The sequence below is a fragment of the Parabacteroides chongii genome (assembly GCF_029581355.1).
GTDB lineage: Bacteria > Bacteroidota > Bacteroidia > Bacteroidales > Tannerellaceae > Parabacteroides > Parabacteroides chongii.
The window spans coordinates 664206-721876 of the sequence record NZ_CP120849.1 but is presented as its reverse complement, the minus strand read 5'-3'; the positions used below and the strand labels follow the sequence as shown (position 1 = coordinate 721876).

The 57671-nt window shown below is 47.3% G+C and carries 36 protein-coding genes (2 of these 36 cut by a window edge); 18 read left to right on the top strand and 18 right to left on the bottom strand.

Annotation, left to right across the window (positions count from 1 at the left end):
• Nucleotides 1-395: the 3' portion of a DUF6599 family protein gene (locus P3L47_RS03070; protein WP_277782644.1), read on the top strand. 370 nt of this gene lie to the left of the window's left edge; 395 of the gene's 765 nt are visible here — the last part of the coding sequence; its start codon lies beyond the left edge, outside the window; the stop codon is at nucleotides 393-395.
• Between the two features lie 23 nt (nucleotides 396-418).
• Here P3L47_RS03070 and P3L47_RS03065 read toward each other — a convergent pair whose 3' ends face one another.
• The 3 genes from P3L47_RS03065 to P3L47_RS03055 form a co-directional block, all read right to left on the bottom strand.
• On the bottom strand, nucleotides 419-694 hold the full coding sequence (locus P3L47_RS03065; protein ID WP_277782643.1) for an HU family DNA-binding protein: 276 nt from the start codon (nucleotides 692-694) through the stop codon (nucleotides 419-421).
• A gap of 10 nt (nucleotides 695-704) precedes the next feature.
• A complete protein-coding gene (locus tag P3L47_RS03060) occupies nucleotides 705-4097 on the bottom strand; it encodes a GLUG motif-containing protein (protein WP_277782642.1) in 3393 nt (1130 codons plus the stop codon).
• 126 nt (nucleotides 4098-4223) lie between these two features.
• Nucleotides 4224-5009, bottom strand: a complete 786-nt coding sequence (locus tag P3L47_RS03055) for a DUF4469 domain-containing protein (protein ID WP_277782641.1) — start codon at nucleotides 5007-5009, stop codon at nucleotides 4224-4226.
• A gap of 441 nt (nucleotides 5010-5450) precedes the next feature.
• Between P3L47_RS03055 and P3L47_RS03050 the strand changes: the two genes are divergently transcribed.
• Nucleotides 5451-5765: a nucleotidyltransferase domain-containing protein gene (locus tag P3L47_RS03050; protein WP_277782640.1), complete on the top strand. Its 315-nt coding sequence runs from the start codon at nucleotides 5451-5453 to the stop codon at nucleotides 5763-5765.
• An 83-nt stretch (nucleotides 5766-5848) separates the two neighbouring features.
• On the opposite strand, the gene P3L47_RS03045 is transcribed toward P3L47_RS03050, so the two are convergent.
• From P3L47_RS03045 to P3L47_RS03035, 3 genes are read right to left on the bottom strand one after another with little or no spacing between them, the layout of a single operon-like run.
• Complete coding sequence (locus P3L47_RS03045; RefSeq protein WP_277782639.1) at nucleotides 5849-7579, bottom strand: ABC transporter ATP-binding protein; 1731 nt, start codon at nucleotides 7577-7579, stop codon at nucleotides 5849-5851.
• Between the two features lie 13 nt (nucleotides 7580-7592).
• The gene (locus P3L47_RS03040) at nucleotides 7593-9389 is read right to left on the bottom strand and encodes an ABC transporter ATP-binding protein (protein ID WP_277782638.1); all 1797 of its coding nucleotides are present in this window, start codon (nucleotides 9387-9389) and stop codon (nucleotides 7593-7595) included.
• Between the two features lie 12 nt (nucleotides 9390-9401).
• Nucleotides 9402-10223, bottom strand: a complete 822-nt coding sequence (locus tag P3L47_RS03035) for a class I SAM-dependent methyltransferase (protein ID WP_277782637.1) — start codon at nucleotides 10221-10223, stop codon at nucleotides 9402-9404.
• A 102-nt stretch (nucleotides 10224-10325) separates the two neighbouring features.
• On the opposite strand from P3L47_RS03035, the gene P3L47_RS03030 reads away from it, so the two are divergent.
• Nucleotides 10326-11330, top strand: coding sequence for a helix-turn-helix transcriptional regulator (locus P3L47_RS03030; RefSeq protein WP_277782636.1), 1005 nt, complete (start codon nucleotides 10326-10328; stop codon nucleotides 11328-11330).
• A 4-nt stretch (nucleotides 11331-11334) separates the two neighbouring features.
• On the opposite strand, the gene P3L47_RS03025 is transcribed toward P3L47_RS03030, so the two are convergent.
• From P3L47_RS03025 to P3L47_RS03000, 6 genes are all read right to left on the bottom strand, one after another.
• A complete protein-coding gene (locus P3L47_RS03025; RefSeq protein WP_277782635.1) occupies nucleotides 11335-13890 on the bottom strand; it encodes a DUF5686 family protein in 2556 nt (851 codons plus the stop codon).
• A 61-nt stretch (nucleotides 13891-13951) separates the two neighbouring features.
• Nucleotides 13952-15154, bottom strand: a complete 1203-nt coding sequence (locus P3L47_RS03020) for a PepSY-associated TM helix domain-containing protein (RefSeq protein ID WP_277782634.1) — start codon at nucleotides 15152-15154, stop codon at nucleotides 13952-13954.
• Complete coding sequence (locus tag P3L47_RS03015; protein ID WP_277782633.1) at nucleotides 15151-15981, bottom strand: alpha/beta hydrolase; 831 nt, start codon at nucleotides 15979-15981, stop codon at nucleotides 15151-15153. Before P3L47_RS03015 ends, P3L47_RS03020 begins: the two co-directional genes overlap by 4 nt.
• Before the next feature lie 18 nt (nucleotides 15982-15999).
• Nucleotides 16000-17415 carry a DUF4374 domain-containing protein gene (locus tag P3L47_RS03010; protein ID WP_277782632.1) on the bottom strand — a complete coding sequence of 472 codons (1416 nt, stop codon included), beginning with the start codon at nucleotides 17413-17415 and terminating at the stop codon, nucleotides 16000-16002.
• Between the two features lie 204 nt (nucleotides 17416-17619).
• Nucleotides 17620-19917 (bottom strand): TonB-dependent receptor, encoded by a 2298-nt coding sequence (locus P3L47_RS03005; RefSeq protein ID WP_277783662.1) that lies wholly within the window; start codon nucleotides 19915-19917, stop codon nucleotides 17620-17622.
• A gap of 406 nt (nucleotides 19918-20323) precedes the next feature.
• Nucleotides 20324-22882, bottom strand: coding sequence for a hypothetical protein (locus P3L47_RS03000; RefSeq protein ID WP_277782631.1), 2559 nt, complete (start codon nucleotides 22880-22882; stop codon nucleotides 20324-20326).
• A 229-nt stretch (nucleotides 22883-23111) separates the two neighbouring features.
• Here P3L47_RS03000 and P3L47_RS02995 point away from each other — a divergent pair, with 229 nt between their 5' ends.
• Nucleotides 23112-24275, top strand: coding sequence for a hypothetical protein (locus P3L47_RS02995; RefSeq protein WP_242506896.1), 1164 nt, complete (start codon nucleotides 23112-23114; stop codon nucleotides 24273-24275).
• Between the two features lie 18 nt (nucleotides 24276-24293).
• On the opposite strand, the gene P3L47_RS02990 is transcribed toward P3L47_RS02995, so the two are convergent.
• The gene (locus tag P3L47_RS02990; RefSeq protein WP_277782630.1) at nucleotides 24294-24779 is read right to left on the bottom strand and encodes a hypothetical protein; all 486 of its coding nucleotides are present in this window, start codon (nucleotides 24777-24779) and stop codon (nucleotides 24294-24296) included.
• Between the two features lie 676 nt (nucleotides 24780-25455).
• Between P3L47_RS02990 and P3L47_RS02985 the strand changes: the two genes are divergently transcribed.
• Both P3L47_RS02985 and P3L47_RS02980 read left to right on the top strand, forming a co-directional pair.
• On the top strand, nucleotides 25456-29367 hold the full coding sequence (locus P3L47_RS02985) for a DUF6383 domain-containing protein (RefSeq protein ID WP_277782629.1): 3912 nt from the start codon (nucleotides 25456-25458) through the stop codon (nucleotides 29365-29367).
• 267 nt (nucleotides 29368-29634) lie between these two features.
• Complete coding sequence (locus P3L47_RS02980) at nucleotides 29635-29841, top strand: hypothetical protein (RefSeq protein WP_277782628.1); 207 nt, start codon at nucleotides 29635-29637, stop codon at nucleotides 29839-29841.
• 513 nt (nucleotides 29842-30354) lie between these two features.
• Here P3L47_RS02980 and P3L47_RS02975 read toward each other — a convergent pair.
• Nucleotides 30355-31140, bottom strand: coding sequence for an inositol monophosphatase family protein (locus P3L47_RS02975; RefSeq protein ID WP_277782627.1), 786 nt, complete (start codon nucleotides 31138-31140; stop codon nucleotides 30355-30357).
• 118 nt (nucleotides 31141-31258) lie between these two features.
• Here P3L47_RS02975 and P3L47_RS02970 point away from each other — a divergent pair, with 118 nt between their 5' ends.
• The 3 genes from P3L47_RS02970 (at nucleotide 31259) to tamL (ending at nucleotide 39944) form a co-directional block, all read left to right on the top strand.
• Nucleotides 31259-32851: a MutS-related protein gene (locus P3L47_RS02970; RefSeq protein WP_277782626.1), complete on the top strand. Its 1593-nt coding sequence runs from the start codon at nucleotides 31259-31261 to the stop codon at nucleotides 32849-32851.
• Nucleotides 32852-32955: 104 nt separating this feature from the next.
• A complete protein-coding gene (locus P3L47_RS02965) occupies nucleotides 32956-37560 on the top strand; it encodes a translocation/assembly module TamB domain-containing protein (protein ID WP_277782625.1) in 4605 nt (1534 codons plus the stop codon).
• A complete protein-coding gene (gene tamL, locus P3L47_RS02960) occupies nucleotides 37560-39944 on the top strand; it encodes a translocation and assembly module lipoprotein TamL (RefSeq protein WP_277782624.1) in 2385 nt (794 codons plus the stop codon). Before P3L47_RS02965 ends, tamL begins: the two co-directional genes overlap by 1 nt.
• 97 nt (nucleotides 39945-40041) lie before the next feature.
• On the opposite strand, the gene P3L47_RS02955 is transcribed toward tamL, so the two are convergent.
• The 3 genes from P3L47_RS02955 to P3L47_RS02945 form a co-directional block, all read right to left on the bottom strand.
• Entirely contained in the window at nucleotides 40042-40437 is a 396-nt protein-coding gene (locus P3L47_RS02955; protein ID WP_122361117.1) for a DUF3127 domain-containing protein, read from the bottom strand.
• Nucleotides 40438-40503: 66 nt separating this feature from the next.
• Nucleotides 40504-40881 (bottom strand): MerR family transcriptional regulator, encoded by a 378-nt coding sequence (locus tag P3L47_RS02950; RefSeq protein ID WP_122361116.1) that lies wholly within the window; start codon nucleotides 40879-40881, stop codon nucleotides 40504-40506.
• A gap of 14 nt (nucleotides 40882-40895) precedes the next feature.
• The gene (locus tag P3L47_RS02945) at nucleotides 40896-41879 is read right to left on the bottom strand and encodes a M23 family metallopeptidase (RefSeq protein ID WP_122361115.1); all 984 of its coding nucleotides are present in this window, start codon (nucleotides 41877-41879) and stop codon (nucleotides 40896-40898) included.
• 97 nt (nucleotides 41880-41976) lie between these two features.
• Between P3L47_RS02945 and alaS the strand changes: the two genes are divergently transcribed.
• The 5 genes from alaS (at nucleotide 41977) to P3L47_RS02920 (ending at nucleotide 53341) form a co-directional block, all read left to right on the top strand.
• Nucleotides 41977-44604: an alanine--tRNA ligase gene (gene alaS, locus P3L47_RS02940; protein WP_277782623.1), complete on the top strand. Its 2628-nt coding sequence runs from the start codon at nucleotides 41977-41979 to the stop codon at nucleotides 44602-44604.
• 170 nt (nucleotides 44605-44774) lie between these two features.
• Complete coding sequence (locus tag P3L47_RS02935) at nucleotides 44775-46343, top strand: ATP-binding protein (protein ID WP_277782622.1); 1569 nt, start codon at nucleotides 44775-44777, stop codon at nucleotides 46341-46343.
• Between the two features lie 523 nt (nucleotides 46344-46866).
• Nucleotides 46867-50319 carry a DUF6383 domain-containing protein gene (locus P3L47_RS02930; RefSeq protein WP_277782621.1) on the top strand — a complete coding sequence of 1151 codons (3453 nt, stop codon included), beginning with the start codon at nucleotides 46867-46869 and terminating at the stop codon, nucleotides 50317-50319.
• 444 nt (nucleotides 50320-50763) lie between these two features.
• Nucleotides 50764-51114 carry a hypothetical protein gene (locus P3L47_RS02925; protein ID WP_277782620.1) on the top strand — a complete coding sequence of 117 codons (351 nt, stop codon included), beginning with the start codon at nucleotides 50764-50766 and terminating at the stop codon, nucleotides 51112-51114.
• A gap of 106 nt (nucleotides 51115-51220) precedes the next feature.
• Entirely contained in the window at nucleotides 51221-53341 is a 2121-nt protein-coding gene (locus P3L47_RS02920) for a VapE domain-containing protein (RefSeq protein WP_277782619.1), read from the top strand.
• Nucleotides 53342-53620: 279 nt separating this feature from the next.
• Here the strand turns inward: P3L47_RS02920 and P3L47_RS02915 are convergent, their stop codons facing one another.
• A complete protein-coding gene (locus P3L47_RS02915) occupies nucleotides 53621-53845 on the bottom strand; it encodes a DUF4248 domain-containing protein (protein WP_277782618.1) in 225 nt (74 codons plus the stop codon).
• A gap of 231 nt (nucleotides 53846-54076) precedes the next feature.
• Here P3L47_RS02915 and P3L47_RS02910 point away from each other — a divergent pair, with 231 nt between their 5' ends.
• From P3L47_RS02910 to P3L47_RS02895, 4 genes are all read left to right on the top strand, one after another.
• Nucleotides 54077-54331 (top strand): HU family DNA-binding protein, encoded by a 255-nt coding sequence (locus P3L47_RS02910; RefSeq protein ID WP_277782617.1) that lies wholly within the window; start codon nucleotides 54077-54079, stop codon nucleotides 54329-54331.
• Nucleotides 54332-54526, top strand: a complete 195-nt coding sequence (locus tag P3L47_RS02905; protein WP_277782616.1) for an HU family DNA-binding protein — start codon at nucleotides 54332-54334, stop codon at nucleotides 54524-54526.
• Nucleotides 54527-54548: 22 nt separating this feature from the next.
• Complete coding sequence (locus tag P3L47_RS02900) at nucleotides 54549-55019, top strand: glucosaminidase domain-containing protein (RefSeq protein WP_277782615.1); 471 nt, start codon at nucleotides 54549-54551, stop codon at nucleotides 55017-55019.
• 255 nt (nucleotides 55020-55274) lie between these two features.
• Nucleotides 55275-57671, top strand: partial view of a glycosyl hydrolase 2 galactose-binding domain-containing protein gene (locus P3L47_RS02895; protein WP_277782614.1) — the 5' portion only. The gene runs 1254 nt beyond the window's last position; 2397 of the gene's 3651 nt are visible here — the first part of the coding sequence; the start codon lies at nucleotides 55275-55277; its stop codon lies off the right edge, out of view.

Sequence of the window (57671 nt, the reverse complement as noted above, 5' to 3'; positions counted from 1 at the left end):
GCTCGGCTGCGGCAAAGAGTAAGGTGGACGAGTTGATCCGGCAGTATCTTCCGATGGACGGGAAAGATAACCCGGCGATACCGGCGCTGTTGCAAGAGATATCCCCTTATTCCGGCAAACTGAAATTCCTGCGCGGACCGATAGGCATATCCGGTGTCAGTACTTCGCTGATGCATTATCTGGAAGGTATTTCCTATACCGGTGTCTGGTTTATAGCCGATAAGCCCTCGAAAAGCTATCGCGCCTGGGTCTGTGTGAAGGATGCAAAAGAGGTGGAGAAGCTAAAAGAAAAAGTTCCCGCCTCCGATATTATTCAGAGCGGGAACGATTTCATCTATTTAACGGGCAAAGAACAGGAAAAAGAGGAAGACGATCACGGCGGGTTCGGTTTCTGACCGGGGCCGTGATTACCGGTATCCTATTTGTTCAGAACCTTCAACAGTTTTGTTCCAGGCCGGAATTTCACAGATATGCGACGAGGGATCTTGACTGCAACACCTGTCTTGGGGTTGCGTGCCATACGTTCAATCTGTATCCAGGGGTGTAGTGCCCCGAAGTTATGAAAGCGGATTTCAGAGCCTTCGTTCAGCGTATCGGAGACGATACCGAGTAATGCTTCGACAGTTCTTTTTACCTGTGTCGCTTTTTGTCCGGTATCTTCGGCAATTCTTTGTACCAATTCTGTTTTCGTCATATCGGTTTTCTTATAAGATTACTTTGTATCGTGCGGAACCGATCTGTACGATATAGATACTTGCCGGTAATGCCCATCGGGTATTGCCTACAGGAATGTCTGCCTGTTTAACCAGTGAGCCTGTCAGGTTGTAGACCTGTACTGTTTGTGTTGTTGGGCTGCTGATATGCAGGTAACCTTTGGCTGCCCATACCTTGACGGCATCTGTAGCTATCGTTTCGTTGGATACGGGATCGGGGTTCTTTACGATGCCGTCGATAAATATCTCCACATCGTTGCGGACATATTTGACGATATAAGCTCCGTCGCTACTGCGCGGCGTGATGGTTTCACCGCGGTCGGTCGTTATGACGGGTTCCGATTGGTCGTATTCCTTATCGAGCGTGAGATAGAAACGGAAGTTACTCCATGCTTCCACATCGTATTCTCCGGCAACAGGGTCGGTGATGGCACCTTCTACGAGTGGCAAAGTGACTGTGTAGTAAACCGGTGGTACAGGGTCGGGATCGACAGGTGGCTGCGGATCGGGGTTGTTTTTGCTGAATGTGGCAGCAATTGTAACCGCTTCGGCTGGCATGTCAAAAGAATACTTGTTGTTGCCTTCGCTGTTGACCGTTACATTTCCACTTCCGGTTGTCGTAACGGTCGGTTCTCCATCAAGTTTGTAACCGTTGTCCGGTGTAACTGTGAAGATGACTTTCTCATATTCTATCGCCTCTGTTTTATCTCCTTCTATACTGATGGCGCCATTTGTAACGTTTGCTATCGTTATGGATGATATGGCACTAAATATGGCTGCAATTGTTACTTTTTTTCCCGGCATCGTAAAGTAATAGTGTCCGTCACTTTCTGCTATAGCAGTAGCATCTTCTCCTTCCGGTTGGTAAGTCAGACTTTTCAATCCGAAGCCTGTTTCCGGGGTGATGATTAGTTCTACTCGTGTGTCTTTACCTGCATACGTCTTGCGATACTTTTCCTGTACAGAACCATTTGTGGTTGTTGTAAATTCCAGCGGATAAGGGATCGACACATCCGGCTGGTTGGCCATTAGGCGACCATCGGTTGTATAGAGTTTGGGCATTATGGGTAATGTCCCGCTTTTCCAAATAGCTGTGTTATCGAATATGCCGGCGGGTATCTGATCGCTGTTTCTCCAATCCCAGTCGGCACCATTTTTATCCGTCGCATCGACATCTGAGATAGGGTCTGATGTGCCGTCTGATAGATTCTCCCAAATGATGTTATCATAGGCATGATTACCTGAAAGAGTAGGAGGAACTGCAAATTCAGATGTACTTTTGTAACCGAGTATTCTTCCTGCGGTATGCTGAGCATTACCATTCCGTGTAATCAGTTTATAATTCAGAGCAAGACAATTGGATATATATGAAGTCTTTTCAGCCGATGAAGAAGAAGAATTACCTACGATACCTCCGGCTCCTCCTGTATAATAACCGTTTTTTGCACTAAACATTCCGGATGAAAAACAATTACTGATAGTTGTAGATGCATCATTACTATAAATATTTCCGACTATTCCTCCTGAAAAGGCTTCGGCTGGGTGGTCATTAATTGGATCGCTTCCACTATTTATATCTACTGTCGAATAACAATTTCTAATCGTTGCATCAATTGCATACGCGACTAAACCTCCAGCGCTGGATATGGCGTAGTGTAATGCTGAAGTTGTTATAGTACCTCCTGTGGTATAGCAGTTTTCTATGGTGGAATTTAGGCAGTAAGCAACAACACCTCCCGCCAGGCATTGACCTAGTGTTTCACTACAATTGATGTTTCTTATGGTTAATCCCTTTTCAGAAATTACGACTCCCAGATTTCGGATGGCTCCGTCTTCTACGCGACCGAATACACCGGCATAAACAAATTCTTCATCTCCGACTGTTCGAGCGAAATATAGATTTCGAATCTGAAAGCCATTTCCATCGAATGTACCTTTGAAAGGCTTTAAATGATTGAGGTCAAGGTCGTTTCCTGTTCCTATAGCTGTCCATTCTTTACTTTCCAGGTCGATGTCGGCAGTTAGTTTGACATATTTGCCGTCAAAATCGTTTCCGGCATTTACCCTGGTTGCGAAAAACTCCAATTCACTTGAATTGGCTATTAGGAAGGGATCGCTTTCTGATGTACCCGGTGCGGCGGCAAGCGGGGTTGAAGTCAATGTCGGATAGTCGTTGCCGGGAGCCAGTTCCCAGGCATATCTTGTCACTTTTGAAGCAGCTTTTCCCGAATAGTTGAAAGCTCCTTCATTCATGATCTGGGTTAGAAATCTGCTTTTCATAGAAGAGAGAGGGAGAGCTAAAAGATTTTCACTTGTCCTTTCGGCGTCGTTGCCGGTTCCATTTGTATAGGCATCTTTATTCCAATAACAATTAAGCAACGGAGAGCGTGGAACGGCATTACCGGCAAATCCTCCTATGTGGGAATTAGAACCACCTTCCACAGTTCCTAATGAATAGCAGGAATGTACATCGTTTGCTTCAATATAGTCTGAACCACCGCAACGTCCGATAAATCCTCCGATATAGGCATCATCTCCCCCTTTTACATTACCGGTTGAATAACAGTTATAGATGATCGGGTGACCACCTGAGGTAGTTCCGTTATTTCCTACAAATCCTCCTATGTAACAGGGATAAGTACCAGAAATAATACTCCCATTTCCCCCTGTCACATCTACAGATGCATAACTGTTTGAAATAATGGAACAGGTACCATACCCCCCGTAATTCATTCCGACTAATCCTCCGAAATAGCCATTATCTCCTCCTACAATTTTTCCGGTGGCACTGCATCTTTCTATTGTTCCACACTGCAAACCAACCAGTGTTCCGGCGCCCCACTCATAATATTCATCTGATACCTCGGGTTTTGTTATCTGTAGATCGGCATTTCGGACATGTAAATCTTTGACAGTTTCTTTTCCGGAAGGAAACCCCGGATCTCCTATAATGCCAAATAAACCGGCAAATCGATATTCGCCCGTTATTTTCAAATTCGATACAATGTGGTTTTGTCCATCGAAGGAACCAAAAAAGTTTTTTTCCATAGTACTAGTATAACCACTCACAAAACCAATTCCGATCGGAGTCCATTCGTGTCCTGCCAAGTCTATATCGGTCGTAAGAGTCAGTACACAGCCTTTAAACCATTTATCGCTGGGTGTAGATCCGGTTTGTTCGCTGTTGTTGACCATTTGGGCCACCCAAGCCAGTTCTGCCGCCGAACTGATGTTGACAGTAGTATTTCCTGTTGCCCATCCGGCAGGTTCTGTAACGGTGTGTCCATCCCATACGTCTACCTGTGCTATCGTCATATGGGAAATGGTTAAAAAAGCAAGCAGGTATAGTAACCTGCTTGTGATCAGAGTAATTTTTGTTTTCATGTTGTTTTATGTTTTATTTATTGAATATGTATATGCGCAGGCTTTGCGCATGAGAGTGCGCATCGGTCGCGCATATCCTTGCGCAGCTATCGCGCACGGTAATGCGCAACGATTGCGCAAGAAAGTTTATTCAATTACGGGGCGATCGTCATCATCATCACTTCCGGCACCTACCGTCAGCAGGTAAGGGAAACGATTGCGGCGAACCTCTTTTAATAGTACCGTGCGATTACCTCCGTATTGGGTGGCGACTTCCAGATAATAGGTGCCGTCGGCCAATGCCGGAATGATAAAAGAGAAGAAAGAAGGATCGTTGCGTGAAACGGAAGTCATTGGGACGGCTGTTTCGGTGTCGTCTGCTGCTTTGATGAAGAAGAAACCGACGGGACTGCCTTCGGTTCCGACGATCTTTATACGTTTACCTTCGCCATTGAGTGTATTGCCCGGAGTGAGTTTTGTGTTTACCTCGCCTGTGAATACGTCGGTTACTTTGGTGATGGTAGGGAGACCTTCTGTTACTTCACCGACGATCACGCTGATGGCTTTGAGGTCTTTCTTGAATTCGACACGGGGAGAACAGCGAAGGGTTACATTATTCTTTTCCGGATCGAATTTAGCCTTGGGGCCGATGAAGGGACCATCCACTCCCAGGGAGTTATTTGCAAAGCCGAACTCTACGGTAGAAGCAGAGTACAATTCTTCCTTCGCAACTTCCATCAGATCGTTGTAAGCGCTTCTTAATTCGGAAGCGGAGAACTTACTTTTGCCTTTTGCAGCGATGTTGCACAAATCATCGATTGTGCGGTTGGCGACGTATGTGACATTGAATGTGAAGTCATCTTCACGTTCTGTCAGCATGTTTGCTACCAAATTGCCAGTGATGCTACGCATCTTGGGATCAGTTGTTGCCATGATTAATACAGATTTAATTAGTTCATAGTGAACTATGTCATACCTATAAAAATCAAAGCTTTTATTTCTGCGGATACCCCTGTTTTTAGTCGTAAATCACCAATATCTCCCTTAGAAAGAGAATTGAAGAAATCCCTTGGTGGTACCAAATGAAGTTTTGTATTTAGACCGAAAAGAGTCATGACTTGATGCTATTTTGCAACAAGCCATGAAAAATAGTATATAACGTTATGTCTGTTTGTAAGGTTTTGCTACATTTGTAGCCATTATTAACGTAGTTCACTATGGACTATGTTTGATAAAATAAGAAATATGAAGCAGTTGCAATTTCCATCCTACTGTCCTATCTCTTGAAAAAATACGCTAACAAACTTTGGCAAAATGTAGTAAACAGATTATTTGTATACATTTGCAAATATAAACCCATAAAAGAATCCCGTTATGACACGAAATGAAATAGTAAAGACTTTGCGGGAAATAGTACACCGTGTAGCCCCGACTTCTACAGCCATACTGTACGGCAGTCAGGCTCGTGGAGATGCACGACCGGATAGCGATATTGACTTGCTTATTCTCGTTGATAAAGATAAACTTACTCCAAAGGAAGAACGGGAAATAACCTATCCGCTTTATGATGTTGAGATAGATACAGGGGTGATGATTAATCCAATGGTAGTCAGTCGGAAGAAATGGGAAGAGATAAAGAATCGTTCTCTTTTCTATTATAACGTAATGAAGGAAGGCATTGTGTTATAAACTATACAGTTGTGGATATCGACGACCTGTACCCACAAGCTGTAGAGTTTATTGATGTTATAGAAGCTTATATCAGAAAATAATCACAGTTTCCACCCGATCGTCTTCTCCTGTATCGACCATAGTTTATGATATAATCCCTGATTGCGAAGCAGTTCGTCATGTGTCCCTTGTTCGGCGATATGGCCGTCTTCCAGTACGATGATCTTGTCGGCGTTGCGGATTGTCTTTAGGCGGTGGGCGATGACGATGACTGTGCGGCCTTCGATCAGGGTGTTGATGGCTTTCTGTACTTCCACTTCGTTTTCGGGATCGAGAGAGGCGGTGGCTTCATCCAACAGGACGACCGGAGCCTCTTTCAGTATGGCGCGGGCGATGGAGAGGCGTTGCTTTTCACCACCAGACAGTGTGCAACCACCTTCGCCAACCATCGTATCGTAACCACCCGGCAGACGCATGATGAAATCGTGGCAGCAGGCTTTGCGGGCAGCGGCTTCTATCTCGGCATCGGTTGCATTGCTTTTACCGAAACGGATATTGTTCTTGATCGTGTCCTGGAACAGATAGACATCCTGGAAGACCATCGATATATGCTTCATCAGCGACTCGGGTTCCAACTCTTTCATATCCTGTCCGTTCAACAGGACTTTCCCTTTCTGCGGATCGTAGAAACGGGCGCATAACTTCATCAGCGTGCTTTTACCACTTCCCGATGGACCGACCAGTGCGGTCAGCGAACCTTGTTTCAACGTGAGCGATACATCATGCAATATCTCTTTCTCACCGTAACCGAACGATACCTTTTCGAAAGTGATATCCCCATGTTCCGGGCTTTCCTTTTTTCCTGTCATTTCCGGTTCGCGCATCAGGTTGAGGATACGGCCTCCGGCGATGGAGAAATAGCGGAACTCTGCGAAGTTGGTCAATGCTGAGGTTAGCGGGTCGAAGACGCGGGAACCGACGATCAGGAACATGACGAAAGTAAGTAGGTCGAGTTGCCCGCCTACCAACAGATAGGCACCGCAAAGGATCATCAGGGTCAGTCCGGCACGCACCAGGGTGATAGACAGCAGGATGAACGGCCCCATCAGGGCTTCTAGGCGCAGGCTTGCCCGGCGCAGGTCGGCAAACGCTTTTTGCAGACGTTCGAATTTACCGCCCAGCAGATTATACGCTTTTATGACGCGGATACCTTGCAGGTATTCTTCCAGGCGGCTGCCCGCATTCACTTTGGCTTCGATCTGTTTCCGGCTCAGGCTATATTGTATCCGGGTACTTCCCGTCAGAACCAGGATCGCCAACGGAAGGGCGATGAACATGGCTACCGACATCCGCCAGTCGATCCACAGCAACCCGAAGAAAGCAAGTATGGGCATTACCAACGCACCCATCAATTGGGGAAGATGGTGGGAGATACCGGTCTCCGCCAATGTAAAGTCACTGATCATCATGCTGGCAAGGTCGCCAGGATCATGCCGGAAGAGGGAGCCTAAGGGCAAGCGGCGCAGATGTTCTGCCAACCGTATCCGGCCGTCGGCACTCATTTCGTAAGCACCGCGGAAATTATGTCGGTACGACTGGCGTTCGGCAACGGCCATCACCAGCATATAAGCTACAAGGATGCCGAAGATAACCCACAGGCGGGTCGTGTCGAGTCCGCTGCCACTGCCGTCGAAGGCTTTAAAGATGATGTTCACAGCCTCTATCGAAAGCATGAAAGGAACGATATTGACCAGGTTGGCGAGGATGGTGAATCCGACCGGTTTCCTGAGACGTTCGGTATGGCCGATCGTTATATTTTGAAGTGCATTCATTCTTGTTGTCTCCTTATTTCTTTAATGTCCATTGAAAAGCGTCGGTATAGGCATCCCACATCTGTTTATAGAGTCCGTCGTTTACCGAAAGTTCGCTGTGGATGCCTTGCTGGGTAATCTCTCCCTCTTTTAAAACAATGATCTGGTTCGCCGAAATGATCGATGACAGGCGGTGAGCGATGATGATGACTGTCTTTTCCCTGATCAGTTCCTGTATGGCGAGTTGCATTTTGTATTCATTTTCCGGATCGGCGAATGCGGTCGCTTCATCCAGTACCAGGATCGGGGAGTTTTTCAGGATGGCACGTGCCACGGCTACCCGTTGCGCTTCTCCCCCGGAGAGATAAACGCCGCCTTCACCGATCAGCGTCTGATACCCTTGCGGCAGCCGACGGATGAAATCGTCGCACTGGGCGGCACGGGCGGCGGCGATCACCTGTTCCTCGGTAGCATCGGGTTTACCGACACGGATATTCTCGTACAAGGTATCGAAGAAGAGGAAGGTATCCTGGAAAACGAAAGAGACTTGATCCATCAACTGTTCGGAAGGAATATTCCGGATATCTGCGCCGCCGATACTGATCGTCCCTTCGGTAACGTCCCAGAAACGGGGGATCAGGTTGGCTATGGTGGATTTGCCGGAGCCGGAAGGACCGACCAGGGCGGTTATCTCGCCGGCACGGGCGGTGAAGTTGATATGTTTCAGCGCTTCGGTACGGGTCTTCTCCCGTGTGTTTTCGTAGGAGAAGCTGACGTTTTCGAAACAGATGTCATGCCCCTTCGGCTGTTGAGGGTTGGCGGGTTCCGGAACGGGCTTCTCGGCAAAGATAGCGTCGATACGGCTGACACCTTCGTCTATCTCCCGCGTGTTCGAAGCCAGGAATGTCAGTCTATAAAAAGGGGAGGCAACGCCCGGCCCTAATACAATAAAGAAGAGATAGACGGCTGCCAGTGCGATATTTCCCGGCTGGCCGTCCAATAGTAACAAGCCGACGGGAATAATAAAGGTAACGATCGAGTTCAATAGTACGATGAACGTCACCATCCCTGGTTGATAAGCATCGCAGACATTCAGTGCATATTCCTTAAACCGGTAGATCGATTTGCTGAACTGGCGGAACGACTCCACCGTCTGCCCGAATATCTTCACAACGGGCATCCCCCTTACATACTGGACGGCTGAGGCACTCATCTGCTCCGATGTATCGAAATACATTTTGAAGAACTCCTGCGCTTTCTTACCGAACATCATGGAGAACTGGACGGATATACCGATCACGATCGCCAGCAGGCAGACTGCCGCCATCCAACCGTTCAGGCTGAAGAAGATGACAAACATAATGATAACGGTCGTTGCCGCATTCACCAGGTCGGGGATGGTATGCGCCACAAAGTTCTCTATCTTTTCCACATTCTGCTCCAGTGCTTTCTTGATCGCTCCGGTCGACGTGCTGTTCAGATAACCCAACGGCAGCCGTCCGATATGTTCCGATAGCCTGACACGCAAACCATAGAGGATGCGGAACGCTGCCACATGCGAAGCCATCAGTCCGCCGTAGAGTAACAATAGGGCGGCTGCCAGTCCGATAAAGGCGATCCATGCCCAGTGGATCATGTATCCGCTATCCGAAGCCGTTACGTTCCCGGCATTTTTCAATAATTCATCCAGTACCTGGTAAACCGACAGATAAGGAACCAGCATACAGCAGGCACTTAACGCCGACAGGAAACCAGCCAGGATCAATAGTCCTTTCTTTTCGCCCGCGATCTCAAACAGGCGCGATAACCCTTTTTTCTTTTGCTCTTTCATATTGTTTGTTCTTTATTCGGCTTTATAGCCTACGATCCCGAACGATTTATGCAGGGCGGGGATCAGCCACATAATCAGTCCGGGTAGTCCCCAGCGTTTTTTCTCTTCGCTAACGAAATAAAACTGCTCGATCAGTTTCAGTCCCGGTACCCATTGTTCGACTGTGTGCGGATCGTTCAGTCCGAAATGGAAACGGGCTTTCGTACGTTTCACTGACTCGTGTTTATCGGAGTTGCGTGCCGCCCATTTGCTGACGAAGTCGAAGTAGATCTCGCAACCGGGGAAACGTTCAGCCAGGTTTTGGATAACCGACCTGACCTGCTCTTCGGTGAAATACATCATCACGCCTTCGGCAAGGAAGAGGAAGCGGCTATGGGGATGCTTTTGTTTCAATGCATCCATCCAGTCTGTTTCGAGCATGGAGCCTTTGATGTTGATGTCATTTGTCGAGGCGGGGAATAGCTTCTCACGCAGTTCGATCACTTCGGGCAGGTCGAGTTCGTAGAAGGTTGCCTGGTCGTGGTTGTCGACGCGTTGGAAACGGCTGTCGAGTCCGCAGCCAATCTGCACCACTATCGGGGCTTCATCTACTGTTCGGTCGATAAACCAGCTAACCAGCCGGTCGTAACGGCGCAGACGGATGGCAGTACCGGCTGTACTCATTGAAATCTTTCCGAATTTGGCGAAGTCGTAGTCTATTTTCTCAACCAGTTCGCAAGCCATCGGGTCTTTTAATATCGCATCTTTCCGGCGGCTTTCATAGGCGCGTGAAAGTAAGGGGATGAATAAGGTTTCTGCAACGTTGTCCTTTATCCCGGGTTTTATTTTATTCATAATATACCTACTTTTAGGGATTGATTATCTGATACAAAGGTGGGATATTTGCTATCGAATTATTTACGCAAGAAGGAATTGCATTTTAATCTGACGGAAAAAATGATACACATCGAACTTTCATCTCGCGGAAGAGACACGATCGCCCTGGAAATGCCGGATATAAGTTACTTTTCCACCAATGGCTCCGGCAGGCTGGAAGAGAGCAGCTGGAATATGGGGAACGAGTTGCTTACCTATACGATCTCCGAGTTTAAATGCAGGGATTTCAATGTCGCGAAGTACCAGATATACTGTAAGGAAGATTGTTGCCTGCGCTCCCGGAATACGGATTGCTCTTTTATGGGGCTTTCTTTTGTCCATCAGGGGCAGGTCGAATGCTTTCTATCGGATACGCGGGACAGGCGGGTCTGGGCGGAAGGGCATACGAATATCATGGTCAGTTCGGGTATCAAAGAAGAGCATAATCAATTCAGCAAAGGGGAGACTTTCGGTATGACGAATGTATTGGTGTCACCCGATTTCTTCCGCCATCTGTCGGAACGTTATCCTGAATATTTCGAGAAGGCTTACCTGCGGCTCGACAGCGGGGAGACTTTCTTTATGGCTCCTGAGAATATCCCGATCCCTATAACGCTGGACACGGCATTGAACGATATCGAGTTGTCGCGGATGATGGGAAATGCTTCACCGATGTACCTGGAGGCGAAGGTGGTCGAATGCCTGTCGCTCTTTATACGGGAGACGGAAGGGAAGGAAGAGACGAGAGAGAAACCGGTATCTGTATCCGACCGGGATAAGATTTACCAGGCGCGGGATATTATCTGCACCGAGTATCTGAACCCACCGTCATTGCGTGATTTGGCTTTGCGTGTCGGGACGAACGAGTGTACGTTGAAAGCAGGTTTCAAGCAGGCATTCCAAACGACTGTATTTAATTATTTGTTCGATTACCGCATGAATATGGCGGTTCATTATCTGTTAGATACCAATAAGACGATAGCCGAGGTAGCCAGCCTGGTCGGGTATGATTACCAGGGACATTTCTGTACGGCGTTTAAACGGAAGTATAATATTGCTCCTTCGGAATACCGGTTAAAGGCATAGGACCTTATTTTATGCCCATCGATTTCAGTACCGGCAGACTGATCGTGAAGCCGACGGCATCGTACTTTCCTTTCTCCAGGCCGACAAAGACACCGATCCGTGCAATATTGCTGAATCCGACAGAATACCCGAACTCGGAATAACTTTTACCGGGTATCCAAAGCGTACGGGCATGGAGTGCTTCATTGAACATATACTTTTGCAGGAAAGGTAACCGCTTGAACAGCAAATAATCGGACGTGTAGTTCAAATGAGCTTGTAACCATTGCTTGTCGGTAGAGTAAATATAATTGTCGAACAAACAGAAGCTATTGTCCAACGAGCTTCCGGTAATGAACAGTTCGTTGGTGTCGAAATGTTTGAAGTCCGGAAAATAGACCCGTTTGTCGGAAAGGAACTTCCCTCCGTTGACAGTATAACCGATCCTGTCGAACTCACTTATCTTTATTGTCTGGCTGATATTGCCTTCCAGTTTATTGAAGGAGGCGGACTCTTGGGAGCCTGTGGATATTCCGGCTTCATATTGTATGGAGAAAGTCGGATAGTCGGAATAGATATACATCTTCTTCCCCCGGTGTTTCCAATAGTGGTATTGAGGCGTATAAGCCAGCCGTATCTTTACTTTCATCGCTGAATTATCCGGCATAGGCATTAATTGGCCGTTGGGTAAATTGGAGGAAGGGGTATTCCCGAAGAAGTTATAGGATTGACGGTTGTGTAATGCGTTGCGTTTCTCGTAACTGATACCGGTGGTCAATGGCAGGCCGTTAGCCAACTCGACGGTATTGGAAAGGGCGACGAATTTCTTTTTGTAGAACTTCACCGGATTCTCACCGAAGAATAGGGACGCGATGGAATTGATCGCCAGGAGTGTTCCGCTTTCTCCGTTGTAATCGGCTGTAGTCTGTCCTCCGGAGAGGGATACGTTGCCCCGGCGCATGGGAGCGTACTGGTAACTTCCGTCGATCTGCCAGTTTATGCTCTTTCCCGCTGTGGTGTAATAGAGGGAAGGGGAGACGGTTAATACTCTGCTTTCCGTAAAGCTGGTACGCAACGTGAATTGTTGCCCCAACCAGAAACCATCGACGAAATTGTATTGCGGGCATGCCTTGAGTAATCCGCTATATCCGAACTGTACCTTCTTATTCAATGGGAAACTTTCGCCGGTGATCAGTTTGCCGATCCAATAGGCGGGAGTGCGGTTCTGTAAAGAGTCCTTGCTCCGTAGGGTTTCCATTTTTGTTTTCAGGCTGTCTCTGACCTGATAGCTTACGATTTCATCTTTCTTCAGCGGCTGCTTGCGGATCGTTTCCCAATAGGTAGAATCGCGGGTTCCCGCCAGGGTGTCGACTGTCACTTTGATGTTCGCATTGCCCGGATTGATTTCGAGCGACTCCCGTTCTTTCTTTGTTTCTTCCGGTTCGGTCGTCTCTTTCATCAGCTTCGCCATTTTGTAAGCTTCCCGGTTGCTGAGTTCTTCTTTGGCAGCTAATGTATTCAGTTGTTCCTGCGATTTTTGGCGGACGGTTTGGGTTGCTCCGCTGAGTTCGACGGTTTTGTATTGGACGGAGGAATAATATTTGCCGGTAGCTTTTACTCCCATGGCATCTACTTTCATATCGATGTCGTAGGCAGTGGGGAGAAAGGCGGAAGGTTTCACTTCGTTGTAGGTGGCGGTAAAACGGATGGTGACACCCAGTTCGGTTGCACTTAAATCGGCACTTTGCACGTTCCAACTGTTTTCGATGATATATAACCAACCGCTGACCAGCTTAGGGTTGTTCTTTTTAGGCTGTACACGTATTTTGTTGATCATGTGTTCTCCTTCCATGCTGATACCTTCCAACGCGAACTTGTAGTATGAGAAGGCTCCCGGAGCTAAAGGAGAGATCCTGCCGAAAGCGTTCGGATCGTATATGTTGGCAGTCATGACAGACATGACCTGTCCGGCATCGATATCGGCGGGAAGGGTGGAAGAGAAGGCAAGCACTTTCTGTTCATAATGGTTGGGGGAAGTGAAGCTGACTTCGTTCTGCGACTCTATTAAGAAGAGCTTGTTGGTGAGGTTCTTCAGCTTTTTGCCGTTTGAACCGAAGGTCATGAGCCGGGGAATCTTTTCAACCTTTACACTTCCTTTTACATAGATGGACGATTCGTATTTCTCTATTTGGTGGAGATAAAAAGGAGCCATGCCGATTGCTTTCCGCATGATGGCATAAGCCGGGTCTTCGCGGTTGGCGGAGATAATGACCTCTTTCAGGGCGTAGACTTTCTTTTCCATGGCTACGGCGAGGTGCGTTTCTGCTTTGTCGATTGTCAGAGGAAGAGTCTTTCGCTCATACCCTAAAGAACTGAAGTCGCAGGTGTAGGAACCTTTCTTCAGGGAAGCCTGAAATTCGCCGTTGTCATCGGCAGTAATCCCCAATGCTACTTCACGGATGTATAAAGTGGCATTGGGGATCGCTTCTCCCGACACATCTGTTATCTTGCCTGTCAATAGCTGGGCAAACAGATGCATGGGTAATAAACAACACAGGACAATCAGCGGATAAACTTTCATCAAATCAATGTATTAATATACAAATGTAGGATTGATCCGCGAATAATCGTCCTGCAACAGGTTACTTTTTCTTCCGGAGCTTCTTCTTGATCCAGAAATAATAACCGGTCAGGGCGAATACCGCTCCGAGGAAGGAGACGAGGCAAGACAGTATACGGGTAGTCATGCCGCCCCATGAACCAACGTGTACGGAATAGATCCATCCTCTGATCTTTCCGGACTTAGGAAGGTCTTTGTATAGTTGCACATCCGTGATTTCTCCGTTTGCCGGATCGAAAGTATAACGGTCGCTTCCCCGGGTATTGCCGTATTGGGCGGCAGATACGGTGGCAGAACCGTCCTGGATGGTGATGGAGTTATATTTCGGATAACGGCTTTGCAGGTCGGCTAAGACCGTAGCCCATTGGGTATAATCGGCTTCTGCACGATTACTTTTTTCTCTTTCTGAAGAGTGTCCGCCTTTGTTACCTTCCCTTTTTTCTCCGGACGGCTTTTCTTTGGAACCTCTTTCTTTGGAACCTCTTTCTTTAGACTTCCCTTTGGAATCGGATGGGGCGGGAGTATGTGCCTGCGGTTGGGTAGTTTCGACACCGAAGACGGTATAGAAAGCATCACGGTACCAGCCGAAAGACCAGGTTAAGCCCGTCAGCGTCAGGACGAGCAGGAGCAGGGTGGCGTAGAAACCACCCGAGACATGCAGGTCGTAGAAGAAACGATACCAGCCGGATTTTGTTTTTATCTTCAGGCGGTTCTTCAGGACTTTCTTGTTGCGGGGATACCAGATCACCACGCCACTTATCAGGATGATAGCCATTACCAGTGTCGCGTAGCCTACAACGGCTTTGCCTAACGAGAAACTGCCGTCGCGTTTGTAGGAGTCGAGCAGCCAGCGGTGCAGGCGCATCATTTGCATAAAGAAACCTTGTCCGTCGTCGATGCCGGTGATCTCTGCGGTATAGGGATTGATGAAAGCGGCTGCTTTTTTACCCGGCAATACCACCTGCCAGGTACGTTTGGGGTCCTGCGAAACACGGATGCCGTTTATTTGGATGGACTCAGGCAATTGTTGGCGTGCCGAACTGAGTAAGGCGGCAGGCGTAAGCGGTTCCCCTTTTACCTCTTTGACGAAATAGCGGGAAGGATAGCACACTTCCAATATCTCCGTTTCAAATACCAATATCGCACCTGTCAGGCAGACAATCGCGATGATGATACCAAAAGGTATCGATAACCATAAATGTATCTTTGCAAATAACTTTCTCATTTACCATATAGTTGTTTGATCCCGTCATATATTCCCGGAATAGCGACTGTTCCGTGGTTCTCTTCGGGGAATGATTTACTAAAGAAACGCAGGTTTCCAGCCTGCGGCAAAACCTCTTTCAGGAGGTGGTTTACTTTGTTGAGGTGGATGTCCACCCGGTCGGTACGTTTCTTGGAAGCGACACCGATATACAGGCTTTTCCCTGTGAAGTCCTTTCCTGCAATCAGCGAGGCGGCTTCTTCCGACAACTTGCCCCGATCCCACCACAGGCTCGGATCGACAGCCAGATAGGTGTCGAACAGGTCGGTATGATGGAGGAATGTGTTGAGGGTAAACAATCCGGAGTAGGAATGGCCTATCAACATATTCTTTCCATTGGTGCGATAGCTATTGTCTATTACACTGCGAAGCTCCTCCGTCAGAAAGCGGCTGAAGAGTTCGCTTCCGCCACCCTGGGGGACGGCATCAGGAGCGATCTTTCCGTCTCGGCCTGCTGCCGAAGCGGTAGGTGTCAGGTCGCGTGTGCGGTCGACGTTCAGTACACCGACGATGATACTCGGGGGAAGATGCCTACCCTTGACCGTAGTGAATGTCCGGCTGATGCCGACTACCGAATGGAAGAATGCATCCCCGTCGAGCAGGTAGATCACCTGATAGCGCTGCGTTGTATCCCGTCCGTAGCTGTCGGGCAGGTGTACCCAGTAGTTTCGCTCTTCCTGTAAAACCGTGGAGTAAAGGCTATGTTTCTTTCCTATACAAATATCCTCCTGGCTCCGCATGGTTAGCGGGAGCAGGAGGAGTATAAGAAAGATGTGAATACGAATCATCTTTTATCTTAATCGTTATTATTTAGCGACTGTCAGTTTGCCGACACCGCTCACCTGAGTGGCTTCGATTGTCAGACCCTTTGTTGCTGCGGCTGTTGCCGGATCGATCTTGTAGATAACCGGGTTGCCGCCACCTTCGTTGAAGGTAACCGTTACGTAAGCAGTGCCGTTTTCAACATACGGAGCATCGCCGAAGCCGCTGATTGTGTCTGTTGAAGGAAGACCTGTTACGTATGTCAATTTCTTGTCACCAGCTTTGAATACAGCCAGCTGATTGGCTACGTAGCCGGCGGTGGAGAACGGTCTGTCATACATCAGCAACAGGAAATAGTCGCCTGTGATATGCCAGGTGCGGACGAAAGAGTTACCGTTGCTCATCGCTTCCAGGTTGCAGTAGTAATCATCGAAGTCAGTGCTTCCGGCAGGGATACGTACCACACCGGCTGGCAATGTCGTCTGCTGACGTGCGTCGGTCATCGTCTTGGCAAAGCTCGGGGAGAAGACATAGATATCACCGTTGTCGGCAGCCCAAACCATTTGGTAATACTGTGACTTCATACGTCCGGCAGCATAGCTGATCTTATCAGTCTTGATCAGTTTCTTGCTGGTCATGTTGGCATCGTCGAAGATAGCTACCCAACATTCGTTCGGGTACTGTGTCCACTGCAATTCGTCTTTCTTGTATGCGCTGCTGTTGGAACCACCCGATTCTTTCTTTACCAGGTCTTCGTTGCCGACTTTCACCCATTTGCCACCCTGGTCTTTTGTTCCGTACTGGCTCAGACCCATCGGGATGGCGGCACTGTAAATCTTGTTGTTGTGTTCCAGGATACCTGCCAGGGTTACATATTCACCGTTACCCAGGAAGTTTTCAGACAAATAGGCTTTGTTCTGTGTGTCGTTGGTGGTGAATGTTTCTGCTGCGGGATCGAGGTAAGACAACAGGAATACTTTCGGAGTGTAACCGTTTTCGTCACTCCAGTCTGTTGGGCCGTCACCGGTAGAGGAAGTCATAATGTATTTATCGTAAATACCGTAGGAGGTGAAACGCTTTACACCAAATTCGGCAGAACGTTTCTTTAATTCCCCCGGAGATTCCATGATGTAAGAACGGGTGCCTCCGGCTTCGCCCTGGTTGTAGGTGAGGGCGTAGAGGTATTGGTTCTTAAAGAATACCCAGTAGGTTGCACCGTCGTTCACGACACCGTTGTTTTTGGTGGTGACTGTGCCTTCGTCCAGCGATTCGGAGGTTACCAATACGTTGGTTGTATTTCCGGAAGCCGTAACGGAGGCGGCGATTACATATTCTGCATTGTTTTCTTCTTCTCCGCCGTCGTTTCCTCCGCCGTTAGTCGGATCGTCGTCACATGCTGTCAGTGTCAGTCCGGCCATCGCGGTTGCGAACAGGCCTGTTAAAAAGAAATTCTTCTTCATTTTGTGTTTGTTTTAATATGATTACTATCTATTATTATTATGTTGATAAAAATATCTGTTGTAAGTGGTTTGTTTATAGATGTTAGATAGTGACAGGTTGTATCTGTTTCCCCTCTTGAGAGGGGATAAGGGGTGTGTTAAAGCTAGTAATATGGCAAACTGTGACACACCCCCTGCCCCCTCTCAAGAGGGGAAAGGTTACCATTAGTTGCCTAAGTAGATACGGAACTTGCCGTAGAATGCCCGTCCCGCTTTCTGCAAGCTGAAATTGTCGTATAGCTTCTCGTCGGTGAAGTTGCGGCATTCGAAAGAGATGTTGTAACGTCCGTTCTGAAGGCTGTAAGACAAGGTCAGATTGTGGGAGAACTGGTTGGGAACTACATATTCACCTTTATTCGATCCGATGATGGAGGAATAATACGTGAAACTATGCAGATATTGATTGTCGTATGTAAAGATCAATGTATTGCCTTTCTTCCAGAGGTTACGCCAGTAGAGCGTCACGTCAGAGTCGGCAAAACGGTAGGGCAGGTTCGGCATACGCTCTTTGTAGGCGATGTTTTCCGCGTTGCTGCCGATTGCCGTTTTCTGGTTGTCGCGAACGTTCATTTGCGTATAGTTTCCTCCTACGCTCAGCCAGTTCGAGAAACTGTAACGGGCGGAGAGGTTGTATCCTTTGGTCAGTACTTTGCCGTAGTTGATGTAGCTCGCAGCCTGTTTACCGCCACTCAGGTCGGTGATGTTACGCTGGATATAATCGTTGGTGTTACGGTAGATCAGACCCCCTTCGACGTAAACGCCGTGCTTGCCCAGTGTCTTGTTGTAGCTGATATTCAGGTTCACGTTGTCGCTCTTCTCCGGTTTGATGCCGAGGTCACCCATTTCGAGGTCTTCGTTACCGAACATCTCTTCGATGGTGGGGAGGCGGTAGGCTTTCTCGTAGGAGAGTTTCGCCTGCAATCCCGGCAGGACGAAGTAAGTACCTGCCGCACCGTATCCCAGAGAGCTGACGCTGCGGGAAGTGCGGACGTATTCGGAACTCGTATTGTCGGTTGCCATCGGGCCCGCTACATACTGGTTGTAATGCTTGCCGAAGACGGAGAGGTTCCAGTGCTCCGACGGCATCAGTCGATACGACAGACCGGCAATGTTCTTGCGCGTCTGCTTGTCGATGGCATCCGTCAGTTCCTCGTTGGTCAGCAGCGAGGTGTTGGAGCGGCGGAAAGCGGTCAGTACATTGTTGAAAGTGAAAGAATGGGCGCGGCCCAGACGGTAATTGACCGTTACCGTACCATTCCAGTTATTGTTGTCCGACCGTGTATGCTGGTACGACTGCTCGCCACGCGAATTCATCAGGTGCTTTTCGCCGCGCCAGTTATATTCGTAGGCGGAGGTGTCGATGTTGGTCGTCAGGTTCTTATTGTAATTGGCGGTGAATACCAGGTCGAGTCCTTTGGTCAACAGGTCGCGTTTGTTGTATTCGAGCGACGGCATCAGCGAATGGCCTTTCCGGTGCTTCTCGCCGTAGACTGTATTCTGGCGTACCCCGGTCTGTATCTCCTGGTACATGTTCGAATAGGTGAAGCCCAATAACAGGCGGTCCGCCCAGTTCTTATTCACGAAGCCGACCTTTCCGATCACGGCTTCATTATGGTAGGTGTCGTTGAAACGTTTCACACGTTCTTTGTTTTCCGTATCGAGCCGTCCGGTTTCGAAATCCTTCACCGGGGCATCCACGTAATAATCGTTGTCCGAATAGTTTTGGAAAGCGTTGATCTCGTAGGTGAAACCGTTATCCAGCGTCTGCCCGAAGTTGACATACGATTTATGGGTATTGAACGATCCGTAGGAATAGGAGGCATCGAGGAACCAGTTACGATGCTTCTTATTCGTCACGATATTGACCACGCCGCCGATGGCATCCGTCCCGAAGCCGACGGGTACAACGCCTTTGTAGACTTCGATGCGTTCGGCAAAATTGACGGGGATATTGTTCAGCGCAAACGAATTGCCGACCCCTTCCTGCGGCACGCCGTCGATAAACACCTTCACATGTTTTCCGCTGAAACCGTCCAGCATCAATTGCATATCCGATCCGACACCGCCCGACTCACGAAGTTTCATCCCCGGTGCTTTCGAAAGGGCATCGCTCAGGCTCTTGGTAGAGTTCTGAAGTTCTTTGGTGTCTACCGCAATGGCGTTGAAGGCAGAACGTTTCAAACGACTTATCCCGTTGGAAACGACGACAACTTCATCCAGTTCTTCTACCTGCGGTGAGATGGTCAGGTTTTGTTTCGTGCGTTCGCCGTCGATCAGCCGGACTGCTTTCTCTACAGTCGTATAGCCGATGGCGGATACTACCAGTGTGTAATTTCCTGCGGGTGCTTTCAGATGGTAGATACCTTCTTCATTCGTTGTACCGCCGTAGCTTGTGCCTTTGAGATAGACTGTTGCAAAATCAACTATTTCTTTTTCCGTAGATAATATTTTTCCCGAGATCATAGCTTCCTTCTGTGCATTTGCTGTCAGGGCAACAAAAACAAAGGTCAACATTATTATCAATCCTCTTACAATCGCTTTCAATGTATTCAATCTTTTTACCGTTAATAAAAACCGATGCAAAGGTCGGGCGAAAAGGAAAGCGCATCAATCACCGATTATAGGTAAAAACAGAGGGGAAAAGGGGGGTGAAGGTAGCTATATGTAGGTAGTAGGTAGTTGACAGTTGACAAGTGACAGTAGACAGTTATTTCGGCTTTTAGCCGATTTGTGCAGTAACCCAACAAGGTGCAGCCTTGTTGGGTTACTGTTTTGGATAGTTCACTATTATCAATACAGATAAATAGTTCTTCTGATAAGAACAGAAACATTCACTTATCCGGTGAACAGGTTCGGATGACGAGAGGCTTTATTTGCCCTCCGTTATTTTATGTACCCAAGCCAGTATCGGTTTCCTTTTGGCATAACAGATGCCAATAACCGGTATAATAAGGATACCGCATATAATAGCAATCACTTTTATCCAGGCTATCAGGATATTATTCTCCCTAAGCAAATGAGCGTGATCGTCTGCCGGAGCGAATGTCAGGTTGGCAACCTTGGCTACTTTGCCCAACATCTTCATTGGGATGGAACCGTCCGGTATATCCTGATGACAGGCCATGCAAGTACCTCCGCGTGCCAGCCGGTCGCGTTGATCCGTAGTCAGCGGCATGGAAGTGGGCCAGTGTGTATCGATAGTCTGTACCTGTTTGCCTTCAGCGTTAAGTAATTGCATAAAGTCACCGTGCAAGTCTTTGATCGCGCTGATCTGTGCTTGGGTAAAATGACTGACATTCTCCCGGTCGGCCGTTACCACATCCGCATAACGGGTCGTTTGCGGTTCAGCATCGTACATGCCTCCATCCATGCCATAACCCATAGCGACCTGACTGCCATGACAATCGGAACAATCGCGGGAAGCCTTGGATGTAGTGTGAGGATTCAGCGGAGCCAGTTCCATTGCATCGTATCCTTCGGCTGTTTTGGCTACCCGGTTCCAGGTGGTTGTCTTTCCGTCGGGGCCGATCACCGTTCCGACAGTTTGTATAACCCCTACCAACGGAGTTACACGGCCTTCGCCATTAACGCCCAGCGGCGGATTCTCCCAGCGCATATGACTGTAATCCCCGTAGGTCGGTGCACCGGGTTGCATGACATACCGACCGTTCCGATCGGCAGATGTCCCGTCCGGATTTACCTTTTCAGCCGAGGTAAGCCAGTCGATAGAGTTTTGAGTATAATCGATCACATATTTGTAACCGTAATACTGTGCCGCCCAGGTAGAGTGACAGGCATAACATTCCAGCTTCTCCATATGTTTCCCGACGGCAATCATGGCAGTTTTCGCTTTGACAGGATCAGACCAGCTTTCATCTTTCGCCGCTTGTTTGAGCACAGGAACCTCAAAGTCGAGTCCCGTTTCGGAATGGACGATCACTTTATCCCCTTTTTTTACGACATTACCCAAGGCATTTCCCCGCGCAGATAACAGGTAACCGTCTTCTTTCGGATAAACAGTTGCAAACTGTACGGTGACATCCATCGGCTGGTCTGCCAGGCCACGAGCCTTTTTCATATCGAGCACCTTCCCGAACTCATCCCCGTAGCCGATCGGCAACTCCCAGGGATATTTATCCGGGATACCATGACAGTCTGCACATTCTATTTCGACGGTTGCCAACGTGGTAGTTCCGATATTCCCGTTGCCGTGCATCGAGTTGGTGGTATGGCAATCCTGGCATAATAAACCGGTAACAGTCTTGCCGTCCTTATCTATCTTATGGTGAGCATCGTCGCGGATATACTTGAATACATATCCGCCGTTGGCTTCCTGCGGCAATCCCTTTTCATCGAACGGCCCGCGGTTGTCGCCGTGATCCAGAGCCATCAATCCCTGGTAGGCATGCCCGATCCTGCGTCCGGCGGAGTGGCAGGCAGCGCAGGTAGATACCTGTATGCCGGTGAACTGTTTACCGTTTACTGTTACCGGTGATTTACGAGTCCCCTGCATGGAGTGTACCAATAGGTGACCTTTCTCTTTTTTATCGATGGAAGGATCGTTCCCTTCATAATATCCTTCATTGCTGTAAAGGTTGTGGCAGGCAGCACAGCCCATTCCACGGAAATGCCCTCTGTCCTGCATCCCTTTGTTACTTAGATGGCAGGCGTTACAATTTCTCAGGTAAGTATAGGCAGCCTGTTCGGGCATACTGTCAAGCTGATCCAATGATACCTCCGGAACTTGTTTCAACTTTTCAGGGAATTGTCCGGGGAAGTTCTTCGCCATTTCCTGCATATACGCTTTATAGGTATCGGAGCCGAAGCGGGGAGCCGCACCGTCTGTGTCCTGTACCTGATGGTCTGCATAAAGATGGTCGTGATTTTCCGTACCGATCCCCCAGCTCCACATGATCGCTTTCATTTTGCCGGCATCGGTGTTCATGTTGGAGAGGTGTACATTGTATGTATGGTCACCGTGGCAGAGGCCGCAGGTATTATCGTTTACCTGTAGTGCCCCGGGCACAGGGGTAAAACCGGCAAGTTTGCTCCCGGCTGGTTTACCGGAGTGAGCTTTATCCTTATTGATCGTTTCATGTGGATTCCCTCCGTGGCAGACTACACATCCGTTGGGATCACCCATTTCGGCCCCTTTCTTCAGGATATGTTCCATCATGGCCGATTGCAACGGACGGGCCGGTTCAATTCCCTGGTGGCAGGTCAGACAGTATTGTTTTTCTGCCGGGAAAGGTTTGTTTGGTAGGGTAGATGCGACGAAAGGTTTGTCCGGCAGGCTTCCGGTGTCCGGTGTTGAGGCTTCTGCTGTCGGTATGTTCAGGTAGTAATTGATTATGAAAAGGGCTGTGGCAGCCATCACAGATGCCAGGAGTGCATCCGTCAGTTTTTTACAGAAAGTGTTCCTCCCCATGGTACGTATAGATAAAATGATTAAACAATGTTGCGCTATTTACTTATAATAACAAAAGCGGGATTTAAAAGGTTGACTGTTTTATTGCGTATTTTTTACAGAAGCATTAATTTGCAATCGTTCTTCACTTTTTAGGGTTTGCCGTAAACTTTTTGCATCCTGGCGAGTTCTGTAAAAAGAGTGATAATCTGATAATATATATTTAACCCATCTCAACTCAGTTATAGATATGAAACAAATGACATTTGCCGTATTGGCCTGCCTGTTCTTTTCGTTAACCGTAGCTCGTGCCGAAACTTTGCGTGCTGATACCCTCTCTGTTGTTAACCGGAAAGAATTACCCCGTCTGAAATTTAACGGATTCCTGCGTTTTAATTACAACTATTCCGACTGGAAAGAAGGATCGAAGAAGCGTTGGGGCGACTTTGGATACGACCTGTTCAAGCTCGGTGTGAACGGTTCCTGGAAAAAGATCCTATTGGACGTCGACTTCCGTTTCTATGCGAAAGCTTCCGGCGGTGCCATGCTTAAATCCGGATGGATCGGGTATCAGTTCAATGAGAAACAGCAGTTACAGGTCGGACTGACCCGCGTTCCTTTTGGTATACAACCTTACGGGGCACATAATTATTTCTTCCAGATAGCCTATTACCTGGGATTGGAAGACGATTCGGATATGGGTATCAAATATATGTACACAGGAGATAAATGGGAATATGCCCTGGCATTCTTTAAGAATTCGGAAGAAGAATTGTTCGGTTCCGATTCGGAGACAGCGGGCGATCGTTACAGTTATGATGTGGCGGGTCGCAATAAAGAGGTAAACCAGTTCAATGGCCAGGTCTTTTATAACTGGGGGGATGAGGTAAAGCAAAAACTGGGTGCTTCGGCGGAGTTCGGAATGCTCTACAACCTCGATACGGAAAAGAACGGTACGCATTATGCTTTTGCCATCCATCATGAATTGTATTGGCGGGGTCTGAGTGTAAAGACGCAGGTATCGACATACGCCATGCATCCGAAAGATAAGCCGGGCGAAGACCGCGACCTGGTTATCATGACGGCTTTCAATGCACCTTATGAAGTCGCCGCCAAAGCGAATATCTATTCGATCAGTGCCGGTTATAAGATCCCTTTCAGTAAAGGGATTGTGAATAGCATCCAGTTCTATAATGACTTCGGATGGATGCAGAAGTGGAACAAGAGCTTCCACGATAGTTTCCAGAATGTCACCGGATGCCTGGTTACTGCCGGGCCGATTCTAGCCTATATCGATTACGCTCAGGGATTGCACCAACCCTGGTTCGGGCCGGACTGGAATGCATTCGGTGCGGGTACGGGAAGTAATTCGTGGCATGCCCGGTTCAATATCAGTCTGGGATATTATTTCTAGTGAAGAATAGTATGTAGATTATTCCATCCAGTCGCCATCCGGCCCACCTGGTCCTCCGGGACCGCCGTTACCCGGACCTTTCGGGCGATTCTCTTTCATATACTTCTGGTACTTTTTATATTGATCGCCGGAGAGGATCTCTTTGACCTCTGCGTCGTGTTCGCTGATCATTGTGTCCATTTTCTCTCTCATTTCATCGGGAGAGAATTGCTCTTTGCCATCCCTGCCGGACCGCATCTGTTGTATTTTCTCCATGAAGGCTTTCTCTTCCTCTTTGAGTTTTGTCACCTGATCGTCTGATAGAGCCAACTTCTTGATTAGTTTGTCGGTGATAAAAGAGGGCATCTCTCCTTTTTGGGGAGGACGTTGATCCGGTTTGTCCTGGTTACAGCAACAACAACAGCTATGAGGGCACCCTGGGAAAGGTCCGTGATGAGGTTGTGCCATGACAGGAGCCAGCAGAGTGAAAGCAAACATGCTTGCAATAATCGTTTTCTTTTTCATATTTCAGTCAATTATGTTGATTTGCGGATGAAGGTAAACGTCATGGCTGCTGAAAGCAAATAAAATAGACGGAGGGGGGAATAATCTCTGTTAAACGAGAATATTCTCCCCTCAATGTTATCTATTAGCTATGACCTCACTCATATATTAACGTATAAGGGAATACAAAAAATGACTTGTCCTCACATTTGATGGTGTGATAAGTTGGTCTTGATACACTCTCTTTTGTGTCGTAAAATGGGATAAATTATGCGAATTTATGAAATCGCTTGGCATGTTGGAAAATGTATAGTTGATTATCAGTGTTTTACAAAGGCGTACTTAGGCTCTTTTCCCTATAAGCTATAAGTGCTTATTTGTGATTTAATATCCTGTATTATATATGAATACGAATCGGTCGGAATGACTAATTTTAACGTTCCTTTAAATTCGTCAGCAAAGTTACTGCATTTTTTCAAACCGCCAATACTTTCCTCAATAATTTCTCTTTTCCTATATCCTTTCTTATCAACCGAATAGCAAAGTTTGTACGAAATAGCCACTTCAACTCACGAATCCCCAAAAAATGACGAGAAAAAAGGAACGTTTAAACTAGTCATTCACTTTCGAAGACGTTCCTGATCTAAGTTTAAAAGGCTTTTTAAGTAACACTATTATTAATATTAAATTTTAAATTATGAACAAAAAGTTTTCTACACTTATGGCAGTCTTTCTGGCTGCCGGTGCAACATTCACGGCGGAGGCCGGTGTGGTGTTGGTGAAGGGTGCTGATCTTGCTGATAATGATCAAGTGATCATTGTTAATAAGGAAATACCAGGAGATGGTTCTGTGGCTAAAGTTTTAACTGTTGGTTCTGGGACGTTAAGTTTGGCTGATATTACGAATGCTACGTCGGAAAGTGATTTGCAAGCCTTTCTTTGGAAAGTTGGTGGATCTAAACAAAGTCTTGTTTGGGTAAATGACGGAACGAAAGGTTTGACTTACAGTGGAGGTTGGCAATATGGAACAGTTGGAACGCTTACTGCTTTAACGACTGGAACCGCTACAAATAGTACAATAGTACAAGAGAGTGCTTCCAGTAAGTATCTGGATCTAACAGGTGGTGCTGTAGCAGAAAATACATCTACCAAAGATGTTTACTGCTACATGATTACTACCCCTGTGCTTAAAAATATAGAAGCACAGCCTATTTCAATTGAAACAAATAAGTATTTAGTAGCATCTAAGGATGGTAAAACGGCTTCGATTGTAGACTGTAGCACTGCTAAAGATCTTTTGTTCTTGGGTTATGAACCGTCTCAATATCTATGGAATGTAGATGCAGAAGGCGTAATTTCTTTAGCTGCAAATCCTGATGTGAAAGTTTCAGGTATAGCCCATTCAGGATCTTATGCAGTTACTTTGGGAACTAATGGTGCTAAAATAGAGCAAAATGGTACTAAATTATTTGTTGTAGTCGATGGAACAAGTTCTTTAGTAACAAATGGAGTTGCAACTGATATTACTAGCAGTAGTGCTGTGACATCTACGGCTCAACCGGATGCAACAAACTATGGTGATGGTGTTCCCTTTGCTGAAGGTGAAACATTTATGATTCATAGAGCAGATGGTGGTAATTCTAACACTGTTGCTGCAAATAAATACCTCTCTAAAGCAAGTGGAGCAGCTCTTACAGAAACAGCAGCTGGTGAGAATGCTTATTGGACAGCAGAAGCTGTAAATGGTAAAGAAAATGTATATCGCTTTGTAAATGCATCAGGACAGGTACTTGAGTTGGCTAATATTCAGGAGTTTCGTATTGTAGCTGTACCTAATGGAAGTAACGGTGGTAATTTGTATTATTTTGTAAATGCTGCCGGTGAAAAGGTTATTACAAGTAATACAGCATTAGGCTTTTTTGCTACAGAATTTGCAAGTACAACTATTATTGGATCTGGAGTTGCTAATACAAATCCTGCTTACTTCTCTTTCCACAAAGCCGCATCAACCGCTTACACAGCTGGTACTTTAGTTAAGAAATTAGGTGACGGTTTCACAATGACTTTGGCAAACAAGAAAGAAGGAGTAACTGATTTGCAGGGTAATCCGTTCCTGGGTAAGTTGAAAGTTGTTAAGCCGAAGATGGAAGGAACAAAAGTTACAGGTTTTGAATCTTATAAATCAACGGATAATGTAACATCTTACATGTTGGCAAATGATGAAGGTATTATTGTACTGAATCTGAACCAGGATGAAAAATGGTCTGTTGAAGGTATTACAGAGTTCAACGGAGTAAATGGTGGTTTCAAATTCAAGACAATCTCTGTAGATGATATGAAGACTATCATGAACTCTAAATCTGGTGATGCTGCTTATGCTGTAAGAAAACAGATTGCATATACTTTCTCTGTCAACCATAGTGCTGCAGATCAGAATGAAATCAGCTCTATTCAAGTACATGGTGTAACTCCTGCAACTAACACAAACACTTATAGCGTTATTTCATACAATAATGACGAAGGTTATTTCTTGTCTGCAGGTAAATTTACTGTACCTGCTACACAGGTTGGTGTATTGGTTTATGCAAGCTTCGGTAGCGATGCATTTGTTTTGACAACAGATGAAGCAAACAATCCGTTGAACTATAAGTATGTAAATATTACATTCATCTCTAAAAATACCAAAGTAAACAATAAAGTGTTGGCAATGGATGAAGACGGTGATGTAGCTCCTGTACAGGCTAGCAAGTTCTTATTCAACAAACCGGAAGGACAATGGGCTGTAACAGCTACAAATGGTGTAAAGAATACTGCAACGAAGAAAGCCGATGCTTATGCCTTTACATTTACAAATCGTGAATCACAGGAAGTGATAAATGTGAAAGACATGTATTCACTGGGTAACGACAAATACGCTGTAAGCTATACAGGTCGCAATCCGTTCGGATTCTCAACTGTTTCACGTGATACATTGGTTATCACTCCTTCTGCTGCTTCCGAATTGGATAACAACACTGTTCAGATGGATGGTTATGCAAACTTCAAAGCACTGGATGTACAGGATAATCAATATCGTCTAGCTGTTGCTTCTACAGAAGAAACTAACTTCTATGTTACAGAAAACCATTCAGGCAAACACCTGCTGGGCTTGACAAAAGAATTGGAAGGTGCTGCTACCTGGAAACTGGTTCCGTTGACTGAAAAGGCTACTTACGGTTCATTCGGTACTTTGAAAACTCCGACAGATTCTATCTATCAGATCACTAAGGTGGGTTATTATGATGCTAAAGGCAGATATCAGACTTATAATGATACATTGGCTATCATTAGCTACGCTTTGCAGAATGCTGCTAACGACGAATATCTGACTTATGAAAATCCTCAGACTTTGGATATCCTGTCTATGATCTGCGATAAGGATTCTAAGAGTTATGCAACTTCTAAAGATCTGGGTAAAGCTTACCGCTTTGTTTTGAAAGAAAAACAGAATGGTCTGTATAATCTGGTCGGTGTATCTCAGAATGATAACAAATCATTTGCAATGGATCTGAACAAGAAGCTGTATGGCGCAACTACAACTAAACAGGGTGCTGTAGAAGTTGAAGCTGCTTACGAACAAGTAAATTCTAACGACCTGTTCGATCTTCAGTTAGTTGCAGCTCCTGAATATCGTTTGAAGAATATGGGCGATACGATCCGTATCTTCCGTCAGGAAAACGAATATGATCAGATGTATGAAAACGGTGAATTCCTGAATCTGGGTAATAAAGCTCAATTGAAAGATATGGCTCCTGCTTTGTATGTAGATACAGCTTATGTGAACCGTGGTCATAACAGCCGCTACCAGTATCTGTTGGTTGTTAATCCGAAGTATGTACCTGAACAGGAATGTACAATCCCAGGTCACCCGGCAGTTCATCCGGATACAACATACGGTCGCTTCCTGGTTAACTTAGTTGACACAGCTTATATTGCTTATACAAAGGGTGCTATCCATACTAATAAGTATATCAATGTAGGTGAAGCAGGTGAAAACTTTGCTAAGTTAGGATTCGTATATGGTTTCCGTACAGGTGATAAACTGTATATCACAGACAAGAACTATAAGAAGAGTGGAAAGACTTCTGATGTAATCGATTTGAGCACAAGTGCTTTCAATACAGCTAAATTCGCATTCCAGTATATCAATCCGATCAACCATGAATCAGATGGTTCATTCAAGATTCAGACTGGCTACTACGATTATGATGCTTATGTAGCTAATGGCAAACGTCCGGATGTATCTAACAACGGTTATTTGAAGAACATTAATGGTGTAGTAGTTGTTGCTAAGGGTTACGAAGCTGGTGACAAGTTTGATTTGGCTGCAGAACATTCTAATCCGGTTGCTAACGAAGGAATCAATGCATCTGAAGTGTCAGTTATCGCTACAGAAGGTGCAGTCATCATCAAGGGTGCTGAAGGCAAGAAAGTTACTATCAGCAACGTACTTGGTCAGACAATTGCTAACACAGTTGTTGCTTCTAGCGAAGCTACAATTTCTGCTCCTCAGGGTGTAGTTGTAGTAGCCGTAGAAGGTGAAGCCGCTGTTAAAGCAATCGTAAAATAAGAAACTATTTATAATCAATAAATTTAAATTGACTGCGCGTAGGGGCGGTTCGTGAACCGCCCCTGTCAATTACCCTGTGACAGGCGAACAAGCAGTCGGTATTAATACTAAAGTAATGAAATAAAGTTCTTCTGTTCGATCTCTGTGAAGAGCAAAGACAGACAAAAACAAGCCCCGGGGGATTTATCTTTCGGGGCTTCGTTGTAGATAAACACTGAATCTGTTGCCATCTTCATTGGCAATGAATATATAATAAATAAACATCAAATGAAAAAAAAGAAGAATCCCCCGCATCCCTTTCACTGGATGCGCTGCATGAAGCATATCGACCGGATGCTGAAAGGCGGTAACACGGCACATCCCGATGGTCGCCTTCATCATCTGATGTATGCTATTTTCGACTTTAAGGTCGATGCCGCTACCGTGAAACGTTACTATTATATGTCGGAAGATGCAGAAGAATTTGGGAAATAAATGCTCCCTTTTTGCATACCCTAGTTGCACGTGCCCCCTCTTATGTGTGAAGATGTTTTATGAGTGTTACTTGTTGTTTATCAGTTGTATAGATCGCTGGTGAACGATCTCCTAAACAGGCGAAGGACACGAAAGGACAAAAAGGACACCGTCACAATTTTGAGATGAGGGGGTATGCAGTCAGTCTTAAAAGGCTGCATATTATTCGTCTTTCTTCCGGTTTTTGTTGATAAATATTAGGCATAGTTTATTCGGTTTGTAAATAACTTTCCTAAAGATATATACTACGCAGAATGCCTGGTATTTTCATTCCCGTTTTGAAATTGTGACGGTGTCCTTTTTGTCCTTTTGTGTCCTTCTTGTATCTAATCAGCTGATAAACAGTAGGGTGTTCTATGTCTTGTCGTGCAACAGGATATAGGGAATAAACAGGTACTCTATAGGGTGCAAACGGATACTCTATAGGGAATATTAAGGTACCCTATAGAGTAAAAATATCACTTTGTCAACGGCTTATTCCCTGATCAGCCGTATCAGCGTTTCATGCATCGCCCCATTGGTGGCAAGCACTTCGTCGCCCGACTGCCAGTTGTCGCCACCGCTGAAGTCGGTCACTTTACCTCCCGCCTGCATCAGGATCAGGGCACCGGCGGCAATGTCCCAGGGACCGATATAAGCCTCGATACGGGCTTCGAACCGTCCGGCGGCAATATAGCATACTTCGGCTGCCGCAGCTCCCATCAGACGGGTTCCTCCGGCAAAGCCGTACAGCCTGTCGACGAGGCGGAGGGCTACCGGGCGATAAGCATCCGAGTTGTAAGGAAATCCTAGATCGATAAAAGCTTTGTCGAGGTCGGACACGTCGGATACATGTATCTCTTTACCGTCGAGATAGGCTTTGCTGCCTTTCCAGGCATAGAAACATTCGTCGCGGCAGACTTCATAGACTACGCCGAGCAATAACTCCTCTTTGTTGCGCAGAGCGATGCTGACACAATAAGGGGCAAGATCATGGATATAGTTGGAAGTCCCGTCCAGCGGGTCGACCAGCCAGCAGTAGTTTTCGTCTGTCAGGCTTCCGCTACCTTCTTCGGCGATGAAACCGGCTTCGGGAAGCAGGGCGGAGAGTTGTGCGATCAGCCACTTTTCCGATTCCTTGTCGACATACGATACATAGTTGTGGGCACTTTTTTCTTCTACTCGTGCGCGGTCGAATTTACGTCGTTCCTCTTTCAGGAAAGCCCCGGCTTTCCGGGCTATCCGTTGTACCTGGGTACAAAGTTCTTCTAAGTTCAACATATCTTTATATTCTCTTTTTGGTCTGACAAACATACACATTTTGGAACTAAATAAGATGAGTTGTACTGAATATTAATGAAAAAGATATACTTTTGACCAATTGAAAAACGATCGTCCTATGAGCATCTTTAACTTCCGGAAACGTCCTGCCGCTTATGGCGGTGAGGAGAAAGCAGAGACTTATGATTTCTCTGAGATAGCTGCTTTCTTCCGTTGTGATACCCATAAACAGGCTCTGGGAGTGCTGTCTGAGCAAACATGCTCCGACCTGGGACTGGATGATCTGTTCATGTTTACCGACCGTACCGCCTCTCGGGTGGGACAACAATACCTTTATAACCTGATGCGTACGATCCCGGAAAAGGATGGGGAGATTAAGGCGAACGAGGCTATCATTGAAAAGCTCTCTGCCGATTCTGAAGAACATGCCTCTGTAGTAAAAGAGCTGCAAATTCTGCAGGCTGTGGAAGCGTATAGTATCGCTCCTTTGTTGCAGACCGAACATCCGCCTGTATCTGCCTGGTGGCAGTTTGTGCTCCGGGTCTGCAGCCTTCTGCCGACGTTTTTCCTTTTGTTGTTTCTGTTTTATAAGCTGGTACCGGCGTTGCTGCTGTTGTTTGCCGCCCTTTTGGTGAATGGAGGGCTCCATTACCGGAACAAACATAACGGACTCGGCTATCTGGTATCGATGCCCCAGCTGATAAAGATGCTGGACGCAGCAGGAAAACTGGCTGTCGATCCGTTGTTATCGGCGATAAGCAGGAATGTGCCTGGGGCACTGGCTTCGCTGGAGACGTTGAGGCGGTCGAGTAAATCCCTGCGGATAGAGTCGAGGCTGGATAACGACCTGGCTGTGATCCTGTGGTCTGTCACGGAGATGATAAAGATATTCTTTCTGATAGAACCTTTGGCATATAATAAGATGGTCCGTTTGCTGAAAGATAAAAATGCGGCCATCGAGACCGTATTTCGTTTTGTCGGGTTGACCGACAGCCTTTCGTCGGTGGCTTTTCTTCGCAAAAGGCTTCCTTATTATTGCCTGCCGGGACAACCGGACGTTGAGGTGCGCATGGAAGCAGACGAGATGTATCATCCGCTGGTGGAGAATTGTGTTTCGAATGCCATCAGCATAAAAGGACGTTCCATCCTGTTTACCGGTTCGAATATGTCGGGCAAGACGACCTTTATCCGGACTTTAGGCGTGAATATTCTTGCGGCACAGACATTGAATACAGCTTTTGCCCGGCAGATGCAGCTACAGATGCCCGTTATGATACATGCCGCCCTGATGTTATCCGACAGCCTGTCCGATGGCAAGAGCTTTTATATGAAGGAGGTGGAATCGATCCGTGACATGCTTTCTTACAGTCAAAGCGAGCACACCAACCTCTTCCTGCTGGATGAGATATTTAAAGGGACGAACACGACTGAACGGATAGCGGCAGCTAAGGCTGTGCTGTCATTCCTGAATACTTCCCGCAATATCGTGGTGGTCTCCACCCACGATACCGAACTGGGTACATTCCTTGCAAATGAATACGACTTGTACCATTTTTGCGAGACAATATCCGAAGGGATGCTTTCGTTCGATTATAAGCTAAAATCCGGAAATTTATACCAGCGAAATGCGATACGGATCTTGGAGATCAATGACTATCCGGCTTCATTGATCGAGGATGCTTACTCCGTTATCCGGCAGATAGAAGGTTAAGCTTTTTATTCTTGAATTTCTTTTCTATATTTGTTAAAGAATTTTCAAACAAAACAGGGTATTTAACCGTTATGATTATAAAAAAGAATACACAAATATAACAAATGAGGATTTGGTTGAAACGAATAGGGATCGTATGCCTGATACCGGTGGTATTGGTTTTGTTGGTCTCTGTACTTTTATACATACCGCCTGTTCAGAACTTTGCCGTGAAAAAAGCGGCCTACTATGCCGGTAAAGCTACCGGGATGCAGATAGGGATAGAACGGATACGCCTTTCTTTCCCATTGAACCTGACGGTTCGCGGTGTAGAGGTATTGACTACCCCTGCCGATACGCTTTTGACATTGAAAAGCCTGACCGTAAATGTGCGGGCGCTGCCTTTGCTGAAAAAGGAAGTGCTGGTAGACGCGATCGATCTGGAAGGCGTGAAAGTAAATACGGGTACCTTTATCGAAGGCATGGAGATAAAAGGGGTACTCGGGCGCTTGTATGCCAAAGCTGACCGTATTAACCTGTCGAAGGAGAAGGTGACACTTAATACGATCGACCTGTCGGATACGGCAATCACTTTGTTGCTGAACGATACGACGACAAAGGCGGATACGACCTCTGCCGCCGTCAATTGGATTTTGAGCCTGCAAAAGATCAATCTCGACCGCGTAGCGTTTGCCATGCAGATGCCTGCGGATTCGTTGCGTCTGTCAACCTATATCGATAAGGCGAGCCTGAAAGACGGTATCGTTGACCTGGGAGCTTCGCATTACGGGGCGGACCTGTTCACGCTGACCGGTTCCACCCTCGGATACGATGCCGACTATCAGGATCCGGTTGCCGGTTTCGATCCTTCACATATCGCTTTAAGCAACGTCACGATCTCGCTCGATTCGCTTTTCTACGGCGGACGGGATATCAAGGCGCGTATCCGCGAACTGTCTGCCGAGGACCGTTCGGGACTGACTATTTCGTCGCTGACCGGTAGTCTCCATAGCGATAGCACGAATATCAATGTTCCGCAGCTTTTGTTGAAAACCCCGTCGTCGGAAGTTCGCTTGCTGGCGATGGTTCCCTGGAGCTCTTTCGATGCGGATCCGGAAGGGAACATGCGGGTATTGCTGACCGCTTCGGTGGGAAAAGAAGACGTTATGACCTTTGCCGGTGAACTGCCCGTCGATTTTCAGAAAGCCTATCCGCAGAAACCGCTATCGTTGACGGCAGGTGTGGAAGGAAACTTATCTTCTATGCTTCTCCGTCAGTTGAAGGGCGAATTGCCGGGTACTTTCCGGATGGATGTTTCCGGTACGATGAAGTCGCTTACCGACAGTATCCGTCGTTCGGGAAAACTGAACCTGAAAGCGGAGACGGGAAACCTGGAGTTCCTTTTGAGTATGCTTCCGGCTGCCGAACGCCACCGGTATAATATCCCTTCCGGTATGACGCTGACCGGTGAGGCTGCCTTGAAGAATAATGAGTACCAGGCAGACCTCCTGTTGCGGGAGGATAAAGGGAAGGTGCTGCTGACCGCCAGCTTTGATCCGGGCAAGGAGGCCTACAAAGCCGACTTGAAAGTCGATAGCTTGGAGCCGGTCCATTTTATGCCGCTCGATTCGCTGTATTATCTGACCGCTTCCATACAGGCGGAAGGAAAGGGTTTCGATCCCTTCAAGAGTTCTTCATGGGCGAAGCTGGACGGGAAACTGACGGATATCCGCTACGGAAATTATAATGTATCCGATGTGACTATGGACGGTTCGCTGGAAAAGAATTTCCTGAAGTTCGACCTGTTGAGTAAATACCCGCTGGCGGAAATGGACCTGACACTGAATGCCACGTTGTTGAAGAAAGAGATCCAGGCGATGGTGATTGCCGATGTCACGAATTTAGACCTCTACGGCATGCATCTTATGAATGATTCGCTGGCTACCTCTTTCCAGCTTTTTGCGGAGGCGGAAACGGATATGGGGAAGAACAATCGGGTCGATGTCACGCTGGGAAACTGGGAACTGATCACTACGACAGGCACGTACAAGCCGAAAACGCTTACCCTGCATGCCCAGAGCACGAAGGATACCACCCGTGTCTCCTTTCATGCGGGCGACCTGGGGATCGTGCTGACCGGTAACTCCGACCTGGAAACGATGACCGGCAAGTTCAACAAGATTTCCGAGGGACTGAACAAACAGCTTGAAAAAGATTCAATGATCAATATCCCTGCTTTCAAACCGTTGTTGCCGGATATGCATTTGGCGGTGTCGGCGGGGAAGGATAATCCGATCTATAATATATTGCAGCAGGCGAACATCTCGTTCAATAACCTGAGCCTGGAAGCCTTTACCTCTCCTGAAGAAGGTTTCCGGCTGGATGCGGGCGTCTATAGCCTGATGCAGGACACGACACGGATCGATACGATCAGTTTTGCCATCCGTCAGGACTCACTCGGTCTGCTGTATGATGCCGGGGTGATCAAGACGAAATTCCGCCAGCAGGCTCCTTTCACAGCCGGAGTCAAGGGGAAGATCCGGAATACGTTTGCCGATGCCGAAGTGCTGTACACAGATGGAAAAGGGGATACGGGTATTCTGCTCGGATTGCGTGCCGACAAGGTGGAGGAGGGGATCAACCTGCATCTCTTCCCGGACAATCCGATCCTGGCTTTCCGTCCTTTCAAACTGAATCCGGATAATTATATTCTTTATAAGAATGAGAAAGATATTGCTGCCAACGTTCGCCTGTCGGGTGATGAGAATGCCTCTTTGTGGATTCATTCGCTGCCCGAAAAGGATAAGATGGAGGAACTGCATCTCGAATTGAGCCAGATCAACCTGGACGTTATCTCGAAAGCATTTACGGAGATACCTGCCATGCAGGGGATACTGAGTGCGGATATGCAGTACGCGCCGTCGGACAGTTCATTCCTGGTGGTGGTCGATGCGAATATCGACAATCTGATCTACGAAGGCGGACGGGTAGGGGAACTGATGTTCAGTACCGTTTATCTCCCGCTGGCGGATAATAAGCATCAGGTCGATATGCACTTCTTTCGCGATCAGAACGAAGTGATGTCGGCGACTGCCCTTTATAAGATGGGGAAAGAAGATCATTTGGACGGAACGCTCGACGTGACGCATCTGCCGTTGGATATGGTGAACCCGTTTATCCCTGATAATATGGCATCGCTGAACGGCGTACTGGAAGGAAATATGACGATAAAGGGCAGTAGTAAGGCGCCCGAAGTGAACGGATATATCGAGATGGATTCGACCTCGATGTTCGTGACCGCCGTGGGAACCAGTTTCCGGGTGGATGATAAGCAGATCGTGGTGAAGGACAACAAGATCCTGTTCGACGAATACCATATCCATGCCGCGGGAAAGAACCCGTTTGTGATAGACGGTACGGTCGATTTCCGGAATCCGTCACGGATGATGGCAGACTTGAAACTGACCGCTGACCATATGCAGTTGCTCGATGTGAAACGGAATAAGGAAAGTATGGTGTATGGCAAGTTGCTCGTCAACCTGGCATCGACGGTGAAAGGTCCGCTCGATGCGCTGATGATGCGTGGCAGCCTGCAGCTGTTGGGCGGAACGAACGTGACTTATGTCATGAAGGATTCTCCGCTGACTGTGCAGGACCGCCTTTCCGACCTGGTGACTTTCACCTCTTTTGAAGATACACTGGTGAACCGCCGCCGGCAGGAAGCTCCGTTACCTTTGGGCGGTCTGGATATGTTGCTGACGATACGCATCGACCAGTCCGTACGGCTGAATGCGGATATCACTCCTGACCGCTCCAGCAAAGTGGAACTCGAAGGTGGGGGCGACCTCTCTTTCCAGTATACCCCGCAGGGTGATATGATCCTGAACGGACGTTATACGCTTTCGGGCGGTATTGTGAAATATGCTTTGCCGATCATCCCGTTGAAGGAATTTAATATACAGGACGGCAGTTATGTGCAATGGAGCGGCGATCCGATGGACCCGTATTTGGATCTGACGGCTACCGAACGCATCCGTACTAATGTAACCCAGGATGGTAGCGGTTCGCGTATGGTGAACTTCGATGTGGGTATTGCCCTGAAGCAACAACTGGAGAATCTGGGCTTGCAGTTTGTCTTGACGGCTCCCGAAGATCAGTCCATGCAGACGAGTCTGAACAGTATGGGTGAGGATGAACGGACGAAACTGGCTGTCGGTATGATTATTACCGGAATGTATTTGGCAAACAGCAGCGGTGGAAAGCAGAACTTGAATATGGGGGCCGCCCTGAACAGTTTCCTGAACAGCGAGATCAGTAATATTGCCGGAAGTGCCCTGAAGACGGTCGATATCTCCTTCGGTATGGATAGCTACGACGAGAATGGCGACGGAACAGGCGGACAGCGGACCGATTATAATTTCAGCTTTGCCAAACGTTTTTGGAACGACCGTATCCGTATCGTGCTGGGCGGCCGTATCTCGACCGGCGAAAATGCAAGCAACAGCAACCAAACACAGGCATTTATCGACAATGTTTCGATCGAGTACCGTTTGGATGCCAGCGGAACGCGCTATGTGAAGTTGTTCCACGACAAGAACTACGAAAGTCTGTTGGAAGGGGAGATCACGGAGACAGGTGTCGGTATTGTCCTGCGCCGCAAGATGCTTCATATGCGGGAGTTGTTCAACTTTAAGAAGAATAGACCTAAACCGGTTTATGAGGAGGAATGATGAAAAAGAAAGATATACTATATAGATTGTTGGAAGTTACCATTTGTTCCCGTAACAAACAGTATTCATTTCCCCTCTTGAGAGGGGGTAGGGGGTGTGTCATCTTCTCCCTTCTCTTGTTCTTATTAGCCTCCTGCTCAACTACCAAAAACCTCCCCGAGGGTGAAGTCCTTTATACCGGAATCAAAAAGATCGACGTTACCCACGACGATCAGACGACCGCCGGCGAGGATGCCCTTGCTGAAGTGGAGGGCGCTCTTGCCTACCCTCCCAACAATGCCCTGTTGGGAAGTTCGTCCATCCGCGTGCCGTTCCCTTTCGGCCTGTGGGTCTATAACGCTTTTGTCAATAGGAAAGGAAAGGTCGGAAAATGGATTTTCGACAAGCTGGCAGCCAAGCCGGTATTCATCTCGACGGTGAATCCCGACGTGCGTATCAAAGTGGCGCAGAACCTGCTGAAAGAATACGGCTACTTCAACGGTACGACTTCTTTCCAGGTGGATACCAACCCGAAGAATGCAAAGAAAGCCAAACTGGTCTACCAGGTGGAGATGAACCAGCCTTATACCTATGACAGTATCCGTTATGTCAGGATGCGTCATAAGATGGATACGCTGGTACAAAATACGATAGGCGACCGCCTGCTCCGTGATGGGGATAACTTCAACGTAACGAATTTGGAAGCCGAGCGGCAGCGTATCACCTCTCTGCTGCGTAACAATGGATTCTATTATTTCCGTCCCGAGTTCATCACTTACCAGGCGGATACGATCATGAACCCCGGTAAAGTGGCACTCCGTGTCATGACGAAGCCGGGTCTGCCGCGTGCGGCTCTCCGTCCGTGGACGATCGGTGATATTTCCGTCTGGCTGAACGGCTATAATAACGAGCCGCCGACCGATTCGATCCGTTATAAAGATATGACGGTCTATTACGAAGGCAAACTGCGTGTCCGCCCGTCGGTACTTTACAACCGCCTGCGTTTCCATTCCGGCGACCTCTATTCGCAGGAGAGTCAGCAGCGGACGCAGACCAGTTATTCGCGTCTCGGCATTTTCCGGTATTCCGAAATGCAATATATCCCGCGCGATACGGCTCGTCGCCAGGATACTCTCGACCTGAAGATCAATACGGTTTATGACCTGCCGCTCGATGGCGAGCTGGAAGTGAACGTGACATCGAAGAGTAACGACCAGCTAGGTCCGGGAGCTATCTTCAGTGTGACCAAGCGAAACGTGTTCGGTGGAGGTGAGACCTTCGGCGTACGTTTGCGCGGTTCTTACGAGTGGCAGACCGGTAAGCGGGTGGACGGTGCCAAATCGGCTATCAATAGCTGGGAGATGGGATTGAGCGGGACGCTGACATTCCCGCAGTTGCTGTTCCCCGGAATGATGAAAAAGGATGGCTTGTATCCTTCGAGTACCTCGTTCCGCCTGTATGTCGACCAATTGAACCGGGCGCGTTTCTTTAAGATGCTGGCCTTTGGTGGGAATGCTTCGTACGATTATCAGTCGTCTGCCACCAGCCACCATTCGATCACGCCGTTCAAGCTGACATACAATCTGCTCCAGTCGACGACGCATGAGTTTGACAGTATAACGCAATATAACCGTGCCCTGAAGCTGAGTTTGGAGAATCAGTTCGTACCAGCAATGGGGTATACCTATACCTACGATGATGCCCCGATCACTTCCAAGCGGAATCATACCTGGCTGCAGCTGTCCGTTTCACAGGCGGGTAACTTGTTGGCTGCCGGTTATGCTATTGCCGGACAGAAATTCAATGAGGAAGGAAAGCATTTGTTGGGGAATAAATTCGCCCAGTTCGTGAAAGGAACGGCGGAGGTCCGTTACAATTATAAGATCGGTCATAACCAGCACCTGGTCGGCCGTATGATGGCGGGAGCTATCTATAGTTACGGAAATGCCCGCATATCTCCTTACAACGAGCAGTTCTATATTGGTGGGGCGAACAGCCTGCGTGCTTTCACGATCCGTTCGATTGGTCCGGGCCGCTATCGTCCGGAGGAAAAGAATGCATACAGTTATTTGGATCAGACCGGCGACCTGAAGTTCGAAGCCAATCTCGAATACCGTTTCCCGATCCTGGGCGACCTGCACGGGGCGGCTTTTATCGATACCGGTAATATCTGGCTGATCCGTAACGACGATCAACGTCCCGGCGGTCAGTTGAAATGGGGCCGTTTCCTGAAAGACCTGGCACTCGATGCCGGTGTCGGTTTGCGTTACGACCTGACCTTTATCGTTATCCGTTTGGATATGGGTATCCCTCTGCATGTCCCTTACGAAACGGATAAAAACGGTTATTTCAACGTTCCCAAATATACTCCGGGCTGGCACCTGGCAATCGGGTATCCGTTCTAACAGTTGATAGTAGACAAGTGACAGTTGACAATTTTAGCTTCGAAATAAATTGGTTGAAAGCCGAAATAACTGTCAACTGTCACTTGTCAACTGTCAACTAAAATGGCAGGTCGTCGATCGGATTAGCCGGACCGAAATCAGGAGCAGCCGGTGCTGTCGGTGCAGAAGCCGGTGCAAAATTATCCGGAGTCATAGCACCCGGTGCAGACTGAGGAGCCATCGTCATCGGACGGTCTACCTTCCATGCGTTGATATTTGTGAACCAACGTCCCTGATATTCACGGCTATCTATATCGAATGATACGGTCAATTCTTCTCCGGGTTGTATCGCTGCCTGTTCGATGCGGTCGGCACCGAAGATCTGGAAGCAAACTTTCTTAGGGTATTGGTCATGTGTTTCTAATACGTACTCCTGTTTTTTCCACTCGTTTCCGTTTTTACTTGTGCCGCCCTGTACTGGCAGTACGGCAATAATCTTTCCCGTAATTTCCATATTTATTGTTCTATTAAATTGTCGGCGAAGGTACACTTTTCCGGCGTAACCTGCTAATTGTTTGGCTTAGATTTTCTCTTCCTGGGGGATTTCGGAAGGGTCGAGGGCATCGAACGCGGCTTTCATCGACAATAGTTCTTCCTTTATTTGTTTCAGTTTATTGACAATCTCTTCCTGCCGGATCGTTGTCTCCCTGTTATCTTTCAGTTTTTGCCGGGCACCCGCCAGCGTCATGCCCCGTTCCTTGACTAGATGGAAGATCAGACGTACCGCGTCGATATCTTCCTGCTTGTAGAAACGGGTTCCTTTGGCCGTCTTGCGCGGGCGGATAATATCAAATTCTTTTTCCCAAAAGCGCAGGGTCGATTCGTTCACGTCGAACATCTGTGCCACCTCGCTGATGGAGAAATACAGCTTCAGATTTTTATCTTTATTTAATGCCATCGTCTTAAAGATGTTTAATCCATTACCTGTCCATGGTTTTCTGCGATCTGGATCATACGGTCGTATTCTTCCGGAGTAAGATCCATATAGTAATATCTGGACGGGTTATCATGTTTGCCACGTACTATCACTTCGTAATGCAGGTGTGGACCGGTTGATTTTCCGGTATTTCCGACTTCACCGATCACTTCTCCGCGCGTCACCTTCTGGCCGACACGTTTTTTGAATTTGCTCATGTGTCCGTAAAGTGTCTGGAATCCGTAGCCGTGATCGATCATCAGACAGTTACCATACCCTTGTTTCCAGGCGGCAAAAGTAACCACGCCGTCACCGGTCGCATAAATCTCCGTTCCGACTTTGGCAGAGAAGTCCATCCCCGAGTGGAAACGGGGGGTCCGGTAGATCGGGTCGATACGCACCCCGTAACCGGAAGCCGTACGGCGCAGGTCCTTATTGGATATGGGCTGTATGGCAGGTATACACCGGCTGCGTTCTTCCTGGTTCTTTCCCAGCTTGATCAGCTCCTCCAGGGAGTTGGACTGTATATATAGCTGCTTGGACAGCATATCCATCTTCTGTGCGGTAGAGACTACCAGTTCCGGGTTAGGCAGGCTCATCAGATGTTCGTAACGGTTGGTTCCTCCGAAACCGGACTTGCGCACCGATTCCGGAATGGATTCCGCCTGGAAGATTGCGCGATACAGATTTTCATCGCGTTGCTGGATGTCGTCCAGGACATCCAAGGCATTCGTCAGACGCAGGGAGAGTACTTCGTATTGGGTTTGCAGCAGTTTGTTCTCTTTCTTCAGCAGCGATTCGACCGGCGAGTCGATCGTGTACATCAGGATAAAAAAGACACCGATACCGATTGCCGCACCGATACTCAAATGACGGAGCACAATGAAGAAACGGTCTTTGGCGGAGGGGTAAACGCGCTCGTAACTGAGCGTGTTCGGGTTATATAAGTAATATGTTTTTCTTGTTTTAAACAGTTTCATTGAATATTTTATTGCTTGGATACGTGCAAAAATAATAATTTGCAGTACTTTTGCAAATTGTTTTTCAGAATATTAACGAGAACTATATAAATAGATTATGTTGACAGCAAAAGAAATCCGTGAATCGTTTAAAGAGTTCTTCGCTTCCAAGCAGCACCAGATTGTACCGTCTGCTCCAATGGTAGTGAAGGGTGACCCGACATTGATGTTCACCAATGCGGGCATGAACCAGTTTAAAGATATAATCCTGGGAAATGTACCTATTAAGTATTCTCGCGTCGCGGACTCGCAGAAATGTCTTCGTGTAAGCGGAAAGCATAACGACCTAGAAGAGGTAGGACACGATACCTATCATCACACCATGTTTGAAATGTTGGGAAACTGGTCGTTCGGTGATTATTTCAAGAAGGAAGCGATCGGATGGGCATGGGAATATCTGGTAGATGTTCTGAAGCTGGACCCGAAACGTTTGTATGCAACTGTATTTGAAGGAAGTCCCGCCGAAGGTTTGTCGCGTGACGATGAAGCTGCCGGATACTGGGAGCAGTTCCTGCCGAAGGATCATATCATCAACGGTAACAAACATGATAATTTTTGGGAAATGGGTGATACCGGTCCTTGCGGTCCCTGCTCTGAAATCCATATAGACCTCCGTTCGGACGAAGAACGTGCTGCCAAGAGCGGTGCCGAAATGGTCAACAAAGATCATCCGCAGGTGATCGAGATTTGGAACCTGGTGTTCATGCAGTTCAACCGTAAAGCGGACGGTTCGCTGGAACCGCTGCCTGCCAAGGTGATCGATACAGGTATGGGATTCGAACGTCTGTGTATGTCCCTGCAGGGTAAGACTTCCAATTACGATACCGATGTCTTCCAGCCGATCATCCAGGTCATTGCCGGAAAGACCGGAACAAAATATGGCGAGAACAGACAACAGGATATCGCTATGCGTGTGATTGCCGACCATATCCGTACGATCGCATTCTCTATCACAGACGGTCAGTTGCCGTCGAATGCCAAAGCCGGTTATGTGATCCGTCGTATCCTGCGCCGTGCCGTTCGTTACGGTTATACCTTCCTCGGTCGCCGCGAAGCATTTATGTACAGCTTGCTGCCTGTCCTGATCGAAACGATGGGAGATGCTTATCCTGAACTGGTTGCCCAAAAGACGCTGATCGAGAAAGTGATCAAGGAAGAAGAAGAATCATTCCTGCGCACTCTGGAAACAGGTATCCGTCTGCTGGATAAGAAAATGGAAGAAACAAAGGCTGCCGGTAAAACCGTTATCAGCGGTGTGGATGCCTTTACATTATATGATACTTACGGATTCCCGTTGGACCTGACTGAACTGATCCTGCGTGAAAACGGTATGGAGGTAAATATCGAAGAGTTCAATGCCGAAATGCAGAAACAGAAAGAACGTGCCCGCAATGCTGCCGCTATCGAGACAGGCGACTGGGTGGTTCTGAAAGAAGGTGAAGCCAAGTTCGTTGGTTACGACCTGTTCGAATGTGAAGCCGAGATCCTGCGTTACCGTAAGATCAAACAGAAGAATAAAGAACTTTTCCAGATCGTCCTGGACCAGACTCCGTTCTATGCAGAGATGGGCGGACAGGTCGGTGATACCGGATGGTTGATCGCTGACGATGAGAAACTGGATGTAATAGATACCAAGCGTGAAAACAACCTGCCGGTACATTTCGTCACTCGCTTGCCGAAAGATGTAACGGTTACGTTTACGGCTAAGATCAATGAAAAGAAACGTATCCAGTGTGAATGCAATCACTCGGCTACCCACTTGTTGCACGAAGCTTTGCGTGAAGTGCTGGGAACACATGTCGAACAGAAAGGTTCTTTCGTTTCTCCCGAAGCCCTTCGTTTCGACTTCTCTCACTTCCAGAAAGTGACCGACGAGGAGATCCGTCAGGTAGAAAAGCTGGTGAGTGAAAAGATCCGTGCCAACTTCCCGCTGGAAGAGCACCGCAATATGCCGATCGCACAGGCTCAGGCTTTGGGTGCTATGGCTCTGTTCGGTGAAAAGTATGGCGAAGAAGTACGTGTGGTTAAATACGGTTCTTCTATCGAGTTGTGCGGTGGTACGCATATCCCGGCAACCGGTATGATCGGTTCATTGCGTGTAGTGGCAGAAAGTTCCATTGCAGCAGGTGTTCGCCGTATCGAAGCGGTGACGGCCGAAGGTGCAGAGAACTATACATTCATGTTACAGGATTCAATGCGTGAACTGCGTGCTTTATTTAATAATGTACCTAACCTGGCGCAGACGATCCGCAAATCTATCGAAGAAAATGCGGAACTGAAAAAACAGGTGGGCGATTATGTGAAGGAAAAAGTCGCTACGTTGAAGAAAGAACTGATTGCGAAAGCGGTAGAACGTCACGGTGTGAAAGTGGTTGTCTACCGTGGCGAAGCCAATGTGGATGCGATCAAGGACCTGGCATTCCAGATCAAGGGCGAAAGCAATACGGATGAAAAAGTATGCTTCGTAGCCGGAATTAAGGACGGTGCCAAATGTGCTTTGATGGTTATGTTGAGCGAACCGCTCGTAGCCGATGGCTTGGATGCAAGCAAGTTAGTGAAAGATGCTGCCAAACTGATCCAGGGCGGCGGTGGTGGCCAGGCTCACTTCGCAACTGCCGGAGGTAAAAATTCGGATGGTTTGGCTCAGGCTGTCGACCGGATACTGGAAGCGGCTGATTTGAAGTAAGAAGATAATACATACATATCTTATCCGGGGTGGTTCCTTTTCAAAAGGGATCACCCTTTTTTACAGGCAAACTCGTCCGCGGCTTCTCTTTTCCAATTATCCTATGGGCACATTCTTTAATTGGCGCATTATTTATATCTTTGTATTCATACTTTTAAAACAGCGGATATATGGAAACGATGCCGATCAGAAAATTCCCTATCGGGGTACAGGACTTCACCAAACTGCGTGAAGCTGATTTCTTATATGTGGATAAAACAGCGTTGGTATACCGTTTGGCGGTTACCGGGGCACAGATATTTCTGAGCCGTCCGCGTCGTTTCGGTAAAAGCCTGCTGCTTTCCACCCTCGAAGCCTACTTCCTTGGAAGGAAAGAGGTGTTTAAAGGACTGGCTATGGAACGGCTCGAAAAGGACTGGACGGTACATCCGGTGTTGCTGTTGAGTCTTAATGCCCAGTTTTATGAAGATAAGCGAAGCCTGGAACAGGTGTTTGAAGGTCATTTTATCGAGTGGGAAAAAAAGTATGGTGCCACCGATAAAGAACTGGGGTATGCCGGGCGGTTTATGCAGATTATCCGGCAGGCGAACGAAAAGACCGGGCAGAAAGTAGTCGTTCTTATCGATGAATACGATAAACCTCTGCTCCGTAGCCTGACCGACGACAGCCTGCACCGTCTTTACCGCGAGATGCTGACCGGCTTCTATACCGTATTGAAGGATGCCGACCGCTACCTGCGCTTTGTCTTCATTACCGGCGTGACTAAGTTCTCACAACTAGGTGTGTTCAGCAATCTCAACCAGTTGAAAGATATCAGTATGGTTCCCGAATATGCTTTGATCTGTGGTCTTACCCACGAAGAGATCGAGCAGAACTTCCAGCCCGACCTGGCCGCATTGGGAGAAATGAATGGGTTGACCTATGAGCAGACAATGAATGAACTGACTCGTCGGTACGACGGGTATTATTTTTCCGAGTTTCAGAGTGAAGGTCTTTATAACCCCTTCAGCTTGCTAAACGCACTTGACCAAAAAAGGTTTAGCAACTTTTGGTTTGCCACCGGTACTCCTACCGCCCTGGTAGAGATGTTGCAGAAAACCGACTACGATTTGCGCCAACTGGACGGAATGGAAGTACCCGCCGCCATGTTGACCGACTACCGGATGGATTTCAAAAACCCGATACCGGTAATTTATCAGAGCGGTTATCTGACAATAAAAGGATATGATGCTGATTTGAATTACTATATATTGGGCTACCCAAACGCCGAAGTGAAATATGGCTGGTTGAACTTTATCGCTCCGTTCTATACTCCCGTATCGAGTTTGGAAACGCCTTTCTACATCGGTAAGTTCACAAGAGAACTACGCGATGGAGATGTTGAAGCCTTTATGACCCGTTTGCGTGCTTTCTTTGCAGGCGTACCTTATGAATTGAACGACCAGACGGAACGGCATTATCAAGTGATTTTCTATCTCGTGTTCAAATTGTTGGGACAGTTTGTTGAAACGGAGGTGCGCAGTGCTTTCGGGCGTGCCGATGCGGTGGTAAAAACAACCGACCGTATTTACGTATTCGAATTTAAGCTGAACGGCTCTTTAGATGAAGCCCTCAGTCAGATTGACGATAAGGGGTATCTGATTCCTTATACTGCCGATGGTCGCCAATTGGTGAAAGTGGGTGCTTCTTTCGATCCTGCCACCCGTAATATCGGAGAATGGAAAGCGGTTTCCTGCTGAAATTGCCAAATCCTGCATCGTTCGATTTTCTTCTTATTATATATAGGCTGTCGTGGTTCGCGATGGCCTTTTTTATTCTCCGAAAAGGGCTGAATAAGGCCTTTTAACATTTACTTTCTCGAAGCCGAAATCCTACGTATTGATTATTAAGCTTTCTGCAAAAGTCAAAAGCCCTGGAATCCAGGAAAGTGAAATGGTGTAAAATGGGATATAATGGATTGTAAAGTAGTTTATTACGAAATGGTCAAAATGACTAATTTTAACGTTCCTTTAAATTCGTCAGCAAAGTTACTGCATTTTTCCAAACCGCCAATACTTTCCCAAATAATTTTCCTTTTCCTATATCCTTTCTTATCAACCGAATAGCAAAGTTTGTACGAAATAGCCACTTCAACTCACGAATCCCCAAAAAATGACGAGAAAAAAGGAACGTTTAAACTAGTCATTTGACATTTCGATAGTTCAAGCGGGACTGGTGAAACGGTTTTTAAGTAACACTATTATTAATATTAAATTAAAGATTATGAACAAAAAGTTTTCTACGCTTTTAGCTGGCTTCTTGCTGGCTACGACTGTTGGAAATGTGAATGCTGCATTGACAGGTGCTACTGCATTTGAAAATGGTAAGGCTTACATTTTATCAAATGGTACTCAGGCTTTGGCGGTAGATGCTGCTTCAAAAGGAGCAACTCCTAAATTGAAAGTGGTGACAGATCCGACAGCTACAACTTCTTTAGAAGACTTGCAAAAATCATTGTGGCGTGTAAATGTAACTCCGGGTGTAAATGGTGCTAATCCAACTTATACTTTCGTGAATGTTTACACAGGTACTCCATTGGCAGCAGCTTCAACGAAAGCTGTAGATGCTGTTGCTGCTACCGATCAAGTTGAAATGGGCGGTGATATTACTGCTTGGCAAAATGATCCTGCATTCAATCCGATTACGGCAACAACTGCCTTCCCATTGTACAGCACATTTACCAATGCAGGAAAAGACTCTGCTTATGTATTGTCTTTGAATGCATCTGCTGCTAATGGCGTTGCTGTAGGTCTGATCAAACGTGCAAAAAACGATATTGCAAGCGCAACGAATGATTTGGAAGTGAAACCTTATCAGGCTCCGGGTATTGTTTTAAATGCAAATGATTTGAATACAAAACTGGGTACAACTGCTGCTGGAAGTTTCAAGTTGACATTTACTCCTGATGTTGAAAATACACAGTGGGGAAATGTTTTGGCTGGCGAACTGAAAGCCGAAGCTGGAAATATGGCTTTCCCTGGTTCTGTAACAGCTGCAAATTATGTTCGTTTGAAAGATGCAACAGCTAATAGTAAGAAATATGTATATGTTGATACTACTTATGTTGCAACTCAAAATGTTGAGGTAAGAAACAGACGTCTTAAATTGGTTTTAGCTGAACCAAAAGGTATCGATGGTTCTAATTTCGGAGCTATTATGCAGAACAGAGGTCATTTCATGTTTACATATTTTGCAACAAATGATTCTTTGACAATTGATGTGGCAAATGCTACGGATAAGAACTATCAGAGAGCTACTTTAGGTTCAAGTGTTGTTAATTCAACTGATGCAGAAACATGGAAAGCTTGGGCTGCTGCAATTACAACTTGGGGTACAGGAAATGAAGGTCTAACTCAGGTTGCAGGAAATAACCTTGTTAAGTTAGTTTACCTTACAGAAAAGACATCAACTACAGATGCTCACTCTGAAGTAACAGTTGGTGCTCCTGAAGACGTAACTGGATCTGCAGCTAAAACTCTTCGTACTCGTATCTCTTTAGGTATGCCTCAGAACTATACCCCTGGTGTTCCGGCTGATGGTGTATATATCATTAAAGTAAAGGCAACCGGTGCAAATGCTGTGAATAAAGACGGTCGTTACTATATTGATAATTTGGCAGGTACTACCGAATTGGCAATCAAGGCTGTTCGTCAGAACTATCAGGATATGCCGGCTGCTCAGTGGGTTGTTAAGTCTGTTGGAACAATTGCAACAATCACAAACCGTGAGTTCAAGAATCAATTAGAAACTCCAGCTTTGATGTATAAAGCAGGTGATAACTACTTCTATTATGGTAAAGATACAATGGAATTTATCCCGGTAACAAAGACTGATGATTCTAAGCTAGGTTATAAGTATTTGTCTGCTGATACTTTGTCTGACCATGTATTTACTTTCAACTATCTGCATGAACTGGCAATGGATAAGCCTATCAATACAAAACTGGCTTCTGACTCTGTTGTTTGGGTTGATAAAGATGGAAATAAGATGACATTCTCTTTGGAACGTCTGATTGATGATACGTATGGTTACACGGGTGGTTTAACAGGTGTTGCTAACCTGACTCGTTCGGTATACTATATTAAAGTAAATGATGCTTCTAAATTGCAGAATGACGGTCGTTATCTAACTTATGATGAATCTCGTAAACAATATGTTGTTAAAAACTATGCAGGTAAGAACATTTCTTCTGCACGTAACTATGTAGCTTTAGAAAATGTTGGTACTGCAACATCTGTTACAATCAATAATGTAGCTACTACAACTACAACTTCAGCCGAAGCTTTAGCAGCCTTAAAGACAGAAGCTCCGATGCCGTTCTTCTTGAAAGAAAACAACGAAGTTGAAGGTGGTGCATGCTACTATACTTTGGTCCCTGCAGAATTGGCAGTAGTTAAGAATGGTGATTATCTGAAATTGGTTGTTAAGGATGAAGATTATAAACCGGCTGTTATTACTGCATTTACCGATGCTGATCAGAAAGCAACATCCACTGAAGGAGCAGTTAATACTACTGCTACATCTGAATATGCAACAGTAAAAGTCTCTGTTGATAACAATACATTGGCATTGGTTAATGGCGTTATTAATGATGGTAGTGCAGAAGAAGTAGCTAACTCTGCTTTTGCAGTGGTTATGGATAACACGCCGTTGTATCGTCGTTTCAATGATGCAACTGTAGGTGAAAATGCAGATGATACACCAAACGTATTGAAGTTCTTCCGCGTAAACAGTACTGCAAAAGAATATCTGTATGAAGATGGTCATAGCAAATACTCTGAAGGCTTAGGTGTTAATTTCTTAGGAGTAGAAGGTAAAGGTGATGCTAAAAACGCAGCAATGTATGTTGACACAGCTTATGTAAATAGAGGAACAAAGATGCCGCAGTATATGCTGGTTCTGAATCCGACAATTGTAAAAGCTGACACAGTATGGTGTAATGCAACATCTACTCATAAACATGCAACTTTGGCTGATTCTTTAGCTTGTCCTCATACAACTATTACTCGTGGCTTTGTAGAAGGTCGTTTCTTGATTAACTTACAGGATTCTGCTGATGCTGTGACAACTCCATATGCAAATAAATATTTGTGGAATACGAAGTACACTCGTTTAGGTTTTGTTGAAGGTAAGCATATCGGTGATACATTGTTCATCGCTAAAGCTGCTAAGCAAGACACAATTCTTTTGAATAACAATAAGCATAAAAACGCAGTCTTCTCATTCCGTTTCTTAAAGAATGATTCAAATGATTTCTTGATTGAATCAGAAACTCAGAAAAATGGTGCTAATATAAAGAATTCTAAATTGGATGTAGTTAGTATCGCTCCACAGAAAGGTGGTTGGGTTAAGATTCAGAATGGTGTACCTGTAATTGCAAACTATCAGAGTTATTCTGAAGCTGGTTTGGACGCTGAAGTTTTCAATGTTGAAGCAACAGATGAAGCTCCTACGGCTAATGATGCTATCGCAACTGCTGAAGTATCTATTGTTGCTGGTAACGGTACAGTTACTATTAAGGGTGCAGCAGGAAAGAATGTAATTATCACTAACGTTCTTGGTCAGACAGTTGCTAACACAGTTCTTTCTTCCGACGAAGCTACCATCTTTGCTCCTGCAGGTATCGTAGTAGTAGCCGTAGAAGGCGAAGCAGCTGTTAAAGCAATCGTAAAATAAGAAACTATTTATAATCAATAAATTAATTGTTAATGACCGCGTGTAGGGGCGGTTCACGAACCGCCCCTACAATTACCCTGCGACAGGCGAACAAGCAGTCAGTATTAATACTAAAGTAATGAAATAAAGTTCTTCTGTTCTGACCCCTGTGAAGGGTGACGGCAGGCAAAAACAAGCCCCGGTGGATTTATTTCCGCCGGGGCTTCGTTGTTAGAAAAAGGTTTCACCTTTTTCAGTTGACAGATGACAGTTGACAAGTGACAGTTGGGATTCGTGTTCGGTAAATAAGTCGGCTTTCAGCCCACATAACTGTCAACTGTCACTTGTCAACTGTCAACTTCAGATATGTTTCATATCTGACAAAAGACGAACCATTCAAACTAAAAAACAAACAAAAATGAAAAAAAACTGAACGCCGCCCTCCTGACGGAGACGGCACAAGCCTTGAAGCTCCGTTGCGAGCTGCTCGAAGAAGAACTTCGGGAAGTCAAAAAACAGTGTAACAAACTTTCGCGATTGCTCGAACACGCCGTTTGGGAAGAGGATATGATAGAAGAAGAACTGATCGTATTCAACGGACCGACAGCCGATTTCGTCCGACTGATCGGCCCTCTGCTGCAGAGCAACCAGTGGAAGGTAAACGGCAAACGCGAAGTGAAACCCTTTCTGCGTGCACTCGACTCGGTGTTTCGCGTACGATACGACCCGGAGAAAGAAATCCTGACATTAGGTACGCTGATCAATGTCGTACAGAACTACCTCGACCTCGCCGCAGAAGACGAATCGCAGGAGTAAAGTCGACTACTTTAATGGAGCCCATGTTTTTCATAATAAAATACAAAATAATGGGCTCCATTCCCCGTGAATCATTACCTTGTATAGTGAAATAAAAGTGAATGCCATGATACAAGTAACCATGTACGCCCGTTTCAAAAAACGCCTGGGCGATGTTAACCTGATCGATCTCCTTTCCGATATCCGGAACGGAAAGTATGCTACCCCCATCAACCGCATCCGCGTCTGTATGGACAAAGACAATGCCGATGCCGCCGACACCCTGAAGAAAGGGCTACCTGCCATTACTGTCTCAGCTACCTATAGCGGACAACGGCTGGATAAGTTCATGAACCGTTACAACCCGCTTATCATTCTCGACTTCGACAAGCAAAAGAAAGAAGACCTTCCGCGCTTGCTCACACTGATACGCGAAGCCCCCTATACGGTGGCCTGCTGGATCAGTCCCCGCGGAATGGGCATCAAGGCCATTGTCTATTCGGCTGTCGGAATGGAGCTGATCCCTGCCAACCACAAAGCCATCTACAAGCGGGTAAAAGACTGGTACGAACGCCGCCTGGGCATCGAGGCAGACGCTTCCGGCAGCGATCCCGGTCGGCTCTGCATCGTCTCCTACGATCCGGGACTCTACCTGTCTCGCCGCTTCGAACCCTGGCTCAGAGGTGAGGGCAGTCCTCCCGAAGGATTACCGGAGATGGAAGCGATCGTTCCCAGCGAAGTGGCCCGCCTGCTCGCTTCCGCCCGCAAGAAGACTACCCGTAAAATGGTTTATGCCGAGGGTAACCGCAACAACTACGTCCACCTCTTTGCCTGCCATTGCAATCGTCTGGGCATTCGCCGGGAAGAAGTAGAGCGCTATGCCGCCGGATCGTTTGCCGACCTGTCCGGAGAAGAACGACTGCAGGCTGTCAGCAGTGCCTATGCACATACCGAACAGTTCGCGACACGGCCTGCACCGGTCTCTTCCGGGCGTGGAAACGGCTTTGTCACCCAGATACAGGAATACCTGACCGAACATTTCGAATTGCGTCGTAACGTCGTTCGCAACAAGGTGGAATATCGTTCCCGAAAAGGCGGAGAGGGAGCAGCCTTCTCGGCAGTGACCGACTACTGGGAAAACTCCCTTTGGTGTGCCTTGCAGAAATCCGGTGTGTATTGTCGCCTGTCCGACCTGCGCTCAGTGATCCATTCCGATTTCAGTTCCGAATATCATCCCTTTCAGGATTATTTCGATAACCTTCCGGAATGGGACGGCGTAAGCGACCCTATCGCTTCTTTGGCGGCAACGGTCGACACGACCCGTCCGGAGTTTTGGGCAAAATGCCTGAAGAAATGGCTGGTGGCAGTTGTGGCATGTGCCATCGATGAGCGGGAGACGAACCACTCGGTCTTGTTACTGAGCGGAGCACAGGGATTGGGCAAGACTACCTGGCTGCGCAACCTGGTACCTCCCGCACTCAGAGGCTATATGTATTCGGGCAATCTCGACCCGACTGACAAGGACGCGTCGCTGATGATGAGCGATTGCTTCCTGGTAATCCTCGACGAACTCTCGGGGCAGAGTAAGATGGAGCTGAACAGGATGAAGGCGATGATCACGAAAGACGCGATCCTCGAACGCCGTCCGTATGCCCGCAATGCGGAGTCGTTTGTGCGCCGTGCCTCCTTTGCCGCCACGGTCAACGACAGCCAGGTGCTGACCGACCATACCGGTTCGCGCCGTTTCCTTTGCTTCGAGACGTTGCGCATCGACTATACCTCGGCGGTCGATCATAATGCGATCTATGCCCAGGTGCTGGCACTCTATCGGGCCGGCTTCTGCTACTGGTTTGCCAACAACGACATTGCCGAGCTGAACGACAACAACGAGACTTTCCAGCAACTCTGTCCCGAAGCCGAGTTGTTGTTTACCTACTTCCGCAAACCCACTCGTTTTGAGAACCCGCTTTTGCTCTCCGCCAGCGAAATCCTGACCCGAATAGCCGAAAGAACCCGCTTCCATGTCACCACAACAAGCGTAATTCAGCTCGGAAAAGTGTTAAAATGCTTCGGCTTTACGTCCGTTTTGAAGCACGGAAAGCGTCTTTATCATACCATTGAACTGAATCATGATCAGGTAGTAGCCCGTCAAAAGGGTTTTGGGTGCGATTCGGAAGGATTGGAGAAGGAGATTGATAATGAGCGTGATATGTTGGTAAATGCCTCTGAGCCGAAGTTGCCGTTTTAAGAAATGGGTGGAGATGGGTGGAGGAAAAATGCTATTTTCCAAACTTTTGTATAATATGTTCCTTGTTCTTTTTACGACACCTTCGTAGATGGGGCAAGGAACATACTTTTTAGAAAGTTTCAAAAAAGGGGATTTACCTCCACCTATCTCCACCCATTCCTACTGAGTGCAGCAGCCATTTCCTGTGGCTCCGGCACTCACTGTCAGCAGCTCCGGCACCCACCGGAAACAGCTGCGGCAGCCGGCAGAAACAACTGCGACAGTCATTTCCACACCGTCTCAAGGTTCTCCCAGGTGCAGGATGATACATTCCACCTGTTTGGGGGTAAAGCTCCGGGCACCGGTATGATAACCCAGTTCGATCAATTTCACCTTTAGTACGCCATGATAGTTTATCCATCGCCAAAGTTGCATGATAGCACCCCGCCGGCTGAGATGCGGACTGTAGAGTTCCGCCAGTTCGCCTACTCCGTAGGATCGTATAATGAAGGTAGACTGTTCCATAAAATACTGACTTTTAATACTCTAAGATACGAATAATCAATGGGTATATCAAGTTTTACAGATGTTTTTTGTGTTGAAAAACAAAAAAGGGGATGCGTCCGGTAAATATTGTCTTATTTATCGGAAATAAACTGTCGCTTCGTCACACCCTGTCACCTCCTACATCAATGTCCCCTTGTGGCTGTCGTATCTTTGATATGTAGTTAATAATCAATTAAAAACAGCAAAGTTATGGCATTGCAGTATCATTTGGTTCTTCGGAAGAACCTCAGTAAGGATGTAGAGGCAGGAAAGGAGAAACTCTACTATGCACAGACCCGGGCAACGGGGACATGTACCTTCGAAGAGTTATGCGCCCTGGTGGCACAGAGTTCCACGGCGTCGAGTGGCGATGTGAAGGTGGTGATCGATCGTGTGATTGAGTTTCTTCTTCTGTTTCTGGCACGCGGTGAAGTGGTTCAGTGCGGCGAGTTCGGTACTTTCTAGTTGGTACAGACCAGTTCGGGAAGCCCTACGACCGAAGATTTCTCTTCTGCCCTGTTGTATCGGGCACGTCTTCGATTTCGTCCCGGCGAGAAGCTGCGTAATCTGATACAGACGACTAAGGGCGAGCGTTTTAAATTGGAGGAAACAAAATCTTCCGGATCGGATAATGAGGACGACCGTCCTGTTATCGAGTAGTGACTCTTTGAAGAGCATGCGCATGGACAAGCAGTCATTTACCCGCAAGTACCTCCCCGCCGCACGGTTGGCGGGTGAGCTGTACGGACTGAATCCGGTGGTTATCCTGGCTCAGTCTGCGATCGAAACCGGCTGGGGCGAGAGTGCCCTGGCTACCCTCTACAATAACTTTTTCGGACTGACGGGCTATGGTGTCGCCAATGCTTACTGGCATGGCGGGAAGACGGATCTGGATAAGCCGGACGGACTGCTGTTCCGCCGTTACGACAGTATCGAAAACAGTTTTCTCGATTTTGCCCGTCTGATAGCGACAGTCTACAAACAGGCGGCAGCCGTGAGCCATTATCCGGCGGCGTATGCCCGCGAGATTGCCTACAGCCGGTATATCAGTGAAGTAAACGGGGACAACCGGGAGGCCTATTGCCGGATGCTGGAAAGCATTTCCCGCTCGTTGGTTCCCATAGTGTATAATCTAAATAATGAAAAGGTATGAGCGAAAAAGAAAACAACAGCAAGGTGAGGACGATCCTCCAATTTATCATGGAGTTATTGGGGTTTCTGTTAGGACGAAAGAAGTAGTGTCGTCGGTAGGGGCGGTTCGCGAACCGCCCCTACCGACGACACAATGAAACAGGCCGTTTCCATATCATTTAACACGAATGTTTGGAGTTTTTATGTATATTTGCCTGTCTTTCTTTCAGAAAGAATTAAATCATACAGAAAATACAAATCAAGTAGACTCTCATAAATGAAAAAATGTAATGAACAGCAAGCAGTTTCCCGTACCCTCACTCTTTGTGGCGCAATGGTAGCCTCATTGTTTCTCTGGGGATGCAGCGGAGCAGGTGCAACAGACGAATCATTCGAACGGTCGGATTATTATACCCGTGGCATCGGCCAGTATCCCGGTAACCCGAAGGAGGATTTTTCACCCGAACTGGCTCCGGACCGTACTAACTACAGGAATATTGCCCTCCGGCGTTCGGCGTTCAACTCGTCCAGTCACGATTATAACCTGACGGCACAGTTGGCGACAGACGGTATCGTGACCGATCAGCAACCTCAGTATCTGATCCTTTCTTCCCCGTCGGGCGAAGCTCCGCGGCGTGAGCGTGAATGGATGATCGACGAGGGACCGTACTCACGGAACACCTTTGAAGGAGCGGATACCTGGTTCCAGTTCGATTTGAACAACTACAACCAAACGGCCGACGAACTGCGGTTGACAGGTACGCTTATCTATGATGATAAAGTTGCGGCTGAAGGCTACGAAATTCTCTGCCAAATACCTCAGGGTGATGGAAAATGGGTTGAGGTGGGCCGGCTGAGAGGCAAAGGATTGCCCGGTGAGGCGGTGCGCTACCGTGTGCCGGTGACAGACCCGAACAAGCAGACGGAACAGATTTCCATGCCGGTACGTAAGCTGAGTGAAAGTATACCTTTTGGTAAAGAAGGGTTGACGCTGGGAAAACGCGTCAATTTTTCCACGATGAGGGTAGTATTAAAGATGTCGGGTGCCCACAGTTGGGTATTTACGGCTGCTGATTTCTATAAAGACGGACAGTTGGTGGAAATGAAACCATCCCAGTTCTTCAACAGTGCCTGGATGAGTGCTACGACTGGCGAAGAGTGGCTGTATGTGGATCTGGGCAGCCGTTCCGAATTTGATAAGGTGATCCTGCATTGGATCAATAAAGCCGTAAAAGGTAAAGTACAGGTTTCTGATGATGCCAAACAGTGGACGGATGCAGCCGAACTGCCCGGCGGTGAGAGCCTGAGAGATGAAATAGCGTTGGGCGGCAGCAAGAAAGCACGTTACGTACGTGTCCTGATGCAACAGCCTGCCAACGACAGCCGTTATATCCTGAGTGAGCTGGAAGTGATGGGTAAGGGCGGATTAATTCCCCAGCCTGTTGCCGCTCCGGCCGTATCGCAAGGAAAGATCAACCTGTCCGGCGGAAACTGGCAATTACAGCGGGCTTCCGAAGTGACTGCCGCCGGTGAAAAGATATCCACTCCGGATTTCAAGCCGGAAAACTGGATCGTTGCTACCGTGCCGGGTACTGTCTTGAGCAGTTACAAGAATATCGGGGCTATTGCCGATCCGAACTATGCCGACAATCAGTCGATGATTTCGGAATCGTTCTTCAACTCCGACTTTTGGTATCGCGACGAGTTTACCGTACCGGAAAATTTCAAACAGGAACGTATCTTCCTGAACTTCGATGGTATCAACTGGAAAGCAAACGTTTATGTGAACGGTAAGAAGGCCGGCCGTATCGAGGGTGCCTTTATGCGTGGCAAGTTCGATGTGACGGATGTAGTCGTTGCGGGTAAGAACGTGGTGGCTGTAGAGATCATCAAAAACGAACATATCGGTGCCATCAAGGAAAAGAATGCACAGAGCACGGACTTCAACGGAGGTATCCTGGGTGCTGACAATCCTACTTTCCATGCAACGATCGGCTGGGACTGGATCCCGACGATGCGCGGACGTAATATCGGTATCTGGAACGATGTGTTCCTGACGACTACCGGAAAAGTGACGGTAGCCGACCCGCTCGTGACTTCCGTATTGCCGTTGCCCGACACGACCTCTGCCACACTGACGGCGGAAGTGATCGTGAAGAACCATGACGCGAATGCCGTAAAAGGTATGCTGGAAGGTAAGGTAGGCGATATCACATTCCAACAGCCGGTAGAACTGGCGGCCGGAGAGGAAAAGACGGTAGTCTTCGATGCAAAGGATTTTGCTCAGTTGAAGATGCAGAACCCGCGTCTGTGGTGGCCGAAAGGGTATGGCGAGCCCAACCTGTATGATGCTAATTTCACATTCAAGATTGACGATAAGGTATCGGATGCGAAAGACTTCAAGGTCGGTATCCGTCAAATGACATTCAATGAAGATAATCATATCCTGAGCATGTTCATCAATGGCCGTCGTTTCATCGGTCGCGGAGGAAACTGGGGATTCAGTGAATCCAACCTGAACTATCGTGCCCGCGAATACGACATTGCCATCGCTTATCATGCCGATATGAATTTTACGATCATGCGTAACTGGGTCGGTATGATCGGCGACGAGGAACTGTATGAGGCATGCGACCGTCACGGTATCATGATCTGGCAGGACTTCTGGCTGGCG

Excerpts from the sequence above, each read along its gene's own strand:
- P3L47_RS02955 (WP_122361117.1), bottom strand. The coding sequence starts at position 40,437 with ATGGAAATTACGGGAAAGATTATTGCCGTACTGCCAGTACAGGGCGGC.
- P3L47_RS03005 (WP_277783662.1), bottom strand. The coding sequence starts at position 19,917 with ATGATCTCGGGAAAAATATTATCTACGGAAAAAGAAATAGTTGATTTT.
- P3L47_RS02945 (WP_122361115.1), bottom strand. The coding sequence starts at position 41,879 with ATGAAACTGTTTAAAACAAGAAAAACATATTACTTATATAACCCGAAC.
- tamL (WP_277782624.1), top strand. The coding sequence starts at position 37,560 with ATGAAAAAGAAAGATATACTATATAGATTGTTGGAAGTTACCATTTGT.
- P3L47_RS02965 (WP_277782625.1), top strand. The coding sequence starts at position 32,956 with ATGAGGATTTGGTTGAAACGAATAGGGATCGTATGCCTGATACCGGTG.
- P3L47_RS03040 (WP_277782638.1), bottom strand. The coding sequence starts at position 9,389 with ATGAAAGAGCAAAAGAAAAAAGGGTTATCGCGCCTGTTTGAGATCGCG.
- alaS (WP_277782623.1), top strand. The coding sequence starts at position 41,977 with ATGTTGACAGCAAAAGAAATCCGTGAATCGTTTAAAGAGTTCTTCGCT.
- P3L47_RS03060 (WP_277782642.1), bottom strand. The coding sequence starts at position 4,097 with ATGAAAACAAAAATTACTCTGATCACAAGCAGGTTACTATACCTGCTT.
- P3L47_RS02985 (WP_277782629.1), top strand. The coding sequence starts at position 25,456 with ATGAACAAAAAGTTTTCTACACTTATGGCAGTCTTTCTGGCTGCCGGT.
- P3L47_RS03015 (WP_277782633.1), bottom strand. The coding sequence starts at position 15,981 with ATGATTCGTATTCACATCTTTCTTATACTCCTCCTGCTCCCGCTAACC.
- P3L47_RS03055 (WP_277782641.1), bottom strand. The coding sequence starts at position 5,009 with ATGGCAACAACTGATCCCAAGATGCGTAGCATCACTGGCAATTTGGTA.
- P3L47_RS03050 (WP_277782640.1), top strand. The coding sequence starts at position 5,451 with ATGACACGAAATGAAATAGTAAAGACTTTGCGGGAAATAGTACACCGT.
- P3L47_RS02995 (WP_242506896.1), top strand. The coding sequence starts at position 23,112 with ATGAAACAAATGACATTTGCCGTATTGGCCTGCCTGTTCTTTTCGTTA.
- P3L47_RS03025 (WP_277782635.1), bottom strand. The coding sequence starts at position 13,890 with ATGAAAGTTTATCCGCTGATTGTCCTGTGTTGTTTATTACCCATGCAT.
- P3L47_RS02950 (WP_122361116.1), bottom strand. The coding sequence starts at position 40,881 with ATGGCATTAAATAAAGATAAAAATCTGAAGCTGTATTTCTCCATCAGC.
- P3L47_RS02920 (WP_277782619.1), top strand. The coding sequence starts at position 51,221 with ATGATACAAGTAACCATGTACGCCCGTTTCAAAAAACGCCTGGGCGAT.
- P3L47_RS02915 (WP_277782618.1), bottom strand. The coding sequence starts at position 53,845 with ATGGAACAGTCTACCTTCATTATACGATCCTACGGAGTAGGCGAACTG.
- P3L47_RS02935 (WP_277782622.1), top strand. The coding sequence starts at position 44,775 with ATGGAAACGATGCCGATCAGAAAATTCCCTATCGGGGTACAGGACTTC.
- P3L47_RS02990 (WP_277782630.1), bottom strand. The coding sequence starts at position 24,779 with ATGAAAAAGAAAACGATTATTGCAAGCATGTTTGCTTTCACTCTGCTG.
- P3L47_RS02910 (WP_277782617.1), top strand. The coding sequence starts at position 54,077 with ATGGCATTGCAGTATCATTTGGTTCTTCGGAAGAACCTCAGTAAGGAT.
- P3L47_RS03030 (WP_277782636.1), top strand. The coding sequence starts at position 10,326 with ATGATACACATCGAACTTTCATCTCGCGGAAGAGACACGATCGCCCTG.
- P3L47_RS02975 (WP_277782627.1), bottom strand. The coding sequence starts at position 31,140 with ATGTTGAACTTAGAAGAACTTTGTACCCAGGTACAACGGATAGCCCGG.
- P3L47_RS02930 (WP_277782621.1), top strand. The coding sequence starts at position 46,867 with ATGAACAAAAAGTTTTCTACGCTTTTAGCTGGCTTCTTGCTGGCTACG.
- P3L47_RS03000 (WP_277782631.1), bottom strand. The coding sequence starts at position 22,882 with ATGGGGAGGAACACTTTCTGTAAAAAACTGACGGATGCACTCCTGGCA.
- P3L47_RS03020 (WP_277782634.1), bottom strand. The coding sequence starts at position 15,154 with ATGAGAAAGTTATTTGCAAAGATACATTTATGGTTATCGATACCTTTT.
- P3L47_RS02980 (WP_277782628.1), top strand. The coding sequence starts at position 29,635 with ATGAAAAAAAAGAAGAATCCCCCGCATCCCTTTCACTGGATGCGCTGC.
- P3L47_RS03035 (WP_277782637.1), bottom strand. The coding sequence starts at position 10,223 with ATGAATAAAATAAAACCCGGGATAAAGGACAACGTTGCAGAAACCTTA.
- P3L47_RS03065 (WP_277782643.1), bottom strand. The coding sequence starts at position 694 with ATGACGAAAACAGAATTGGTACAAAGAATTGCCGAAGATACCGGACAA.
- P3L47_RS03010 (WP_277782632.1), bottom strand. The coding sequence starts at position 17,415 with ATGAAGAAGAATTTCTTTTTAACAGGCCTGTTCGCAACCGCGATGGCC.
- P3L47_RS03045 (WP_277782639.1), bottom strand. The coding sequence starts at position 7,579 with ATGAATGCACTTCAAAATATAACGATCGGCCATACCGAACGTCTCAGG.
- P3L47_RS02900 (WP_277782615.1), top strand. The coding sequence starts at position 54,549 with ATGGACAAGCAGTCATTTACCCGCAAGTACCTCCCCGCCGCACGGTTG.
- P3L47_RS02970 (WP_277782626.1), top strand. The coding sequence starts at position 31,259 with ATGAGCATCTTTAACTTCCGGAAACGTCCTGCCGCTTATGGCGGTGAG.